The sequence below is a fragment of the Pseudomonas sp. NPDC087804 genome, from assembly GCF_044742965.1.
In the GTDB taxonomy this organism is placed as follows: Bacteria; Pseudomonadota; Gammaproteobacteria; order Pseudomonadales; family Pseudomonadaceae; genus Aquipseudomonas; species Aquipseudomonas rustica.
In genome coordinates this window covers 1-44281 of sequence record NZ_JBIUVN010000002.1, presented here as the reverse complement: position 1 = coordinate 44281, position 44281 = coordinate 1, and the positions used below count along the sequence as shown (strand labels likewise).

The 44281-nt window shown below is 59.4% G+C and carries 36 protein-coding genes; 11 read left to right on the top strand and 25 right to left on the bottom strand.

Annotated elements, in window-relative coordinates; genetic code table 11:
- Nucleotides 1-598 precede the first annotated feature (598 nt).
- Entirely contained in the window at nucleotides 599-1036 is a 438-nt protein-coding gene (locus ACIOMO_RS07290; protein ID WP_159814295.1) for a hypothetical protein, read from the bottom strand.
- 102 nt (nucleotides 1037-1138) lie between these two features.
- Here ACIOMO_RS07290 and ACIOMO_RS07285 point away from each other — a divergent pair, with 102 nt between their 5' ends.
- The gene (locus tag ACIOMO_RS07285; protein ID WP_053122097.1) at nucleotides 1139-1576 is read left to right on the top strand and encodes a universal stress protein; all 438 of its coding nucleotides are present in this window, start codon (nucleotides 1139-1141) and stop codon (nucleotides 1574-1576) included.
- 174 nt (nucleotides 1577-1750) lie between these two features.
- Here the strand turns inward: ACIOMO_RS07285 and ACIOMO_RS07280 are convergent, their stop codons facing one another.
- Nucleotides 1751-3673 carry an ATP-binding cassette domain-containing protein gene (locus ACIOMO_RS07280; RefSeq protein WP_053122098.1) on the bottom strand — a complete coding sequence of 641 codons (1923 nt, stop codon included), beginning with the start codon at nucleotides 3671-3673 and terminating at the stop codon, nucleotides 1751-1753.
- A 214-nt stretch (nucleotides 3674-3887) separates the two neighbouring features.
- Here ACIOMO_RS07280 and ACIOMO_RS07275 point away from each other — a divergent pair, with 214 nt between their 5' ends.
- The gene (locus ACIOMO_RS07275) at nucleotides 3888-5816 is read left to right on the top strand and encodes a transglycosylase SLT domain-containing protein (protein WP_053122100.1); all 1929 of its coding nucleotides are present in this window, start codon (nucleotides 3888-3890) and stop codon (nucleotides 5814-5816) included.
- A gap of 110 nt (nucleotides 5817-5926) precedes the next feature.
- On the opposite strand, the gene ACIOMO_RS07270 is transcribed toward ACIOMO_RS07275, so the two are convergent.
- Both ACIOMO_RS07270 and ACIOMO_RS07265 read right to left on the bottom strand, forming a co-directional pair.
- Nucleotides 5927-6955: a Fic family protein gene (locus tag ACIOMO_RS07270; RefSeq protein ID WP_401239523.1), complete on the bottom strand. Its 1029-nt coding sequence runs from the start codon at nucleotides 6953-6955 to the stop codon at nucleotides 5927-5929.
- A 57-nt stretch (nucleotides 6956-7012) separates the two neighbouring features.
- Nucleotides 7013-8797: an ABC transporter transmembrane domain-containing protein gene (locus ACIOMO_RS07265; RefSeq protein WP_401239521.1), complete on the bottom strand. Its 1785-nt coding sequence runs from the start codon at nucleotides 8795-8797 to the stop codon at nucleotides 7013-7015.
- 258 nt (nucleotides 8798-9055) lie between these two features.
- On the opposite strand from ACIOMO_RS07265, the gene ACIOMO_RS07260 reads away from it, so the two are divergent.
- Complete coding sequence (locus tag ACIOMO_RS07260) at nucleotides 9056-9235, top strand: PA1571 family protein (protein WP_053122106.1); 180 nt, start codon at nucleotides 9056-9058, stop codon at nucleotides 9233-9235.
- Nucleotides 9236-9406: 171 nt separating this feature from the next.
- Here the strand turns inward: ACIOMO_RS07260 and pdxB are convergent, their stop codons facing one another.
- Complete coding sequence (pdxB, locus tag ACIOMO_RS07255) at nucleotides 9407-10552, bottom strand: 4-phosphoerythronate dehydrogenase PdxB (protein WP_401239518.1); 1146 nt, start codon at nucleotides 10550-10552, stop codon at nucleotides 9407-9409.
- A gap of 207 nt (nucleotides 10553-10759) precedes the next feature.
- Here pdxB and ACIOMO_RS07250 point away from each other — a divergent pair, with 207 nt between their 5' ends.
- Nucleotides 10760-12169, top strand: a complete 1410-nt coding sequence (locus tag ACIOMO_RS07250; RefSeq protein ID WP_053122110.1) for an MATE family efflux transporter — start codon at nucleotides 10760-10762, stop codon at nucleotides 12167-12169.
- Between the two features lie 133 nt (nucleotides 12170-12302).
- Here ACIOMO_RS07250 and tusA read toward each other — a convergent pair whose 3' ends face one another.
- Nucleotides 12303-12554 (bottom strand): sulfurtransferase TusA, encoded by a 252-nt coding sequence (gene tusA, locus ACIOMO_RS07245; RefSeq protein ID WP_025111044.1) that lies wholly within the window; start codon nucleotides 12552-12554, stop codon nucleotides 12303-12305.
- Between the two features lie 169 nt (nucleotides 12555-12723).
- A complete protein-coding gene (gene rlmM, locus ACIOMO_RS07240) occupies nucleotides 12724-13797 on the bottom strand; it encodes a 23S rRNA (cytidine(2498)-2'-O)-methyltransferase RlmM (protein WP_401239514.1) in 1074 nt (357 codons plus the stop codon).
- 222 nt (nucleotides 13798-14019) lie between these two features.
- Here rlmM and acnA point away from each other — a divergent pair, with 222 nt between their 5' ends.
- Nucleotides 14020-16761: an aconitate hydratase AcnA gene (acnA, locus tag ACIOMO_RS07235; RefSeq protein ID WP_053122114.1), complete on the top strand. Its 2742-nt coding sequence runs from the start codon at nucleotides 14020-14022 to the stop codon at nucleotides 16759-16761.
- A 318-nt stretch (nucleotides 16762-17079) separates the two neighbouring features.
- On the opposite strand, the gene ACIOMO_RS07230 is transcribed toward acnA, so the two are convergent.
- Both ACIOMO_RS07230 and ACIOMO_RS07225 read right to left on the bottom strand, forming a co-directional pair.
- Nucleotides 17080-17895 (bottom strand): aminoglycoside phosphotransferase family protein, encoded by an 816-nt coding sequence (locus ACIOMO_RS07230; protein ID WP_401239511.1) that lies wholly within the window; start codon nucleotides 17893-17895, stop codon nucleotides 17080-17082.
- Entirely contained in the window at nucleotides 17882-18370 is a 489-nt protein-coding gene (locus tag ACIOMO_RS07225; protein ID WP_212545619.1) for an SRPBCC family protein, read from the bottom strand. Before ACIOMO_RS07225 ends, ACIOMO_RS07230 begins: the two co-directional genes overlap by 14 nt.
- 186 nt (nucleotides 18371-18556) lie before the next feature.
- Between ACIOMO_RS07225 and ACIOMO_RS07220 the strand changes: the two genes are divergently transcribed.
- Nucleotides 18557-19477, top strand: coding sequence for an ADP-ribosylglycohydrolase family protein (locus tag ACIOMO_RS07220; RefSeq protein WP_401239508.1), 921 nt, complete (start codon nucleotides 18557-18559; stop codon nucleotides 19475-19477).
- 56 nt (nucleotides 19478-19533) lie between these two features.
- Nucleotides 19534-19938 (top strand): lysozyme inhibitor LprI family protein, encoded by a 405-nt coding sequence (locus ACIOMO_RS07215; protein WP_282358930.1) that lies wholly within the window; start codon nucleotides 19534-19536, stop codon nucleotides 19936-19938.
- Between the two features lie 113 nt (nucleotides 19939-20051).
- On the opposite strand, the gene peaD is transcribed toward ACIOMO_RS07215, so the two are convergent.
- The 5 genes from peaD to ACIOMO_RS07190 form a co-directional block, all read right to left on the bottom strand.
- Nucleotides 20052-21170: a quinohemoprotein amine dehydrogenase subunit beta gene (gene peaD / locus ACIOMO_RS07210; protein WP_282357778.1), complete on the bottom strand. Its 1119-nt coding sequence runs from the start codon at nucleotides 21168-21170 to the stop codon at nucleotides 20052-20054.
- Between the two features lie 29 nt (nucleotides 21171-21199).
- Nucleotides 21200-21523, bottom strand: coding sequence for a quinohemoprotein amine dehydrogenase subunit gamma (gene qhpC, locus ACIOMO_RS07205; RefSeq protein ID WP_064117830.1), 324 nt, complete (start codon nucleotides 21521-21523; stop codon nucleotides 21200-21202).
- Between the two features lies 1 nt (nucleotide 21524).
- Complete coding sequence (gene peaB, locus ACIOMO_RS07200) at nucleotides 21525-22955, bottom strand: quinohemoprotein amine dehydrogenase maturation protein (protein ID WP_282357777.1); 1431 nt, start codon at nucleotides 22953-22955, stop codon at nucleotides 21525-21527.
- A gap of 82 nt (nucleotides 22956-23037) precedes the next feature.
- Entirely contained in the window at nucleotides 23038-24618 is a 1581-nt protein-coding gene (gene peaA, locus ACIOMO_RS07195; RefSeq protein ID WP_282357776.1) for a quinohemoprotein amine dehydrogenase subunit alpha, read from the bottom strand.
- A 473-nt stretch (nucleotides 24619-25091) separates the two neighbouring features.
- The gene (locus tag ACIOMO_RS07190; protein WP_282357775.1) at nucleotides 25092-25292 is read right to left on the bottom strand and encodes a hypothetical protein; all 201 of its coding nucleotides are present in this window, start codon (nucleotides 25290-25292) and stop codon (nucleotides 25092-25094) included.
- A gap of 411 nt (nucleotides 25293-25703) precedes the next feature.
- Here ACIOMO_RS07190 and ACIOMO_RS07185 point away from each other — a divergent pair, with 411 nt between their 5' ends.
- Complete coding sequence (locus ACIOMO_RS07185; protein ID WP_282357774.1) at nucleotides 25704-27194, top strand: aldehyde dehydrogenase; 1491 nt, start codon at nucleotides 25704-25706, stop codon at nucleotides 27192-27194.
- 176 nt (nucleotides 27195-27370) lie between these two features.
- On the opposite strand, the gene ACIOMO_RS07180 is transcribed toward ACIOMO_RS07185, so the two are convergent.
- The 7 genes from ACIOMO_RS07180 to ACIOMO_RS07150 form a co-directional block, all read right to left on the bottom strand.
- Nucleotides 27371-28672, bottom strand: coding sequence for an FAD-dependent monooxygenase (locus ACIOMO_RS07180; protein WP_401239502.1), 1302 nt, complete (start codon nucleotides 28670-28672; stop codon nucleotides 27371-27373).
- The gene (locus ACIOMO_RS07175) at nucleotides 28669-29346 is read right to left on the bottom strand and encodes a S8 family serine peptidase (RefSeq protein WP_401239499.1); all 678 of its coding nucleotides are present in this window, start codon (nucleotides 29344-29346) and stop codon (nucleotides 28669-28671) included. The genes ACIOMO_RS07180 and ACIOMO_RS07175 overlap by 4 nt, the downstream gene beginning before the upstream one ends.
- Nucleotides 29336-31054, bottom strand: coding sequence for an ABC transporter ATP-binding protein (locus ACIOMO_RS07170; protein WP_282357770.1), 1719 nt, complete (start codon nucleotides 31052-31054; stop codon nucleotides 29336-29338). The genes ACIOMO_RS07175 and ACIOMO_RS07170 overlap by 11 nt, the downstream gene beginning before the upstream one ends.
- Complete coding sequence (locus ACIOMO_RS07165; protein WP_401239496.1) at nucleotides 31054-32958, bottom strand: sigma-54-dependent Fis family transcriptional regulator; 1905 nt, start codon at nucleotides 32956-32958, stop codon at nucleotides 31054-31056. Before ACIOMO_RS07165 ends, ACIOMO_RS07170 begins: the two co-directional genes overlap by 1 nt.
- Nucleotides 32959-33183: 225 nt before the next feature.
- The gene (locus tag ACIOMO_RS07160) at nucleotides 33184-34209 is read right to left on the bottom strand and encodes a histone deacetylase family protein (RefSeq protein WP_401239494.1); all 1026 of its coding nucleotides are present in this window, start codon (nucleotides 34207-34209) and stop codon (nucleotides 33184-33186) included.
- A 154-nt stretch (nucleotides 34210-34363) separates the two neighbouring features.
- Nucleotides 34364-35593, bottom strand: a complete 1230-nt coding sequence (locus ACIOMO_RS07155) for a Zn-dependent hydrolase (RefSeq protein WP_401239491.1) — start codon at nucleotides 35591-35593, stop codon at nucleotides 34364-34366.
- A gap of 22 nt (nucleotides 35594-35615) precedes the next feature.
- Nucleotides 35616-36926 carry an MFS transporter gene (locus ACIOMO_RS07150; RefSeq protein ID WP_401239488.1) on the bottom strand — a complete coding sequence of 437 codons (1311 nt, stop codon included), beginning with the start codon at nucleotides 36924-36926 and terminating at the stop codon, nucleotides 35616-35618.
- A gap of 159 nt (nucleotides 36927-37085) precedes the next feature.
- Between ACIOMO_RS07150 and ACIOMO_RS07145 the strand changes: the two genes are divergently transcribed.
- A complete protein-coding gene (locus ACIOMO_RS07145; RefSeq protein WP_400650400.1) occupies nucleotides 37086-38021 on the top strand; it encodes a LysR family transcriptional regulator in 936 nt (311 codons plus the stop codon).
- Here ACIOMO_RS07145 and ACIOMO_RS07140 read toward each other — a convergent pair.
- The 3 genes from ACIOMO_RS07140 to ACIOMO_RS07130 are packed head-to-tail and all read right to left on the bottom strand — an operon-like array spanning nucleotide 38015 to nucleotide 40994.
- Nucleotides 38015-38944 carry a 2-hydroxyacid dehydrogenase gene (locus tag ACIOMO_RS07140; RefSeq protein ID WP_401239484.1) on the bottom strand — a complete coding sequence of 310 codons (930 nt, stop codon included), beginning with the start codon at nucleotides 38942-38944 and terminating at the stop codon, nucleotides 38015-38017. The two genes, ACIOMO_RS07145 and ACIOMO_RS07140, sit on opposite strands and share 7 nt — an antisense overlap.
- Nucleotides 38941-39696 (bottom strand): class II aldolase/adducin family protein, encoded by a 756-nt coding sequence (locus ACIOMO_RS07135; protein WP_401239481.1) that lies wholly within the window; start codon nucleotides 39694-39696, stop codon nucleotides 38941-38943. Before ACIOMO_RS07135 ends, ACIOMO_RS07140 begins: the two co-directional genes overlap by 4 nt.
- On the bottom strand, nucleotides 39693-40994 hold the full coding sequence (locus ACIOMO_RS07130; protein WP_401239479.1) for an MFS transporter: 1302 nt from the start codon (nucleotides 40992-40994) through the stop codon (nucleotides 39693-39695). Before ACIOMO_RS07130 ends, ACIOMO_RS07135 begins: the two co-directional genes overlap by 4 nt.
- A gap of 155 nt (nucleotides 40995-41149) precedes the next feature.
- Here ACIOMO_RS07130 and ACIOMO_RS07125 point away from each other — a divergent pair, with 155 nt between their 5' ends.
- Entirely contained in the window at nucleotides 41150-42109 is a 960-nt protein-coding gene (locus tag ACIOMO_RS07125; protein ID WP_401239476.1) for a LysR family transcriptional regulator, read from the top strand.
- Between the two features lie 12 nt (nucleotides 42110-42121).
- Here the strand turns inward: ACIOMO_RS07125 and mrdA are convergent, their stop codons facing one another.
- Complete coding sequence (gene mrdA / locus ACIOMO_RS07120; protein WP_053122139.1) at nucleotides 42122-44014, bottom strand: penicillin-binding protein 2; 1893 nt, start codon at nucleotides 44012-44014, stop codon at nucleotides 42122-42124.
- A gap of 28 nt (nucleotides 44015-44042) precedes the next feature.
- Here mrdA and ACIOMO_RS07115 point away from each other — a divergent pair.
- Nucleotides 44043-44281: hypothetical protein (locus tag ACIOMO_RS07115; protein ID WP_401239472.1), on the top strand; the 239-nt coding region annotated here is incomplete at its 3' end.

Sequence of the window (44281 nt, the reverse complement as noted above, 5' to 3'; positions counted from 1 at the left end):
GGTCGAATTTCAATTCGACGATGCCACTTTCAAGAGCTTTAACCGTGATGGCTTTACCTTCGTAAATCATCAACTGATCTCCACGATATGGAAGCTGAACAGTACACGTCGGACGCAAGCGAATGGTTTGGCAGGACGCTTCTTCGTCACTGCTGATACCCATTCACCCGGCACACCCGCCAACGCGATAGTCGGGATTCTGTAGGAGCGGTCAGTAAGACAAACGCTCAATTCATACGCCCGTTTGATTTGGGTACGTCACCTTCACGGAATTTCCGACAATTGTCAATCGCCCAAAATACGGGTTGAAATGCGACTTTGCGGTCATTTCCGCACCACGCAGACCGGCAACACGCGCCTGCATGAGAGGCCATTCATAGAATCAATAGTTAGAAAAGTCGCCCTAATTAGCGCCGAGCCTTGTTTAACAGGCTACGCTGGCTGGACTACAGGGAAAAGCGCTGAGCGCTGCAAGCGAGATTCGTTGTAAAAAGATTTACCGGCCTGCCTGGCCAACCCAGCCCGATGAATCATGTCGGGCTTTTTAATGCGCGTCTGCCGGACGATCCCCACCGTTGCAGTGGGAAAAGTCCGCGCGTCATGCCAGCGCTTTCAGAGTCGCGTCGATATCCAGCAAAACCGAGGCTTCGCCCTTCTCACCCCAATACAAGGCGATCATCTGCTTGTCGGCTTCGACTTTGAAAACGTTGCCCGGCAACTTTTCGAAATGATTAAGCAGCGCCGGATCTTCGCAGGCTTCCTGCCACTGATTGACCCACGCACCCGGCGATTTCTGCCAATACGTCCAGCACGCCGGCTGCTTGCTACGGCGCGGCCGATGATATTGCGCGCACGGGCTCGGCGGCTCTTGCGCCATCCAGTGTGGCCACTCCTGAGGCGCCAGTTGCATGGCCAGACCGATGCGGCGCGCCTCCATGCGCAGGGCGATGCGACCGCTTTGCGCACGCGATGGACGCAACCACGCCAGCGGACTCAAAACCACCAACAGGATTGACACCACCAACCAGACCGTCATATCTCTACTCCCGATTTTTGATGAGCCATTGCTCCACTTCGGAACCAATGCGCTTGAAACCAGCCATACTTAACAATATTGAACCGTCACGAGGAGCACCTCATGCCCTACACCCACATCCTGGTCGCCGTAGATCTGACTGAAGAGTGCGACCCTGTGATTCACCGCGCCCGTGAGCTATCGGTGAGCAACGGCGCCAAGCTGTCGCTGGTGCATATTGTCGAACCAATGGCCATGGCGTTCGGCGGCGACGTGCCGATGGATCTGTCACAACTGCAACAACAGCAGTTCGATCAGGCCAAGGAGCGCCTGGAGCGCCTGAAGCTCAAATACTCCGAGCTCGAAGGCGCCAACTGCCATTTGACCTATGGCCAGCCACGTCAGGAAATCCACCACTTCGCCAAGGAACAGCAATGCGATCTGATTGTGGTTGGCAGCCATGGTCGTCATGGCCTGGCCTTGTTGCTCGGCTCCACTGCGAACGACGTACTGCACGGTGCGCCTTGCGATGTGCTCGCTGTCCACCTGGTCAAACGCTGAAACACCGCACCATGTAGGAGTGAGCCTGCTCGCGATAGCGTTGTAACAGTCGACAGACGCGTTGAATGCTAAACCGCTATCGCGAGCAGGCTCACTCCTACAATGGAAATGCGTTTACATATGAAAAGCCCGGCCTCACGCAAATGAGGCCGGGCTTTTTTATTACGGGATCAATCAGGCATCCAGCTCGGCCCAACGCTCCATCAACGCATCCAGCTCAGCGTGCAACTGCTCCAGAGAAGCAATCACCTTGGCCGTCTCAGCCGCAGGACGCTGATAGAAACCGGCATCCGCCATTTCAGCTTCCACCGCAGCGATCTGCTGCTCTTTGGCGTCGATATCGCCCGGCAACGCTTCCAGCTCGCGCTGCAGCTTGTAGCTCAGCTTCTTCTTGGCCGCCGGGGCGGTAGCGGCAGGTTCAGCCACCGCAGCCGGCTCAGCGGTTACCACTGCCGAATTCAAGTCAGCCTTGCCGGATTTGCTTTCAGTCACGCCCAGCAGACGCGGCGAGCCGCCCTGACGGATCCAGTCCTGATAGCCACCGACGTATTCACGCACCTTGCCTTCACCTTCGAAGACCAGGGTGCTGGTGACCACGTTGTCGAGGAATGCCCGGTCGTGGCTGACCATCAGCACGGTGCCGTTGAACGTCAGCAGCACTTCTTCAAGCAGCTCCAGCGTTTCCACGTCGAGGTCGTTGGTCGGTTCGTCAAGCACCAGCAGGTTGGCCGGTTTGCTGAACAGCTTCGCCAGCAACAGACGCGCACGCTCACCACCCGACAGCGCCTTGACCGGCGTGCGAGCACGCTGCGGGCTGAACAGGAAGTCGCCGAGATAACTCAGCACGTGGCGGCTCTGGCCGTCGATATCGATAAAGTCGCGACCTTCGGCAACGTTGTCGATAACGGTTTTTTCCAGATCCAGTTGATGACGCAACTGATCGAAGTAGGCCACGTCGATCCGCGTGCCCTCTTCCACTTTGCCGCTGGTCGGTTGCAGACCGCTGAGCATCAGTTTCAGCAGCGTGGTCTTGCCGGTACCGTTGGCGCCGAGCAGACCGATACGGTCGCCGCGCGTCAGCACCATCGAGAAATCCTTGATCAGGAACGGGCCGCCCGGGTGAGCGAAACTCACGTTCTCGAGCACCATCACCTGCTTGCCGGACTTGTCGGCAGTGTCCAACTGAATATTGGCCTTGCCGGTGCGCTCACGACGCTCACTGCGCTCAACGCGCAAAGCTTTCAGGGCGCGGACGCGGCCTTCGTTACGGGTGCGGCGCGCCTTGATGCCCTGGCGGATCCAGACTTCTTCCTGGGCCAGTTTCTTGTCGAACAGCGCGTTGGCGGTTTCTTCAGCGGCCAGCGCGGCTTCTTTGTGCACGAGGAAACTGGCGTAGTCGCCGTTCCAGTCGATCAGGCCGCCGCGATCCAGTTCGAGGATGCGCGTGGCAAGGTTTTGCAGGAAGGAACGGTCGTGCGTGATGAACAGCACGGCGCCCTGGAAATCTTTCAGCGCTTCTTCGAGCCAGGCAATCGCACCGATGTCCAGGTGGTTGGTCGGTTCGTCGAGCAGCAGCAAATCCGGTTCGGACACCAGCGCCTGCGCCAGCAGCACACGACGACGCCAGCCGCCGGACAACTGGGCGAGGGTCTTGTCGGCCGGCAGTTGCAGGCGGCTCAGGGTGCTGTCGACCAACGTCTGCAAGCGCCAGCCATCACGAGCTTCGAGGTCTTGCTGAACGTGCATCAGCTTGTTCAGGTCTTCTTCAGTGACGCAGTTCTGCGCCAAATGATGGTACTCGGCGAGCAATGCGCCCACACCATCCAGGCCTTCAGCAACCACGTCGAACACCGTTCGGTCGTCGGCCACTGGCAATTCTTGCGGCAATTCGCCGATTTTCAGACCGGGGGCACGCCACACGGAGCCGTCATCAGGCTTTTGATCGCCCTTGACCAGCTTCATCATGCTGGACTTGCCTGTGCCGTTGCGGCCGATGATGCACACCCGCTCACCACGGGCGATCTGCCAGGACACCTTGTCCAACAACGGCATAGCGCCGAACGCAAGGGACACATCGCTGAATTTGAGCAGGGTCATGAGCTTCTCCAAAAACCGGGCGCGCATTCTACCTGACTTAGGGCTCCAGCAGGCCGGCAATTTGTCTGTCGAAGCACTCTGCACAACAATTGTTGCGAACTTGTGCTGCGAGGCCCGCAAAGCTTTCGCCGCTCGCTGGCAAAAGGCTAAGCTACAGACAATTCAGTGCTGACCGAGGTCGGCACTTGTCATGATTTCTCTGCCCGGATGTCTCATGCGCAGTCGCCTTTTCAGTGTTTTGTCCTGCTTGCTACTTACCGCCGCTGCCGTTCAATCCGCCCAGGCGGTGGATCTGTCCACCCAACGCCAGTATTACGATGAAGCCAAGCGCGCCTTGGCCAAAGGCGACACCGGCCCGTATTTCCGTTACAGCCAGGCCCTGGCCGATTATCCGCTGGAACCGTATCTGGCTTACGACGAATTGACCGCGCGCCTGAAAAGCGCAAGCAACGAGGAAATCGAAAAATTCCTCGCCGAGCACGGTGACCTGCCCCAGGCCAACTGGATGAAGCTGCGCTGGTTGCGCTGGCTTGCCGACCGTGGCGACTGGGCGACCTTCGTCAAGTACTACGACCCGAAGCTCAACTTCACCGAACTGGACTGCCTGAATGCGCAGTACCAGATCACCCACGACAAAAAATCCGAAGGTTATGCCAATGCCGACAAGCTCTGGCTGACCGGCAAATCGCAGCCCGCCGCGTGTGACGCGCTGTTCGGCATCTGGGCCGCTGACGGCCAGTTGACTGAACAGAAACGTTGGGAGCGCACCAAACTCGCCGCTCAGGCGCGCAACTATCCGCTCGCCAACAGCCTCGTTAACGGCCTGACCACCCTCGCCCCGCGCGGTCGATTGCTGGTCGATGTCGCGCAGAAACCCGAGTTGCTCAACCAACCATCGCGCTTCACTCCGGCGGATGAACCGATGTCCGACGTGGTCAGCCTCGGCCTGCGCCGCCTCGCCCGTCAGGATCCGGACAAGGCCATGGCGCTGCTCGATGGTTACGCCAGCAGCATGCATTTCTCCCGCGATGAAAAAGTCGCGATCGCCCGGGAAATAGGCCTGACCCTGGCCCGGCGTTTCGACAGCCGCGCGCTGGACGTGATGACCAAATACGATCCGGAACTGCGCGACAACACTGTTTCCGAATGGCGTTTGCGTCTGCTGTTGCGTCTGGCGCGTTGGGACGATGCTTACCAACTGACAAAGCGTCTGCCGCAGGATCTCGCCACCACCAACCGCTGGCGTTACTGGCAGGCGCGCAGCCTGGAACTGGCGCAACCACAAAACCCGGAAGCGCAGACCCTGTACAAAAATCTGGCGCGTGAACGTGACTTCTACGGTTTCCTCGCCGCCGACCGCTCGCAATCACCGTATTCGTTGAACAACAAGCCACTGGTGCTGAGCCAGGCGTTGATCAACAAGGTTCGCAACACGCCTGGCGTACGCCGTGCGCTGGAATTCCATGCGCGCGGGCAGATCGTCGACGGTCGCCGCGAGTGGTACCACGTCAGCCGTCATTTCAATCGTGACGAAATGGTCGCGCAGGCAAAACTGGCTTATGACCTGAAATGGTATTTCCCGGCGATTCGCACCATCAGTCAGGCGCAGTATTGGGACGACCTGGACATCCGTTTCCCGATGGCCCACCGCGAAACTCTCGTACGCGAAGCCAAGGTGCGTGGCCTGCATTCTAGCTGGGTGTTCGCGATTACTCGCCAGGAAAGCGCCTTCATGGACGACGCCCGCTCCGGCGTCGGCGCCAGCGGCCTGATGCAACTGATGCCCGCCACCGCCAAGGAAACCGCGCGCAAATTCAGCATTCCGCTGGCCTCGCCGCAACAAGTGCTCGATCCGGACAAAAACATCCAGCTCGGCGCAGCTTATCTGAGCCAGGTGCACAGCCAGTTCAACGGCAACCGCGTCCTCGCCTCCGCCGCCTACAACGCCGGCCCCGGTCGTGTGCGCCAATGGCTGCGCGGCGCCGATCACCTGAGCTTCGACGTCTGGGTGGAAAGCATCCCGTTCGACGAAACCCGCCAGTACGTGCAAAACGTACTGTCGTACTCGGTGATCTACGGCCAGAAACTCAACTCGCCACAGCCGCTGGTGGATTGGCATGAGCGCTACTTCGACGACCAATGACCTGTAGGCGCTGCCGAAGGCTGCGATCTTTTGACCTGAAAAAATGCCCGCATGAAAATGCGGGCATTTTGTTTGGAGCAAGATCAAAAGATCGCAGCCTGCGGCAGCTCCTACAGGAATGTGGAGGCTGTCGTTTTGCCCCGTTCAGTCAGGCGATACTTTTGTACTGGGCTCCTGGGCGAATCGGGGTCGGTCATTTCAATCAATTTAATAGCCAGTGCGGGTTTCAGATAGTTCGCGCGAAAGGTTGCCTTGTGAGCCAGCCCGAGGCTACTCATGAGCTCGTTTACGCTCAGTTGATCAGCCCCATCAAATACGCCGAGCAACATCGCTACTTGGTCGGTTACTTGGTCGGTTACTTGGTCGGTTGAAGGCTCATTGCTGATTGCTTCTTGCAGCGCAAGACTTAAGGCTTGAAGCATGTACTCGACGAAGGGTGTCGATTCGGCCATCCGATCCGCCGCTGACAACGCTGCATAATAAGCATCTTGCTGATCTCTGATTACCGCCTCAACTGGCAAATAAGCCAGCACCGGTCGCCACTGACTGAGAATCAAGGTTTGCCAAAGCCGCCCCATCCGCCCGTTACCATCGGCAAAGGGGTGAATGAATTCGAATTCATAGTGAAAGACACAACTGATAATCAACGGATGCCAGTCAGAGCCCTGCAGCCAAGCCAGCAAATCATCCATCAAAGACGATATCCGGCTCGGCGGCGGTGCCATATGAACCAGTTGATCACCGCGATAAATGCCTACACCCGCTCGGCGAAAGTGCCCGCATTCATCAATCAGTCCATGCATCAATAGCTCATGCGCGCGAAGCAAGTCAGCCCTGTTACCGGGCTGCCACTGCTGCATGGCTTCATAGGCCGTAAAAGCGTTACGTACTTCCTGGATTTCCTTGGGTAATCCAAGCACCCGACGACCGTCGAGGACGGCTGTTACCTGATCAACACTCAACGTGTTGTTTTCAATCGCCAACGAAGCCTGAATCGTACGGATCCGATTGCTACGCCGCAGTTGAGGCGTTTGAAGGCCATTGTCCAAAGCCGAAAGCTGACCGATTTGCTCGCTGATGTCAGCGATCAAAGCAATCATTCGAGTGGTCAGGGTCAATGGCGGTTGGTAACGACTCATGTCCTCATCCAGGCATTCCATACAGGTCGCCATAATGCCCGATACGGGCGTAGTTCATCAGTGTTGTTTAGACGCTTCCTGGCCATCACTAAACTGCAACGCCGCCAGCCGTGCATACAGCGGATTACTGGCAATCAATTCCTGATGTGTCCCCACCGCGACCAATTTGCCCTGATCCATCACGGCGATCCGGTCGGCGTTTTTCACTGTGGCCAAACGGTGCGCAATCACCAGCGTCGTGCGGTTGTGCATCAGGCTCGGCAAGGCTTGCTGGATCAAGTGTTCACTTTGTGCGTCGAGGGCACTGGTGGCTTCGTCGAGCAGCAGGATTGGCGCATCCACCAGCAGCGCCCGGGCGATGGCCAGACGTTGGCGTTGGCCGCCGGAAAGACCGAGGCCGCCGTCGCCCAAGTGGGTTTGGTAGCCGTCTGGCATTTGTTCGATGAAATCGTGGGCGTGGGCGATTCGCGCTGCTTCCTTGACCTGCTCCAGCGTGGCCGTCGGGCAGCCATAACGAATGTTTTCCTCGACGCTGCCAAAGAACAGCGCTGGCGTTTGCGAAACGAGGGCGAAGCAACGGCGCAGATCCAGAGGATCGAGGCGGGTCAAGGGCACGCCATCGAGGAGAATTTGTCCTTCGCGCGGGTCGTAAAATCGCAGCAACAAATCGTACACCGTGGATTTCCCGGCGCCGGACGGCCCTACCAGCGCCAGGGTTTCGCCCGCGCGGACGGTCAGATTCAAGCCATCGACGGCGTAACTTTCTGGACGCGACGGGTAGGAAAAACGCACATCCCGCAGCTCCAACTCGCCGCGCACGCGCTCAGGCAACGTCACCAACCCGGAGGTGGGCGGCTGGATGATATTTTCCGAGCGCAGCAGTTCGGCGATGCGTTCGGCAGCGCCAGCAGCGCGTTGCAGCTCGCCGATCACTTCGCTGAGTGTGCCGAAAGCACTGCCGACGATCAGGCTGTAGAACACAAACGCCGCCAGTTCACCCGCCGAAATTCGCCCGGCGATCACGTCCATGCCGCCGACCCATAACATCACCGCGACCGCGCCCAGCACTAGCACGATCACCAGGGTAATCAGCCACGCACGCTGGAAGATGCGTTTACGCGCCGTTTCAAAGGCCTGCTCGACCGTCGAGGCAAAGCGTTGCTCGTCCTGCACCTGATGGTTGTAGGCCTGCACGGTTTTGATCTGGCCAAGGGTTTCGGAGACGTAACTGCCAATGTCGGCAATGCGATCCTGACTCTGGCGCGACAGATTGCGCACACGGCGGCCGAAAATCAGGATCGGCGCGACTACAAGCGGCAGCGCGATCACTACGATGCTGGTGAGTTTGGGGTTGGTGATGAACAGCAGCACGACGCCACCGATGACCATCAGCAGATTGCGCAGAAACAGCGACAGCGACGAGCCGATCACCGACTGCAGCAATGTCGTGTCAGCGGTAAGGCGCGACTGGATTTCCGAGCTGCGGTTGTCCTCATAAAACCCCGGATGCAGGTACACCAAGTGGTTGAACACCTGGCGACGAATGTCCGCGACAACCCGCTCACCAATCCACGACACCCAATAAAACCGGGCAAAGGTGCCGATCGCCAGTCCGACGACCAACAGCATGAACAGGCCAATCGACTGGTTGAGCAAATGCGGCGACTGGGTCATGAAACCCTGATCGACCAACAGCTTGATGCCCTGCCCCATCGACAAGGTAATGCCGGCGGTGACGATCAATGCGAGCAGCGCGCCAAAGGCCTGCCAACGATAGGGCAGGAGAAAATGGCTGGTCAGACGCAGGGCGCGTCGGTGTCGGGAGGAAAGCATCGAGATCATTCGGGTTCACATCTGCGCAGATGAATAGGGCCAGCCTAGTCATTGAAATGGGGTGGAACTCTGTAAATCACAATGAGTCAGGTTAAATATGCCCGTGACGACTAGCCCCTAGAGGCTATTGGTCTAAAGTTCGGGTTGAGACGAGCGGTCATTTCTGTTTGAGTGGAGATGCCGCCGCCGACAGACCGCAGGGCGTTGTAACAGCCCGGTCACGTGGCAGTTTTAACCTTGGCGAATAACCTGATGAGGAGACAGGCCATGTCCTTGCAACACAGCAGCGATGACAAGATTGAAGTGATCCGCACCAAGCCCGGCCAACCTCTGGGTTGCTCGATTATTGATAAGGATGGGCGTGAAGTACCGATCACTGAAGACATGATCCAGCAAGCGTGCAGCGAACTGGAGAAGCGATTGGTCAAGCCTGCCGAACAAGAGTGATATAGCCACCGTCTTCCTGACCCGGCCCCATTTTGGCCGGGTTTTTTCTGGCTGGGATTCGCCGACGGACCGTGTAGGAGCTGCCGAAGGCTGCGATCTTTTGATGTTGTTTTTTACAAGCAAGATCAAAAGATCGCAGCCTTCGGCAGCTCCTACAGGGGTTATGGCAGGTTACGGGATTGTGATTGCACCCAGCGCCGCCACTATTTTCGCCAACGCTGGCGACGCCCCTTCAATCCGCACTTTCAGCCCTTCAATCTCGCGCCGCACCGGATACTGTTTGCGCAACACATCAAACGCCGCACGCTGCTCAGCGACGTTGCCTACAAGGCTGCGGCGGAAATCCGCATCATCGCGGCGCGGGTCGTACACGCCACGGCACAACATCGCCAGCGCCCACGCCGGATCGCTGTCAGCGTGCAGGGAAACTTCCGACAGCCACGGTGCCGGCAGCAAGTCGCTGAGCTGAATGTTCGCAGGCTGGCCGATGAACTCGCAGTACGCCTGATAGATCTGTGCGGTGCCGCGTTGCTTGCCATCAAGGCTGTAGCCGGCAATGTGCGGTGTTGCCAGCACGCAGAGTTCGGCCAGTTCGACATCGACTTCTGGTTCTGCTTCCCAGACATCCAGCACTGCTTGCAGGTCTTCACGTTCCAGCAGCACTTCGCGCAGGGCCGCGTTCTCCACGACCGGGCCGCGCGCCGCGTTGATCAGCCAGGCGCCGGGTTTGAGTTGCTGCAAACGCTGCTGATCGAACAGATGCCAGGTCGCCCCGTCACCGCTGCGGGTCAACGGAGTGTGCAGGCTGATCACGTCGCACTGCTCGATGATCTGTTCGAGGCTGACGTAATCGCCGCCCTCTGCTGCCTGACGCGGCGGATCGCAGACTTTGACGTTCCAGCCCAAGCCCTTGAGGACATTGATCAGGCGACCGCCAACCTCGCCAGCGCCGATCACACCGTAAGTGCGTTTAGTCAGATCGACACCCTCGATTTCGGCGAGGGTCATCAAGCTGCCGAGCACATAGTCGACCACGCCCCGGGCATTGCAGCCGGGTGCGCTGGACCAGGTGATACCGGCCTCGTTGAAATACTCCAGATCCAGATGATCGGTGCCGATGGTGCAAGTGCCGACAAAACGCACTTTGCTGCCTTCAAGCAGCGCACGGTTGACGTTGGTCACCGAACGAACCAGCAACACATCGGCCTGCTCGACCGTCGCACGGTCAATGGAACGGCCCGGCACCCGGCGGATTTCGCCGAAACCGGCAAAAAAGGCATCGAGCAGCGGGATATTTTCGTCGGCAACAATCAGCATGGCGGGCTCCTTGGGCGGATCGGCAGTTTAACTGTAGGAGCTGCCGCAGGCTGCGATCTTTTGATGGTGATCTTAAAAACCTAAAGATCGCAGACTGCGGCAGCTCCTACCCGATTACAAATCCGCAACAGAGGATTTTTCCTGACTGTAACGTCAGCGGCGTAGAATGCGGCGCCTTGCGCATCAACCTTTGTGGACGCTTTGCCTGTGAATTCTGTAACTGACCAACCTGTCGCCGTCTCCCTGACCCGCCCCGCGCGGATTCGTCTGGAGTTCAAAAACCTGCTCGCCCTCGCGCTGCCGATCATCATCGCGCAGCTGGCGACCACGGCCATGGGCTTCGTCGATGCGGTGATGGCCGGGCGCGTCGGGCCCAAGGATTTGGCAGCAGTGGCACTGGGCAACTCGATCTGGGTGCCGGTGTTTCTGTTAATGACTGGCACCCTGCTCGCCACCACGCCGAAAGTCGCCCAGCGCTTTGGCGCCGGCAAGCACAGCGAGATCGGCCCGATCGTGCGTCAGGCGTTGTGGCTGGCGTTGGTGGTTGGCCTGATCGCGACTGCGATGCTGGTGGCCGCCGAACCAGTGCTGCACCTGATGAAGGTCGACCCGGAGCTGATCGGCCCGTGCATGCAATACCTGCACGGCATCGCCAGTGGTTTGCCGGCCGTGGCGTTTTATCACGTGCTGCGTTGCACCAGTGACGGCATCGGCCGAACCCGCCCGGCGATGGTGCTGGGTCTGTGCGGTCTGGCGCTGAATATTCCGCTGAACTACATCTTCATCTATGGCCACTTCGGCGTGCCAGCGATGGGCGGCGTCGGCTGCGGCTGGGCCACGGCAATCGTGATGTGGGTGATGGCGCTGGGTCTGGCCGGTTATGAGCGCTGGGCGCCGGCCTATCGTTCGAGCGAACTGTTCAGCCGTTTCGACTGGCCGCAGTGGGCGGTGATCAAGCGTTTACTGGCGATTGGTTTGCCGATTGGCATTGCGGTGTTTGCCGAATCGAGCATCTTTGCGGTGATCGCTCTGTTGATCGGCAGCCTCGGCGCCACGGTGGTGGCCGGGCATCAGATTGCGCTGAACGTCAGCTCGCTGGTGTTCATGATTCCGTATTCGCTGGGCATGGCCGTGACTGTACGGGTCGGTCAGGCACTGGGTCGTGAAGAACCGCGTGAAGCGCGTTTTGCTGCTGGCGTCGGCATGGGCACGGCGCTGGCCTACGCCTGCCTGTCGGCGAGCATGATGCTGTTACTGCGCGAGCCAATTGCGGCGATCTATACCGCCGACCCGACGGTGATTCACATCGCGGCGATGCTGATTGTGTACTCGGCGCTGTTCCAGTTTTCCGATGCGATTCAGGTTACTGCCGCCGGCGCGCTGCGCGGTTATCAGGACACTCGGGTGACGATGATTCTGACGCTGTTTGCCTATTGGGGCATTGGTTTGCCGGTGGGTTACGCCCTCGGCCTGACCGACTGGCTCGGCGAGCCACGTGGCCCGAGTGGGTTGTGGCAGGGTTTGATCGTCGGCCTGAGCTGCGCGGCGTTGATGTTGTCGATCCGCCTGACGCGCAGTGCGCGCAAGCGTATTCGGATCAGTCGTTCGGCAGGTTAAGGCCTGACTCGAGACAAAAAATGTGGGAGCGAGCCTGCTCGCGAATGCGTTGTATCAGTCGCCATCCATAGTGACTGATATACCGCTTTCGCGAGCAGGCTCGCTCCCACAGTTCGTTTTGTGCAAGCCTGAATCACGCGTGTTTCTTGCGAATCCAGTACAGATACGTGCCGGCCTCTTCGTGTTGGCCGACCAGTTCATGGTCGAGAAACACGCAGAACTTGGGGATGTCGCGACGGGTCGACGGATCGGTGGCAATCACCTTGAGCAGGCCGCCGGGCACCAGGTCACGGATGTGCTGGTGCAACATCATTACCGGTTCCGGGCAGTTAAGGCCGGTGGCGTCGAGGGTGCCGTCGACCGGGGTATCGATCATTTCACTCATGATTTACTCCTGAAACTGGCCGGCATTGTCGCGCAATGCCGGGTGTTCGGTCATCTATAGCGTTAAACCGCACCCTATGTAGGAGCTGCCGAAGGCTGCGATCTTTTGATCTGGATCTTCAAAAACAAGATCAAAAGATCGCAGCCTTCGGCAGCTCCTACAGGGAGAATCAGCGGGACTTTGGTTTCTTGATGTCGTGACGGCGCAGGTGGCAGGTCACTTCTTCGCGGTCGTGGTACAGCTGTTTGCAACCGATATCGACCTTGATCCCGCGCGCTTTGAAGCCATCGGCGATGCGCTCAAGCAAACGCTTCACTTCGGCATAACGCTGCTTCATCGGCAACTTCAGGTTGACCACCGCCTCGCGGCAATGCCCCTCGCCGATCCACTCTTCGAGCATCGCTGCGTTACGCGCAGGCTTTTCGACGATATCGCAGACCATCCAGTCCACCGGTTGCTTGGGCTTGAAGGTGAAACCGTCGGCCATCAAATGCTGCACCAGACCGGTGTCCATCAGGCTTTCAGCCATCGGGCCGTTGTCGATCGCCGTCACCAGCATGCCGCGATTGACCAGTTGCCAGGTCCAGCCGCCCGGCGCTGCGCCAAGGTCGACGCCGGTCATGTCACTGTGCAGACGATCTTCCCACTGATCACGCGGGATAAAGTGGTGCCAGGCTTCTTCCAGCTTCAACGTCGAACGGCTTGGTGCCTCGCGCGGAAACTTCAGGCGCGGAATGCCCATTGGCCACATCGCCGAGTTGCCAGCGTCCGCCATACCCAGAAACACTTCTCGGCCACTTTTAAACGTCAGCAACAAACGCGGCTTACTGGCGTCGTCGACCAGTTTGCCGGCGCCGGTCAGCGCCTTCCGCAGCGGGCCTTCGAATTTCTTGCAGAAGTTCGACAGTTCCTTGCCGTCGTTAGTGTCGACGACTTCCAGCCACAGGCTGCCGCACACCGGGAAATCGGCCATGTGCGCGAGGATCACGCTGATGCGGTCGGTTTCCGGCAGATCGATAAATACGCCGCGCGCCCATTGGCGCGGGAAGATCAGCTCGGCGAAACGCTGGCCGCGCATCAGGCGCTCGGCGCCGTCTTCTTCGGTGCAGACAAACTCGGCGCAGGCAGTGGCCGCTTTGGCCTTGGCGTAACCGGCCACGTTGAGCCGGGCGGCGAGGTCGGAAATTTCCGAACAGACTTCGCCTTCGAAGCCTGGCCGGCAATGCATGAATAGGGTGTTCATTCTTACTCCTGGGCAGCGGGCGATCATTCGGCCCCTGCGCGATGCTCAAGCCTTGCGTTGAAGCAAAGCCTGTCACGAAAACCGGCGCATGATAGCCGATGTCGGAACCTTGGACTTGCCCATAGAGTCCAGTTATTAGCCAGCTAATGAAAACAGGGCTACGTTGATAGCTCTGCCCGTCCCCTCAATCCGTAGCCGTGCGGATTCAAAGGAGTGATCGTAATGCCGTCCCTCGATAGTCTGAAGACCCTCAAAACACTGCAGATTGACCAAAAGACCTATCACTATTTCAGCCTGCCGGATGCCGCCAAAAGCCTGGGCGATCTGGACAAGCTACCGATGTCGTTGAAAGTCCTGCTGGAAAACCTGCTGCGCTGGGAAGATGAAAAAACTGTCACCGGCGCTGACCTCAAGGCGATTGCCGCGTGGCTCAAGGAGCGTCGCTCCGATCGGGAAATCCAGTACCGCCCTGCCCGCGTATTGATGCAAGACTTTACCGGGGTTCCCGCCGTGGTCGACCTCGCCGCCATGCGCGCGGCGATGGCCAAGGCCGGCGGCGACCCGCAGCGAATCAACCCGCTGTCACCGGTGGATCTGGTGATCGACCACTCGGTGATGGTCGACAAATTCGCCACGCCGAGCGCATTCGAGCAGAACGTCGATATCGAAATGCAGCGCAACGGCGAGCGTTACGCCTTTCTGCGCTGGGGCCAGAGTGCCTTCGACAATTTCAGCGTCGTCCCGCCGGGCACCGGCATCTGCCACCAGGTCAACCTTGAATACCTCGGCCGCACCGTGTGGACAAAGGATGAAGACGGCCGCACCTATGCCTTCCCCGACACCTTGGTCGGCACCGACTCCCACACCACCATGATCAACGGCCTCGGCGTACTCGGCTGGGGCGTCGGCGGGATCGAGGCGGAAGCAGCGATGCTCGGGCAACCGGTGTCGATGCTGATTCCGGAAGTGATTGGTTTCAAACTGACCGGCAAACTAAAAGAAGGCATCACCGCCACTGACCTGGTGCTGACGGTTACGCAGATGCTGCGCAAGAAAGGCGTTGTCGGAAAATTCGTCGAATTCTATGGCGACGGCCTCGCTGACCTACCGCTGGCTGACCGCGCGACCATCGCCAACATGGCCCCGGAATACGGCGCGACGTGCGGTTTCTTCCCGGTCGACGACGTGACGCTGGAATATCTGCGTCTGTCCGGGCGTCCGCCGGAAACGGTGAAACTGGTCGAGGCGTACACCAAGGCTCAGGGCCTGTGGCGTCTGCCCGGTCAGGAACCGGTGTTCACCGATAGCCTGGCGCTGGACATGGGCAGCGTCGAAGCGAGTCTGGCCGGGCCGAAACGTCCGCAGGATCGCGTGTCGCTGCCCAATGTGCCGCAAGCCTTCAGCGACTTCATCGATCTGCAATTCAAACCCACCAGTAAAGATGAAGGACGCCTGGAAAGTGAGGGCGGTGGCGGCGTGGCGGTGGGCAATGCCGATCTGGTCGGCGAAACCGAATATGAATACGAAGGCCACACCTATCGTCTGAAAAACGGTGCGGTGGTGATCGCGGCAATTACCTCCTGCACCAACACCTCCAACCCGAGCGTGATGATGGCGGCCGGTCTGCTGGCGAAAAAAGCCGTGGAAAAAGGCCTGACCCGCAAGCCATGGGTGAAGAGTTCGCTGGCACCGGGCTCGAAAGTGGTTACCGACTACTACAAGGCTGCCGGTCTGACGCAGTACCTCGACCAGCTCGGGTTTTCGCTGGTCGGCTACGGCTGCACCACCTGCATCGGCAACTCCGGGCCGTTGCCGGAGCCGATCGAGAAAGCCATCCAGAAAGCCGATCTCACCGTCGCCTCGGTGTTGTCCGGCAACCGTAACTTTGAAGGTCGTGTGCATCCGTTGGTGAAAACCAACTGGCTGGCCTCGCCGCCGCTGGTGGTCGCCTATGCCTTGGCCGGCAGCGTGCGCAGCGACATCAGCAGCGAACCGTTGGGCGAGGACAAGCAAGGCAATCCGGTGTACTTGCGCGATATCTGGCCAAGCAGCAAAGAAATTGCCGACGCAGTCAGCCAGGTCAACACCGCGATGTTTCACAAGGAATACGCCGAGGTGTTCGCCGGCGATGAGCAATGGCAAGCCATCGAAGTGCCGCAAGCCGCCACCTATGTTTGGCAGGACGATTCGACTTACATACAGCATCCACCGTTCTTCGACGACATTTCCGGGCCGTTGCCGGAAATCAAAGACGTCAAAGGCGCTCGCGTTCTGGCGTTGCTCGGCGACTCGGTGACCACCGACCACATCTCCCCCGCCGGCAACATCAAGGCTGACAGCCCCGCCGGCGAGTATCTGCGTGAAAAAGGCGTGGAACCGCGGGACTTCAACTCCTACGGCTCACGCCGCGGCAATCACGAAGTGATGATGCGCGGCACCTTCGCCAACATCCGTATTCGTAACGAAATGCTTGGCGGTGAAGAAGGTGGCAACACGATCTACATTCCGACCGGCGAGAAACTGGCGATCTACGACGCGGCCATGAAATATCAGGCTTCGGGCACGCCGCTGGTGGTGATTGCCGGGCAGGAATATGGCACCGGTTCAAGTCGTGACTGGGCGGCCAAGGGTACGAATCTGCTGGGCGTGAAAGCGGTGATTGCCGAGAGTTTTGAACGGATTCACCGTTCCAATCTGGTGGGTATGGGCGTCTTGCCGCTGCAGTTCAAGCTTGATCAGAACCGCAAGAGCCTAAATCTGACGGGCAAGGAGACGTTCGAGATCAAGGGGCTGACCGGGGTTGAACTGACGCCGCGGATGAATTTGCCATTGGTGATTACGCGCGAAGATGGGCGTCAGGAGAAAATCGAGGTGCTGTGCCGGATCGATACGTTGAATGAGGTGGAGTACTTCAAATCAGGTGGGATCCTGCATTACGTCCTGCGCCAACTCATCGCCTCATAACGCTGAAACCCATGTAGGAGCTGCCGCAGGCTGCGATCTTTTGATCTTTTTTAAATCAAGATCAAAAGATCGCAGCCTGCGGCAGCTCCTACAGGGCAAAAAAAAACCCGCCGAAGCGGGTTTTTCCCAAGACCATTATCGACTCCCTGTCGGCAGCGATCCTTGCAAATGGTCGATCATCCGTGATCCTGAAACACTCCCTGTGTCTCAGTTGATGTGGCTAGATTAACCGTGGGATCCAATCGACAATAGTCGACATAGCTACCATCGCGTGTAGGACATTCGCCATAGCGACCCTTCCGAAAACCCTTAGACGTGTCAGGCGTCGAGCATGGAAGCGGCAATCTGCACAACTTTCAGCTGCCCTGAGGCCTGCTCCAGTGCGTCATCTTCCAAAAACCATGCGGCGGATAATCCGGCGAACGCCAGCACCCATTGCAGCAGTCTTTGGCGATCCAGCCCGGCGGCGTCGGTTATCACCTCAAGCTGTCGGCGAAAACGTTGGGGATTGGTGGCTGAGGGCAGATCGGGATTGCAGATCAAATTGGCGTAGTCAAAACCGCGCTCGCCCGTGACCCGCTTCGGGTCGATGGCCAACCAGCCACGCTCACCGAAATCCAGCACATTGTCGTGATGCATGTCGCCGTGCAACACCACCACGGCTTGCGGGTTGGCGAGCAATGTTTCTGCCGTTTCCAGGCTTAAGCCGTAGAGACCGCCATGCTGGGCCGCAGCGATTCGCAGCGAAGCAAACCACGGCCCCAGCTCCACCAACGGCGGCGGTGGTGTCGCGCGCGGTGCATGCAGCCGCGCCAGCGCCGCACACAGAATCCGGCTGGCCTCGTCGTCCTCGCCATTCAGCGCCATGTGCATCAGCGAACGCCGGCCCATGGCCCGCTCCATCAGCAAGCCATCCTCGTGATGCGCCAGCACCTGCGCGGCGCCATCGCCGTCCCACCAGGACATCAGATGGTTGCCGATTTTTTCATCGACATCCATCGCCACTTTGAGCATCGCCGGGGTATCGCCGTGGCGCACCGGCAGCAAACGGCTGCCGAGAGTGATGATCGGCTCGCCGTCCGGCACCAATGACCAACGCTGCAGCCACGGTTGGAAAATGTCAGCCACCGTCACGCGCTCGGGCCTTGGCACTTTCGGTCAGGAACTGTTCAAGTCGGCTCAGTTGCTCCTCCCAGCCGCGGCTGTCCATGAAATAAGCCTCTTTCTGGCGAATATCGGGGATATGCGCGAAACCTGACTCGGAAACCTTGAGCAGTGTGCCGTCTTCGTAATCCTGCAGCTCGAACCTGACCAATGTGGTCGGTTCCTGGGAATAGTCGATCTTCGGATTCACCGCATACGGGTGCCAGCGAAACGAGAACAACTGCTGCGGCTCGACCCGCTCGATCAGCACATTCCACAACACGTGTTCATAACCCGGATACGTGACCTGCCCTTGCGTCCATTCACCGGCAATAAACCGCCTGCCCTCCAGCGCCACGCCAAACCACTGGCCAAACGCCTCGGCGTCAACCAATGCACGCCAGACATGAGAACGCGGCGCCTTCAGCGAAATCTTGCGTTCGAAACTATTGGGTACTGGTTTCATACGTCACCTCCTGTTCTGAACACTAGGCTTGTATGACCACATGTCCAATGTGAAGTTGTATCAAACCGGTGCAAAAGAGAAACATCCGGCTGCAATTCCCGACCTCTGATTGCGTGGATCCAGCCACCGTTACGACGGCCAAACTGTTACCGTTTCCAGCGAGATCGAACCATACAAGGACGTATCATGCAGCCTTCCCTCACTGAACGTTATCGCGGCGCCCTGCTCGGCCTGGCTTGCGGTGACGCGGTTGGTACTACAGTTGAGTTCAAACCGCGGGGATCATTCCAACCGTTGACCGATATGATCGGAGGCGGCCCGTTCCGGCTTAAACCGGGGCAATGGACTGATGACACTTCGATGGCGCTGTGTCTGGCGGAAAGTCTGCTGAACAAAAATGGATTCAATGCTGCTGATCAAATGGGCCGCTACCTCAACTGGTGGCAATGGGGTTATCTGAGTTCGACTGGTGAGTGTTTTGATATCGGGATGACCGTCAGTCGGGCACTGGAGCAATACCAACAGACGTCAGATCCCTTTGCGGGCTCAACCGATCCGTACAGCGCCGGCAATGGCTCACTAATGCGTCTGGCACCGGTGGTGCTGTTTTACTTCCCTGATGCCCAGCAGATCCAGACCTTTGCCGCCGACAGTTCACGAACCACCCACGCCGCAGCTGAAGCCATCGAGTGTTGCCAATTATTGGCAGGGCTGATTGCCAAGGCTCTTGAAGGCGCAACCAAGGCAGAGCTTCGCCAACTGCCATCAGCCAATTTCTCGCAACCCAAAGTCGCTGCGATTGCTCGCGGGGATTACCTTGGCAAAACCCACGCGGACATAAAAGGCAGCGGCTATAGCGTGCAGTCGCTGGAAGCGGCGCTGTGGTGCTTTCAGCAAACCGACAGCTTTGCCGCTGCGATTCTGCTGGCCGCCAATCTGGGTGATGATGCCGACACCACCGCCGCAATCACCGGTCAACTGGCCGGCGCCTATTACGGCGTGCGTGGTATCCCGGGACACTGGCTGGAGAAACTGCATGACGGCGCCGAAATTGCGGCGACTGCAGATCGATTGCTTGACGCCTCCAGATTGCGTACGCCTGAGTAGGCTCGGCGTAGTCGCTACACTGCCTGACACTTACTATCGACACAGCGAGAATCCTCATGTCCCCACGCCTGTTGCTGGCCCTTACGCCATTACTATTCCCCTCCCTCGCCCACGCCGCCGTCGACTGCGCCAACGCCAGCGATCAGGCGACGATGAATCAGTGCGCCGGGCAGGATTTCAAAGCGGCGGATAAAGAGTTGAACACGGTGTATCAGCAGATTACCGGGCGCTTGAAGGATAACCCTGAGGGCAAGAAGCTGTTGGTCAGTGCGCAGCGGGCGTGGGTCGGGTTTCGTGATGCGGAGTGCAAGTTTTCGGCATCGGGGGTCGCGGGCGGGAGTGTTTATCCGTTGATTTACAGCAATTGCCTGACGAGTGTGACCAAGGTGCGGGTTGAGGCGCTGAAGGAGTATTTGAAGTGTGAGGAAGGTGACATGAGTTGCCCGGTGCCGGGGGCCTGAGTTTTGCGGCGGTTGTGAGGGCCTCTTCGCGAGCAGGCTCGCTCCCACACTTGAAATGCATTCCAATGTGGGAGCGAGCCTGCTCGCGATGACGTCAGTGCGGACGCCGCCGATTATCGGACAAATATCTGCGCCGTGGTAATCGCCATATCCCCCCCTGGCAATTTGATGCTCCCGACCTGTTTCATCGTCTCGGCATCAAAAATCGCCACGTCATTAAACGTCCCGGCCAGATAGATCTTGCTGCCCTCCTTATTGAACGAAATGCAGTAATAGGAGTGCTCCAGCGTCGCCGCCTGGATGAGTTTCTTCTGCTTGATGTCGTACTTGGCCAGCCGGTTGAGCACGCCAAACATCAGGTTCGGATCCTTCGGCGAGCGCATGCCGCTGAAGTAGATTTCAGTCAGCGGCCCGAAGTCGGTGGTTTCGGTCTTACCGGTTTTCAGGTCGATGCTGAACAGTCCGTACAGATATTCGGCGGTGGCTGGATCCTGCTTCTTGTCCTTGAATTTCGCCGTGGTATAGAGCAGCGAAAAATCATGGCGGAAGGTCTGCTGGTTCCACACGTAAAGCACGTCCGGAGCACTGTAGTTCGCGCGTTTCCAATGGCGACTGGGGATCAGCACATCGAACTTGCCGCTCTGTACATCGACCTTGTAAACATCAGCACCCGCGACATACAGCGTGCCGTCATCGCCACTTTGCATGATGGTCAACTGCCGAGGCGCCGGGAAACTGCGCACTGGTTTTGCATTCATCCCGGCATCGGTCGCATAGACATCCAGACGTGGCTGTTTCACCTCATAACGGTCGTTGAGCATCTGCGTCGGGTTAGCAATGGTGTACAGCTCTTTACCGTCGTGGCTGACGGTGAACGCGAACATCGACCGCGCCTTCTCCCCCGGTTGCTGAGTGATGCTGGCGTGAAACACCTGTTTGCAGCTGTCCAGCTCGACACCGTAAACGTCGGCGTAATGGTTGTTCAGCACATACGCGGTCTTGCGATCCGGTGACAACTGCACGGTGCCGGGGCCAAACGCGTCGGGCATCTTGCAGGTCTTGTACAGACTGTCGGTGGCCAGATCGAGGACGTGCAGGTTGTTTGGGTAATTAGTGGTCACCATGTACTCGTGACCGTCTTGCAGCGCGGTGTTTTCATCGGCCAGAACGCTGAACGAGCAGACGCTCAGCGCGGCGAACGCGGCCAGGCCGCAGGCTTTGATGCTACGCATACTGGAATCCTTCTTCTTGTCCGGGGCGATCACTTGTCTTTGGGGAAGACCGTGCCGAGATTGCGCCAGTTGTCGTTGGACGCCTGGGCATCCTTGTTCCAGTCCGGGTAAGTGCTCATCATGTCCGGCACCTGCGCCGGCCACCAGCACGGATCGGAGCAGCCATACAGGTCAGCTTCCATCGGCTGGCACAGCGACGACACGCCGCCAAACGCATCGATTTCCCAACCCGGATCAGTGGTCGATGCGCAGCCCGCCACCGAACTCATCGCCACCACTTCTTCGATGCGGTTTTCCTCCGCGGCCTGATCGAGCTTCAACGCTTTGTTATTGATTGCCTTGAGATGTTTCATATCAGTGAGCCTTGCGCGGAGTGATGTAACTGCTGATAAACGCAGGGTTATTGGCCATGATCCGGGTGTAGACCTCGATGCCGAAGTCGACCCAGTCACGCATCAATTCGCAGTAGTGATACGTCGGGTGAGTCGGGTCGCCGTAGCGCGCGTAACTCTCGTGGTAGCAGCCGCCGGAGCACAGGTTGCGGATCTGACAATCCTCACAACCGGTGTTGCTGCGATCCAGACGCTGCGACAGAAAGTCATTCAATTCGACCTGTTTCACGCCGCTGTGCACGTTGCCGAAAGTCGGCAGCGTTGAGCCGGTAAAGCGGTGGCACAAATTGAGTTCGCCCTTGTGATCAACCGCGAGCATCTTCAGCCCGGCACCGCACGGCAGGGCTTTTTTGTGGCCTTCGTGGATATCGGTAATCAACTGATGCAGGTTGGAAAAGCCAATATTTCGGTGCTCCAGCGCCGCTTCCAGATAACGTCGACCGAGACGCTTCATGCTGGCGAAGACTTCAATCAGTTCGTCGCTGCTGAGGTTGAAACTGCTGATATCACCGGAGGTCACCGGGGCAAAACCGACCTCGGCAAAACCCAGTTCGTTGAACAGGTGATCCCAGATTGTTTCGACGTCGGTGACGCCAGTGGTCAGCGTCACGCGCGCACCGACCGGACGGCTGTTGTAGCGCGACAAGAGCATCTCGGCTTTACGTCGCACCACGTCGTAGGTGCCCTGCCCGCCCACAGTGATGCGGTTGCGGTCGTGCACGGTTTTCGGCCCGTCGATGCTCACCGACAAGCCGAAGCGGTGGGCGTTGAGGTAGTCGACGGTGTCTTCGGTCAGCAGCGTGGCGTTGGTGGTCATGACGAATTCGACGAACTTGCCGGCCTCGCGAAAACGCTTCTCGCAGTAGTCGACCATGTACTCGATCAGCTTGCGATTGCTCAGCGGTTCGCCACCGAAAAACACCACGGTGAAACGCTCTTCATCCGGCGATTCACGCAAGAGCATTTCCACCGAAGCGATGGCGGTTTCGACGTCCATTTTCTTGCCGGCGGACGGCTTGTCGAGGTCTTCCTTGTAGCAATAGGTGCAACTGAGGTTGCAGCCGGTGTTGACGTTGAGCACCACGGTGTTGATCGCGGTGCGCTCGACGCGTTTGGCCGCGATGTCCGGGGTCAGTGGCGAACCGTCGCTGACCAGTTCCAGCGAGATCAACTCGCGCAGGGTCTCGTTGATTTCCTCGCCGTTGAAGCGCGCGGCGAGGCGCTCGATCAGGTCTTCCGAAGAGCAGCCGGGGCCGCGCAAGGTGTCGATGATGGTGCCGGTCAGATCATCGCTAGCAAACAGCGAACTGCTGGGAATGTGAAACAGCATGCGGTCGGCGTCGACGTGCACTTCGTGCAGATTACGTTCAACCAGATTCAAGATAGCGCCCATTGCAAACCTCCTGTGCAGGCCCCGCTTGGCTGGGCTTGCGGTCATTCCGAAAAGTGTCTGAAGCGTGTGCGTTCAAGCCAACTCAAGGAATGGGTGGATTGTTCCAGCGTTGCACGGTGACGATCAGATGGCCTTCGCCGGTGAGAGATTTCCCCGCATCATCGACGGCGGCGATCACCTTGAGGTTGCCGGCATTGTTGGTGGACATTTTCCGCGCCGGATTCGGCCCGGCATCGCCCGGTGTGAACACGCCGGCGTCGGCCTGCATGGTGCCGGCAAACTTGACGTCCTCATCCTCTTTGGCGCGATCGTCGAAGGCTTCGACCTTCCACTGCGCCGGGAACACGCCGATGCGATACGGCTTGCCATCGGCGCCCTTGCCCCAGGCTTCGGCGTCGAAACGGCCTTGGACTTTCGGCGTCGAACCACCGCCCTCGCCGATCCGCGCCACGGAGAATTCCGGCACGACTTTGACCGAGGCGATGCTGTTGTAAACCGACAGGCTCGGGCCTTTCAGATTACCAACGCTGACGGCGCGCAGACCCGTTTGGGCATTGGCGGCGGCTTTGATTTTGACTCTGATTCTCTCGGCGTTTTGCTCGACGACTTCGACAACTTCCACGCCTTTGCCGAAGTTCGGTTTGCCGCTCAGACCGCTGCCGATCAAGGTCACTTCGGTTTCGCTGTCGACCTTCACGTAACCCGGCTGCACGGCGAGCAAACGTTGCGAGCCTTGTTTGGCGGCGACGAAATCGAGACCGCGTTCATCGTGCTCGGCCTCAAACATGCGCCCTTGCATCGCATTGCCCTGCGTGGCGAACACCTGGCGCATGGTCACGCCATCGACGCTGACGTTGCCGCGCCATTCGTAGCCGCTGTAGAGGATCGCGCTGCCGTCGCCATTGAATGCGCTGCCATCGGCGTATTGGCCTTTGACGCTGACCTTGAAAGTGTCGGTGCCATCGGCGGTCACGCTCATCACACCAGCGACTTCACCCTTGCCCGGCAGGTGACCGCTGAAGCTCCAGTCACCGACCAGCGCTGCGGCTTTCGGCGCGGTTTTCAGCCATTTCTGCCACGCTGGATTGTCCAGCGGATAACGCTTGGCCAATAGCGGCACCATCTCTTTGCGGGCAATATCGAACCAGTCGCGATCACGGGACATGGCCTGATATTCCAGCGACGGCCATTGACCGAGGTGGAAATTCACCAAGCGTTCCCACTCCTGCGCCGGACGCCGTTGCAAGGCAATGCGCGCCCCGGAGTGGCAGCGCCCGCACATCTGCGCGGTCTTTTCATCAAATTGTTCGACGGTGTTCAACCGACGCTCCAGCGCGTAACGCACGCCATCAGTTTCACTTGGCGCCAGGCCTTGGGTGTCGGCCAGGTATTTGACCAGGGTACGGCGGTCGTCATCGCTGATCTGCAGACCGTGCATGGTCTGCATGCGGGCGATGCTCATCAGCCAGCCTTCCGGGGTCTTGCGCTGGTGGCTGATGCGGCTCAGGGCGCTGTCGGCCTCGGGGGTGTGGCAGCCCTGACAGGTTTCTTTCAGGATGGTCTGGGCATCGCGGGCAGCCAGGCTGTGCGGCGAATGCAGGGCCACGCAAGCGGCCACGGCCAGCAGGCTGGCGCTCATGCCTGATCGGAGTCTTCTCTTCATCAACGTCGAACCTCGCACGGTGCTTTCTTATTGTTGTCGCTTATCGTTTTTATGGTTTCTGCCGTCAACGGTGTCACGCCGACGGAGGCAAGAGAAACGTCTGTGATGAGCAATACACGGAGCGTGCCAGCTTGCGGATAAGCTTTTCAATCAAGCATTTACGTGAAGATCACTGCGTTGCAGGGGTGGCGGGGATGTCGACTGGCGTCCAATTTCGCGACAACTGTTGCAGTGTGAGACAAGCATAGTTGTCGCGGGGTCGGGTGCGTTGGGTCAGCGGACGGAATTGTCAGGGTGAAACTGGTATTTCCCGCAGGACTGGCAACACCTTTGGCATGGTCGTTGAGCGTAATCTCTGGCCGCTGACTCCTTGGATTTTCGGGAAGCGACTTCGAGCCGATTTCCCCACCAAAACGCAAACGCGATCAGCAAAATCATGCTGAGTGACCATAGGCCCATGATGATATAAAAACTCATGATTTCTCCTCGAACAGGGCAACAGCATAAGAGGCAAGAAGTACGAAAAAACTACTGACAGCCATCGCTGCACTTGCCCGAATCGTGTTGGCATCGCTACCGTCGCCAATCACCAGCGAAGCTCCGCCTGTCACCATAAATCCAGTACCGATACCCATCATTAAACTGGTTATCCATCGAATGCTTTTGTTGTTCATCGACATCCTTGTGAAGAACTGAACCTGCCAATTCCATGGCAGGAAAACTGAAAAACTGCAGTGATGATCCCATCAGCCCTTAGTGCCGAATACTGCCTATCAACATTCGATAAGCCGCTGGATAAAGAACTTAGCTCGAACCTCTTCAATCCACCAGATGCCCTAAATCAACAGCGCAGCGACTCTTCCTACAGCAGTTCGGCCACTGTTTCGTCCGGCGCCTGCCAGGCCTGATCCGATCCGTATCTTGCATCTCAATGACTGTCGCGTTTTGCGACAAATTCACCTTTCCGCGCGCCTCAACATCCACCTCTCATGCCCGGCACAACAGGCTCGCAAGCCTTCCTGAGGCATTTGGCACAGCCATTGCGAAAGCCCTCCCAACGACAACGAACAACAAGAGGCTTCGCCATGTCCCTTCCGCATCTGCTCCCTGCCACTTCAGCTTTTATCCAGCGCGCACCGCGCATGTTGATCGGCGGCGCTTGGGTCGAGGCCGCCGACGGCCAGACCATGCCATTACACAACCCCGCCATCGGTGAAGTCCTCTGCGTGGTGCCCCGCGCCACACCGGAGGATGTCGACCGCGCAGTGCTCGCCGCGCGTCAGGCCTTCGATGATTCCGCCTGGAGCCGCACCCGTCCACGCGAGCGGCAAAACCTGTTGTGGAAACTCGCCGATCTGATGGAGCGCGACGCCGAACTGCTGGCGCAACTGGAATGCCTGAACAATGGCAAGAGCGCAGCAGTGGCGCAGGTAATGGACGTGCAACTGGCCATCGATTTTCTGCGTTACATGGCCGGTTGGGCGACAAAAATCGAAGGATCCAGCGTCGAGGTGTCGCTGCCGCTGATGCCGAATGATCAGTTCCACAGTTTCATTCGCCGCGAAGCCGTCGGCGTGGTCGGCGCCATCGTCGCCTGGAATTTCCCGCTGTTGCTGGCCTGCTGGAAACTCGGCCCGGCGCTGGCCACCGGTTGCACCGTGGTGCTCAAACCCGCCGATGAGACGCCACTGACCGCGCTGAAACTGGCCGAACTGGTGCTGGAAGCGGGTTACCCGGAGGGCGTGTTCAACGTGGTCACCGGCACCGGGATCACTGCGGGGTCGGCGCTGACGCACAACCCGTTGGTCGACAAACTGACTTTCACCGGATCCACCGCTGTCGGCAAACAGATCGGCAAGATCGCCATGGATTCGATGACCCGCGTCACCTTGGAACTGGGCGGCAAATCGCCGACCATCGTCATGGCCGACGCCGACCTGAAATCCGCCGCAGCGGGCGCGGCCAGTGCGATTTTCTTCAACCAGGGCCAGGTCTGCTGCGCCGGTTCCCGGCTGTATGTGCAGCGCAAGCATTTCGACAATGTCGTCGCCGATATCAGCGACATCGCCAACGCGATGAAGATGGGCAACGGCCTCGACCCAAGCGTCGAGATGGGCCCGCTGATTTCCGCGCGCCAGCAGGAACGCGTCTACAACTACATCGAGATGGGTCGCGAAAGTGGCGCGACCATCGCTTGCGGTGGCGAGCAATTCGGGCCGGGTTTTTTCGTTAAACCGACGGTGATCGTCGATGTCGATCAGAAACACTCGCTGGTGCAGGAAGAGATTTTCGGCCCGGTGCTGGTGGCGATTCCGTTTGATGACGAGGCCGATGCGCTGCGCATGGCCAATGACAGTCCTTATGGTTTGGGCGCGAGTATCTGGTCGAATGATCTGGCGGCGGTGCACCGGATGATTCCGCGGATCAAGTCGGGATCAGTGTGGGTCAACTGCCACAGCGCGCTGGATCCGGCGCTGCCGTTTGGTGGGTACAAAATGTCCGGGGTCGGGCGGGAAATGGGGTATGCGGCGATTGAGCATTACACCGAGCTGAAGTCGGTGTTGATCAAGTTGTAGAGATCAACAGCACCCTCACCCCAGCCCTCTCCCGGAGGGAGAGGGGGCCGACCGAGTTGTCTGGTGAGCTGCATCGACCTGAAAGACCGAGTCGATGATGGATTCAATGGTGATCGCTTAAGTCGGTGTGCCTCGCCAATCTCCCCCAATCAGTCCCCTCTCCCACTGGGAGAGGGTTAGGGTGAGGGCCGATACCCCTGACCCAGCAACCATCCCCGAATCACCCGCCTCTGCTCTTCACTCAAAACCGCCAACACTAGCTCCGCCGACTCGGTGCGCAACCGCCTCACCAGCGGCGCGACCTCAACCCCTTGCACGTGCCAGATCCCCAACGGCTGATCCGCCGTAATCACCACCTCAGCCTCATCCACAAACCCATCCCGCAGCACCGGCATCCGCTCAATCCGCAACGCCGAAAAATCCGCCTCCGCATGCGCAACCTGAGCATCCGGCCACTGCCGCCGCGCCTGCCAGAACGGCTGTTCAGCCCAGCGCTGCTCATCGGCATAAAAGTCCCTGCCGATCCGCGCAAAACGCAAAAACATCTGCTCCACCCGATGCTGATGAAAGCGCTGCGCCAGCGCCGCGCGCTCCGGTTTGCACAGCAGCGTGTTGATCACCACCGGTGCCTGCAACGCCGAAGACAGCGACTGAAAAATCCCGTTGCCCGACAGCGGATCCACAGCCATAGCCGCATCACCGACGCGAATCCAGTTATCGCCGCACACCTGTGCCGCCAAAATCGCCGTGCTGCTGCGAGCGTGCAGTTGCAGATCGGTTTCAACTGAATCGGCAAAAAACACTTGCGCAAACGAGGAAGCCTGGCGACGTTGACGACAGTAATCGAGCAACTGCGCCTTACCCGGCAAATCAGCGCTGGCTACGTCCACCGTCCATTGCCAATAACATTGCCCATCGGCCCGGCGCGCCATCCACGCCCAGCCATCCTCAAGACTTTCCACCGCACTGGCCGTTATACCCGGCGCGCCTTGCCAGCGATTGAGCAGGCTGACCGTCTCCGGCCCGCGCAAGCCCTTACCGAGTGCCGGCGCCTGCCGTCCGCGTGCTTCCACCAAAAACTCCGCGTGCAACGTTTTGCCGCCATCCAGTTCGATCCGATGCTCTTTCGCCGAGGACTGCACACTCAGCACGCGCGCTTCGATCAGCTCAACCCCGGCCGCGCGCAAAGCCTCACGCAAACCGCGATCAAACGTCGGCCGATCCAATAGAACTTCGATGTTCTGCGCGTGCTGCTGACCGTTCCAGTTCACCTGTCGTTGCGAAGGCAATATCGCCTCGGCCAGCGCCTGATGCAGTCCCGCGCCGCGCAACGCCTCCAGCACTCTCTGCGATACACCTTCGAGGGCGGAAAAACGTCGCCACTCGCTGACCAGCGTCACGCCATAGCCCAACCGCCGCAGCCCCAAAGCTACCGCCGCACCCGCCGGCCCGGCACCAAAAATCACGATCGCGGTCACGGCGCAAACCGCCGCTCAGGCCCGCGATACCGGGCTTTTACTTTCAGCCATTCGACGACTTCAGAATTACTAGCCAGAGGATGCTCCAGCAGAAACGCAGCGATATGTCCGCTCAACGCCGCACAGCCCAGACTGGCCCCGGATTGCCCCGGATAAGTGCCACGCACGCACGCCGCAAAATCGGACTGCGCACTGTCGAGCCACGACCATTGTTCGTCGGTGCACCGCGCATCCCCGGTCACCCGCAACACCTGCGGATAACTCGCCGGGAACACCGCCGCGCCCTGCGCCGGACTCGACGCGCAGAGCAACACGCCACGCGCTATCGCCGCCGCACAGGCTTCGCGCAACAAGCTGCGATCCTGACGCAAACCGAGACTCAGGTTGATCACGCGAACGTCTTGCGTGACCAGCCAATCAATCGCCGTGGCGATCTGCAAAGCACTGGTCACGCCGCGCTGATCAAACACCTGCGCGACACACATCTGCGCGGCCGGTGCACGACGGCTGATCGCCTCGATCACCGCGCTGCCGTGGCCCAGCGGATCATCGCGTAAATCCCCCTCAGCCAAACCCTCTTCCAACAACGAAAAGCGCCGACCGGCAATCACCTGCACCCGTTGCGCAGCCGAGTGCCCACTGTCGACCACGCCGATGCGCAACTCAGGCTTCATGCAGCACCGTTTTCGACGTCAGCACGCCGTCGAGCAATTCAAAGCGCAGATCGGCATCGGCCAGGGTCGACGGTCGATGGCTGATAAGGATGCGTGTGCGCCCGGCGAACAGGCGGTCAATCGCTTCAATGACTTCGCGCTCGGTCGCTTCATCGACCGCTGAAGTGGCCTCGTCGAGCACCAGAATCAAGGGATCCTGCAGCAGCGCCCGGGCAATCGCGATGCGCTGTTTTTGCCCCCCGGACAACTGCTGACCACGCTCGCCCAACGGACTGTCGAGGCCTTCCGGCAGCGAGGCGATCAAACTGTCGAGTTGCGCCAGCCGCGCCACTTCGGCAATTGATTCACGATTGGCATCCGGCATTGCGTAGGCAAGGTTATCGGCGAGGCTGCCGCGAAACAGCACGATGTCCTGGCTGACCACCGCAATGCGTCGGCGCAACTCGAACAGATCCAGTTCACGCAGATCGACCTCACCGAGCAACACCCGGCCAGATTGTGGATCGTGATGCCGTTGCAGCAGATCGATGAGGGTTGATTTGCCAACTCCGGAGCCACCGCTCAACGCGACTTTCAAACCGTAGGGAATCGTCGCTTCGATGCCGCTCAACGTGCTCGGCCGCCCCGGATGGCTGAAGTGCACATTGTCGAAACGCAGTTCGCCCGAGCCTGGCAACGGTTGCGGCGCAACCGGTGAACGCACGGTCGGTTCTTCGCCGCGCAATTCCATCACCCGACCAAGGCTGACGGTCATCCGCTGAATCGCCACGTACAGCCCCAGCAAGCTCTGCACCGGCCCGACCGCCATGCCCAGATACGTCGAAAACGCAATCAGGGCGCCGAGCTGCCAAGTACCCTGCACCACCCAATAACCGCCGATCAAAAATGCACAGGCGCGGGACAACGAGGTCAACGTGCCGGGCACAGCCTGAGTAAAAAACTCGGTAACTTGCAGGCGCAGCAATTGATTCATGTAGCCCTGCCCAAGATGTTCCAGACGCCGCGCCTCACGCTGCTGCTGGCCCGCCGATTGAATAAACTTCATCACCGGTAAGGTCTCGACCATGAACGACGACATGTCCGCCGAACGCTCGCGCAACTGCCGCACATCACGCTCGACCTTGCGCCGCATCCAGCGCAGCCACAACACGTCGAGGGGAATCAGCACCAGCGCCAGCAGCGAGAGTTTCCACGACAGGGTGAAGAGCATCGCGATGGCGACCACCAACCCGATCACACTGGAGACCGCAGAGAACAGCGAATCCACGGCAAAGCGCTGAATCTCCGCCACATCGCCATCCAGACGCGACATCAGGTCACCGATGCGCCGCTGCCCATAGAAACTCGGCGACAGGGTTTGCAGGTGCCGATAGAGGTCGTCGCGCAGGGCAAACAGAATCCGCCCGGACAGGCGCGTGTGCAGAAAACGGTTGATCCCCGACAATGCAGTCCCGAGCAATCCGGCGATGATCATCAGCACTGCAATCATCACCAGCATCGGAAAATTGCGCGCCAGCAGACCGTCGTCGATCAGCAATTTGATCAGCCACGGCTGCACCAGCACCAGCAACGAGGCGCACACCGACAGCGCAAGCAAACCGGCAATCGCCAGCCGCTGCGGACGGACAAAACCGTAGAGCCAGCGCAACGCTGCTTGCAGCGCGGCGGGGTCGCGGCTGTCGATCAGCCGTACGATCAGGCGCTGCATCACGAGCGCAACTGTTTGAGTTTGCGATACAGCGTCGCGCGGCTGATGCCCAGCGCTTCGGCGGCGGCAGAAACGTTGCCCTGATGGCTGTCGAGGGACTGGCGGATCATTTCCAGTTCGTTTTCGCGAATACTTCCGGCCGCCGGTTTCTCGCTGGCGGTCAGTTCATCGAGCATGCTGTCGGGCAGATGATCGAGCGTCAGTACGCTGTCGCCCGGTTCGCGCATGGCCAATGCGGTGCGCAAGACCATTTCCAGTTGGCGGATGTTGCCCGGCCAGTGATAGCTGGCGAGCAGCCGGTCGAGGTCGTCATGCAGGAGCACATTTGGCGCGTCGAGTTTGCTGAGTAAACGGCTGACCAACGCGGCGAAATCATCGCGCTCGCGCAAGGCCGGGAGCATCACGCTGATGCCGTTGACGCGGTAGAACAGATCCTCGCGAAACTGCTTGTCGGCGACGAGAATTTTCAGATCGCGGTGCGTGGCGCAGATCAGCGCGACGTCGATGTCCTGCTCTTCACCGGCGCCGAGCGGCGCCACTTTGCGATCCTGCAACACGCGCAACAACCGCGCCTGCAAGGCCAGTGGCATGTCGCCGATTTCATCGAGGAACAGCGTGCCGCCGTGGGCCTGCTGCAAGCGGCCAATCATGCCGCCGCGCCGCGATCCAGTGAACGCGCCTTCGCGGTAGCCGAACAGTTCCGACTCGATCAGGCCTTCGGGAATCGCCGCGCAATTCACCGCAACAAATGGTTTGTCGCAGCGGCTGCCGGCCATGTGCAAAGCGCGGGCGATGACTTCTTTACCGGTGCCGGTTTCGCCGAGCAGCAACACTGGCAATTCGTTTGCCAGCCCTTGGCGAGCCATGCGCAAGGCACGGGCGTAACGGGCATTACTGCCAGCCAGCGCGTCAAGATCGGGTGGTGGTTTGATGGATTTCGCTACGCTGCGCGGTGGCCCGCCAAGGTTGACCGACCGCGCCGGTGCACGCAGGGTTTTGTAGAAAAACTCACCTTTGGCGGTTTGCAGACTGCCGACACCGCCCTGCTGTAAACGACTGAGCAATTGCACGCCATCGACCCCGAGAAACTCTTCACAACGATGCCCGAGCAGCGCCGAACGTTCGGCCCGCAGTAGCTGACACGCCTGCGCGCTGACCGCGAGAATCTGTCCGCCGAGACTGACCGCGAGCAAGCCCTGCCACGGCGATTCCAGATACTGCCGACGACTGTGAAACGCCAGGACAATCTGATCCGGGAAGCTGTTATTGAACACCCGGCTTTCGATCTGACTGACCGCCATGCTCAGCAGCGCGGTGCTGTCATGTACGCGACCGAGCGGGCCTTCGCGGGTCAGATCGAGGACACCGAGAATCTCGCCTTGCGGGCAATGGATCGGCACCGAGGTGCAGGAAAAATCAGTCAGGCGATCAAGGTAATGTTCGCCGCAATCGATCAGCGTTGGCCGGGCTTCGACCAGTGCAGTGCCGAGGGCATTGGTGCCGCGAGCCGCCTCGCTCCAGCAGGCGCCGAGGGTGATGTCTTGCAGACCACTGCCCTTGAGCCGGTCAGCGCGCCCTTCGACGGCGAGGATGGTCGCGTCGGAGTTGGCGAGGATGATCAGGCCTTCTTTGCCTTGGCGTTCAGCGAGGTAATCGATGGCCGGCATCGCGGCGTCGATCAGCAGGCGATTGCTTGCCAGCAGCACGTCGAGGCTGGCGCTCGATTCCAGCGTCAGCTCGTGTTTGCCGTTGAAGTGCACACCGTGGCCAAGACTGCGTCGCCACGAAGCATCGATCTCCGCACGCAGCACGCCGTCAGGCACCTGGCCTTCCAGATGCAACTTTTCCCGGGCGAGCCGGGCTTCGTGATGTGGCTTGGGATCGGTGGTTTTTATTAGAGTCATCAAGCGCTCCGCAGCGGTCCGCTTTGCGCTTTTATTATTTCAGCGCCCTGACGGCAATCTTTACGTTAACGTCAGGGCGATGGCAAGCACCGTAGGGCGCTTGGGGTTCCGGCAGATGAAACCAGTCATCGTTCTTCGCGAGCAAGCCCGCTCCCACAGGGGCAACGCATACCAACTGTAGGAGTGAGCCTGCTCGCGATAGCGGTCGCTCTGCTCACACAAAACTCAGATCTGCCAAACCTCACCATTCACAAAAAACGCCCGGGCATTATCCTCAAGACTCTCCAGGTGATATCCACCCTCCTGCACAATCAAACACGGCAACCCAAGCTCGCGAATCCGCTCACCCAAGGTGGCAAACCCTTCACGCGTCACCGCCACTTTGCTCTGCGGATCCAGCTCATAAATATCGAACCCCAACGACAGCACCAGGACCTCGGCACCAAACTCACGCACCGCCGCCAACGCCACATCGAGTTGCCCAAGGAAATCCGCTTCACTCGCACCATGCGCCATCGGCAGATTGAGATTGAAGCCCTCCCCCGCGCCCGCACCGCGTTCTTCGGCAAACCCGGCCACGCCCGGATAGAAGTTGGTCGGATCGCCATGCACCGAGGCGTAGAGCACGTCATCGCGGTCGTAGAATATTTCCTGAATGCCCTGACCGTGATGCATGTCGGTATCGAGCACCGCGACCTTGGCGAACTTGTCACGCAACACCTGCGCCGCCACCGCCGCGTTGTTCACATAGCAAAAACCACCGGCGGCTTCGGCACGCGCATGGTGTCCCGGCGGGCGGCACAGCGCGTACGCCGCCGGCTCGCCATCGATCAACGCCTGCGCGCCCGCCACCGCGCTTTGTGCCGACCAGTACGCCGAACGCCAGGTCTGCTCGCCGACCGGGCAACTGCCGTCGGCGAGATACCGCGCGGCCTGAGCGAGGATGCCGCGCAGGGCATTGGGTTCGCGGACGAAGATGTTCGACATGACTTCATCGCCCCAGTCTTCGGGGATTTCCTTCCAGCACGCGTGCGCTTCCTGGAGGAATGTCAGATACGGCGCGCCGTGTACCGCGAGCAATGGTGCGAGTCCGGCGTCGGTCGGTTGCTCAACGTTGAAGCCCAGATTGTGCGCGGCCTGCACCAGACGCTGCGCGCGCTCGGGGACTTCCTGCGGCGTGCGCATCTGGCCACGGGAGTAGTAGCTGCGTGGATGGTGGAGCAATTGTTCTGGGTGGAAAAAACTGCGCATGGGATGGATTCCTGTCAGTTAATACAAACCTTCAAAATGACCGATTTCAACTGTAGGAGTGAGCCTGCTCGCGATAGCGGTCTGTCATTTGACGTTGATGGTGGCTGACACGGCCCCATCGCGAGCAGGCTCACTCCTACATGGGGATTGGGGATTACCGGGAAATTTCAGCGCGAGCCAGGACGGCGTTGAGCAGCACATCGGTGCCTTGGCGCACATCCTCGGGCAGCACGTCTTCGGCTTCGTTGTGGCTCAGGCCGCCGACGCACGGAATGAACACCATCGCGGTCGGGCAGTATCGCGCGAGCAAAATCGCGTCATGCCCGGCCCCACTGACAATCGATTGCTGAGCGTAGCCCAGCGCATCCACCGCCGATTGCACTGCCGCCACGCACTCGGCGTCGAACGGCGTGGCCGGGCTGATCCAGTGCGGGGTGATCGTCACGCTCAAACCCCGCGCATCGGCGATCGCCTGCAAACGTGCGCGCACTTGTTGTTCCATCGCGGCGATAGCGTCGTCACGGTGATGACGCAAATCGACGGTGAAATTCACCAGCCCGGGAATGGTGTTGCGCGACGATTTATTGATGCTCAGTTCGCCCACGGTGGTGAGCCCTTCGGGAGCGAAATCCGTCGCCAGTTCTTCAATCGCCTGAATCATCCGTGCCACGCCGTACAAGGCGTCCTTGCGCAACGGCATCGGCGTGGTGCCGGCATGCGCGGCCATGCCTTCGACGCGCACATCGAGCCAGCGGATCGCTTGGCCACCGGTGACCACGCCGATGCTTTTCGCGTTGTCTTCAAGGATCGGGCCTTGCTCGATGTGCGCTTCGAAATAGGCATCCACCGCACCTCCTAAGGCACGGTCAGCGGCGTAACCGAGGCGCTGCAATTCTTCGGCAACGCTGATGCCGTTGGCGTCGCGCACCGCCAATGCGGCCTGCAAATCCATGATCCCGGTGAACACCGCCGAGCCGAACATCGCCGGGGTAAACCGCGCACCCTCCTCATTCGTCCACACCGCGATTTCCAGCGGTTTGCGGGTTTTGATGTTCTGGTCATTGAGGCAGCGCACCACTTCCAGACCGGCCAATACGCCGTACACACCATCGAAGCGGCCACCCTCCGGTTGGGTGTCGAGGTGACTGCCCATCATCACCGGCGCCGCGTCCGGATCGGTGCCGGGACGACGGGCGAACAGGTTGCCGATGGCATCGACACTCAGCGTCATGCCCGCTTCACGGCACCAGTGGGCGAACAGTTCGCGGCCTGCTTTGTCTTCGTCGCTCAACGCCAGACGGCAGCTGCCACCGCGTGCGGTTGCGCCGATTTCGGCCATCGCCATCAGGCTCGCCCACAGGCGTTCGCCATTGATCTTCAACATGAGGTGCTCCTGGAATCCGAGATTAGATTGAGGCCATTTCCGCGCGATGAGCGCTGGCATGGCGGCGTGCGAGGGACAACACGCAGATCAGCGAAACCGCAGCGATCAGGCTGTAGAACACCGCGAGCGGCCACCACTGACCGGTGAATTTGTGCGCGAGCATGGTGCCGATCAGCGGCGTCAGACCACCGGCCACCGCGCCGCAAATCTGATAGGCCAGCGAAATCGCGGTGTAGCGCACGCGGGTCTCGAACATGCCGCTGACGTACCCGGCGATCACCGCGTAAAACGACGCCATGCACACCACCGCCAATGCGATGCCGAGAATGATCAGCGGCGCCTGCGCCGAACGCACCAGGACAAACATCGGATACGGCGAGGCCATCGCCAGCAGCGACACCAGACACAGGAAACGCGTGGCGCCGATCTTCTCCGCCGTCCATGCCGCCAGCGGCTGAATGCAAAACTGAATGATCGCAACGACGAACAGGCATTCAAGAATCAACGAGCGCGGCAGCGCCAGTTGCTGAGTGGTGTAGGCGATCATGAAGGTGTTGGTGAAATACACGCCGGCAATGCCCAGCGTGTTGGCGCCGATGCACAGCAACAGTGGACGCCACGCGGTGCGCAGAACCTCCATCACCGGCGCTTGTTCCTTACGGGTTTCCTTGCTCGCTTTCTCGCGGCTGGCGAGGAATTCCGGCGACTCATTCACGCCCAGGCGAATCGCCAGACCGACCAGCAGCAACAACGCGCTGGCGAGGAACGGCAGACGCCAACCCCAACTCATCAAATCTTCTTCGGGCAAACGGGTCACCGCGCTGAATGCCAGCAGCGAGAGGATCAAACCCGCCGGGCTACCGAGTTGGGCGAAGGACGCGAAGAAGTTGCGCCGGCCCTTCGGCGCGTGTTCGCCGGCCATCAACACCGCCCCGCCCCACTCGCCACCGACGGCGATACCCTGGACGACGCGCAGCAGAATCAGCAGCACCGGCGCGGCCACGCCGATCTGGGCGTAGGTCGGCAGCAGACCGATGCACACGGTGACCACGCCCATCATCAGCAACGTGATGATCAGCGATTTCTTGCGGCCGATGCGGTCGCCGATGTGGCCAAAAATGATCCCGCCCAACGGCCGCGCAAAAAAGCCCACGGCGAGGGTGCCGAAGGCGGCCATGGTGCTGAACAGTGGATCATCGGAAGGGAAAAACAACGCGCCGAACACCAGCGCGGCGGCGGTGGCGTAGATGTAAAAGTCGTACCACTCAATCATGGTGCCGATAAAGGCAGCGGCTGCCGCACGGCGCGGCTGGTTGGAAGCTTGGGGCTTCATGGTCGGGCTCCTTTGATTGTTTTTTTGGCAGGAGGAAAACGCTGGGGCGAGGCACTCTGGCGGTGCCTGTCTGGGAGTGATTTATCGTCCCGGGGCTATGATTAGTCAATTTTCTATTTATTATTCCGACTATTACGCCAACTTATAATCGAGGCCACGATGGCTGAGCGCGATGTACAACGTCTGCTGAATGATCGTCTGGACTGGAACCTGTTGCGCACCTTCCGCGTGATCGGTCAGGAACTGAGCATCAGCCGCGCCGCCGCCCGTTTGCACCTGACGCAACCGGCGGTGAGCCAGGCACTCAAGCGTCTGGAAGAACAACTCGGTCGGCAACTGATCGCCCGGCGTGGCCCGCGCTTTGCCCTGACCGAAGTCGGCGAGCAGATCTTCGAACTCGCTGGCGAGATTTACGGACAGGTGTCACAGGTCGGCGGATTGCTCGAACAGCCGGCCGACGAAGTGATAGGCAAAGTGCGCCTGTTGATCATCAGCCGGATCTTTTCCGACCGCTTCGATGACTTTCTTGCCGACTTTCATCGCCAGTATCCACGGGTGGATCTGGAGGTCGATGTGATGCGCAGTTCCGACATCGTCAGCGCCTTGCAGGAGAAAACCGCGACCCTCGGCCTGAGCCTCAATCGCCGCCCGCAACCGCGTCTGGAGCAGCGTTTGTTTCTGCGGCAGCGCTATGCGTTTTTCTGCGGCAAGCACCATGAATTGTTCGGTCGCGAGGACGTCAGCGAAGGCGATTTGCAGCGCGAGAATTTCGTCAGTTTTACCAGCGATCAAATTGGCGGAATGCTCTCTCCGCTGACGATTTTTCGGGATCAGCAGGGTTTCAGCGGACGCATCGTCGCGTCATCGCCGAGCCTGGAGGAAGTACGGCGACTGGTGATCGCCGGGTTCGGGATTGGTTGTCTGCCGGAGCATGTGGTGGCGGCGGACGTTGAGGCGGGATTGCTCTGGCGACTGCCGCCTCACGAAGGGATTGCCGATGTCGACATCCATTTACTGTGGAACCGCGACCAGCGCATGAGCCGCGCCGAGACGCTGTTTATCGAACGCTTGCAGGCGTGCCTGGCGGATCAATAACCCAGCGTTCTGTCGGCGCTGTTGAGTAGCTCTTCCCCCGAATTCAGTCGGCGGAAGTTCTCGGCGATCTGCTCGGCGATGCAGTCGTGAGACGCTGCCGAGGCCATGTGCGGGGTGATCGTTACACCGGCGGTTGTCCAGAGTGGATGGTCGCTGGGTAACGGTTCCTGATCGAAGACATCGAGTAGCGCGCCGCGCAGTCTCCCTGTTTGCAGCGCCTGTTGCAGATCCTCGATATTCAGGTGTGCGCCGCGTCCGACATTGACCAGTGCTGCGCCGTTGGCCAGGTGTTCGAACGTGGTTTGATTGAGGATGCCGCGCGTCTCGTGGGTCAGTGGCAACAGGTTGATCAGCAGCTCCACGTTGTGCAAAAACGCCGTGAAAGTTTTCGAGCCGGCGAAGGTCTGCACACCCGACAAATCCTTGGTACTTCGCGCCCAGCCACGGACGTCATAACCCGCTTTGGTTAAATCCTCAGCGATGGCGCTGCCGAGCGATCCCAGACCCATGATCCCGATCCTGAACTGACTCGCCGGGCGCTGCAGCGGGCGCTCCCAGTGCCGACGTTTTTGCTGTTGCAGCACCTGATCAAATCCTCGGTGAAAGTGAATCACCGCCCAACGCACATACTCGGTCATGCCTTGCCGATGACCGGGATCGACCACCCGGCACACCGGCAGATCCGGGCACGACGGATCGTGCTCCAGATGATCGATACCGGCAGCCACCGAGTGAATCACTTGCAGATTGGGTAACGCGGCGAGACTGCCCGGCAGCGGAAACCAGCAGGCCGCGATCTGCGCATCAAACGCTCGCGGGTCATCGGCCAGCACTGCCGTGAGGTGCGGCGCGCTGCGTGCAAACGCTGCCTGCAATTGCTTGAGCAACAGCAAGTCGCGGGACAACAGTGCAACGGTATTCATGACAGATAGGACTCGCGCTGGGAATCGATCAAGGTCAAAGCGGCCGCCCAGGCCAGGTCGATGATGTTGTCCTGTTCATCGCGGTCGAACTGTTCAGCGGTGTGCGCGCAGACTTCGTGGGACGGATAATGCACCTCCGAACCACCGGCCAATGCCTGCACTTGCGCCTGACAGGCACGCTCGAGAAAGTGGATTTCCTGAAAGGCCTGAGCCACGCCCGAGCCACCAACCAGCAAACCGTGATTGCGCAAAATCATCGCGCGGTGCGGGCCGAGGTCGGCGATCAAACGCTCGCGTTCATCCAGCGACAGCGCGATGCCTTCGTAGGTGTGATAAGCGAGTTTTCCGTAGAACTTCAGCGCGTGTTGGCTGATCGGCAGCAAGCCTTGTTTTTGCGCAGCGACGGCCATCCCGGCGGCGGTGTGCGTGTGGATCACGCAGTTCAGATCCGGGCGCGCCATGTGGATCGCCGAGTGAATGACGAAGCCTGCGGCGTTGACGCGATGACCCGCATATTCAGGGTCGACAATGTTGCCATCCTGATCGATGCGCACCAGATCAGAAGCACGCATGCGGTCGAAAATCACCCCGTAGCGGTTAATCAGAAAATGATGCTCCGGCCCCGGAATACGCAGGGTGATGTGCGTGTCGATCAAGTCGGTCATGCGGAAATGCGCGATCAAGCGATACAGCGCGGCGAGCTCACAGCGGGCTTGCCATTCAATCGGATCGATGTGGGCAGGTTTACTCACGAATACACCTCTTTGTTGGAATGCAGAACGACCGGCGCGGCACGCAGCCGAGCGAGGCCACAGACACCTATCAGCGACACGGTCGAGAGCAATGTGAAGAACACCGCCAGAGGCAGCCATTGTCCGGAAAACTTGCTGGCGAGCAGCGTGCCTATCAAAGGTGTGGTGCCGCCGGCGAGCGCGCAGCTCAGTTGGTACGCAATGGAAATCCCCGAATAGCGCAGATGCACCGGAAAAGCCTGAGTCATGTAGCCGGCAATCACTGCGTACAGCGCCGACAGGATCACCACCGCGACGGCAATGCCGAGGGTCATCAGCAAGATGTTTTGCGTGCCGACCAGCAGGAACATCGGGTATGGCGTGACCATGCACAGCAACGCAACCAGCGTCAGGAAGCGGCCTTCGCCAATGCGTTCGGCCAATAGCGCCGACAGCGGTTGCGAGAGCAGTTGAATCACCGTGACCAGAAACAGGCAGTCGAGAATCGTCGCCCGCGAAATGCCCTGGTATTGGGTGACGTAGGTGATCATGAACGTGTTGGTGAAAAAGAACCCGGCCGAGCCAATGGTCACCGCAGCCGCCGCGAACAGAATCTGCCGCCAGCACTGACGGATCACGTCTTTGACCGGGTATTTCGAGGTTTCGTTGTTCTCTTTGGCTTTGGCGAATTCCGGCGATTCATGCACGCCGGAACGGATCATCAAACCAACCATCATCAGCACGCCACTGGCGAGAAACGGCAGACGCCAACCCCAGGCGAGAAACTCTTCCGGCTCCAGCGAAGTGACGAGGCGGAAGGCGATCAAGGCCAACAACAATCCGGCAGGACTGCCAAGTTGAGCGAAGGATGCGTAAAAGGTTTTGCGCTTGGCCGGCGCATGTTCGCTGGCCATCAACACTGCCCCGCCCCACTCGCCACCAACGGAAATCCCTTGGATCAGACGCAACACGATCAAACCGATCGGCGCCCATATGCCGACGCTGGCATAGCTCGGCAGCAAGCCGATACCGGCAGTCGCCAGGCCCATCAGCGCCATCGTCACCAGAAGCATTTTCTTGCGCCCGAGACGGTCGCCCAAATGACCGAAAACCATCCCGGCCATCGGTCTGGCAATGAAGCCAACGGCGAAGCTGCCGAAGGCTGCGAGCGTGCTGGTAACCGGATTTTCGCTGGGGAAAAACACTTGCCCAAGCACCAGTGCGGCGGCAGTGGCGTAGATGTAGAAATCGTAGAATTCGATGGTCGTGCCAATGAAGGCAGCGGCCGCGGCGCGACGTGGCTGAGCGGTGGTGTGCATGCAAGGACCCTGTGTATTTATCGTTTTTTTGGGCAGGTTTCAGGCGGCTGACGGTCACGCTCTGTGGCGCTTGTGGGCTTTATCGCTTCCGTGACAGGATTAGTCAATTTTCAAAAACTTAAAGCTAGTATTAGCTCTGCTACTACATGGAGTGTGTGATGTCCTCTTCCAACCCTTGGGTCGGTCGGCGCTTTCTCAATGATCGGCTGGACTGGAACCTGTTGCGCACCTACCTGGTGATCGGCCAGGAAGGCAGCATGAGCCGCGCCGCTGCGCGCTTGCACATCACCCAGTCGGCAGTGAGTCAGGCATTGAAACGCCTCGAAGAACAACTGGAATGTGTGCTGATCGCGCGCAGCGGGCGGCGCTTTGATCTGACCGAAACCGGCGAGGAAGTCCTGCGTATCGCGGCGGATATTTATGGCGATATTTCACGACTGGGTACAGTCATCGAGCATCGCCATGATGACGTGGTCGGCAAGATCCGCATCCTCACGGTCAGCGGTGTGCAGGCGCGGCACTACGATGAGTTTCTGGCGGACTTCCACGAAACCCATCCGAAAATCGAGCTGGAAGTCGAGGTGATGGGCAGCTCGAACATCATCAGTTCATTGCTGCAAAAAACTGCCACGGTGGGCGTTGGCCTATGTCGTCTCGCGCAACCACGGCTTGAACGGCGGGTGTTGTTTCGCGAGACCTACGCGTACTTTTGCGGGCAGCGCCATCGGTTGTTCGGGCATCAGAATCTGTCGCTTGAGGAATTGGCGGCGGAGAACTTCGTCAGCTTCACCAGTGATCAGCTCGGCGGCAATCTATCGCCGTTGACGCTGTTTCGCGATCAGCAAGGGTTCACCGGCAAGATCGTGGCGTCTTCCACCAGTTTCGAAGAGATATACCGATTGATCTGCGCCGGATTCGGCATCGGTTGTCTACCTACGCACCTGGTACGGCGCGACGTCGAGCAAGGTTTGCTTTGGCGGTTACCACCGGATGACGGCGTAGTGGATTTCGATATCGAGCTGCTGTGGAATCGCGAGCAGAAGATGACTCAGGCCGAGACCGTGTTCCTCGACAGCTTCCAGCACATGCTCAGCTTGCGTGAGCCTGTGCTGTGAAGCTGTAATCGATCAAACGTGCGGATCGCCCGGCGCCTTGGCTGGCGCCGCGTATTGCGGCTTGAGATGGCCATCCTGATCAAGTAGCCAGGCGTCCATGATCTGCCGCACCACAGGACCTGCAACTCGGCCACCGGCCTCACCGTTTTCGATCATCACTGCGATCGCGATTTTCGGATGCTCGGCCGGCGCGAAGCCGACGAACAAGGCGTTGTCGCGATGGCGCTCGAGGGTTTTCTCGCGGTTGTAACGCTCACCCTGCTTGATCGCCACCACCTGCGCCGTACCACTCTTGCCGGCGATGCGGTACTGCGCACCGGCCGCTGCTGCACGAGCAATGCCTCGCGCATCGTGCATCACCATTTGCATACCGTGGTTGACCTGCTCCCAGTCGCGCGGGTCTTTGAGCAGGATGTTCGGCATTGGATTTTCATCGACCGGTGCCACGCCATCGACGGTTTTCGCCAGGTGTGGACGGTTCCACACGCCTTTGTTGGCGATCAGCGCAGTGGCCTGAGCCAGTTGCAACGGCGTGACTTGCATGTAGCCCTGGCCAATACCGAGGATCACGGTTTCACCCGGGAACCAGGCTTGGCGGCGGGTGGCGCGCTTCCACGCTTGCGACGGCATCAAACCGGGCGACTCTTCGAACATGTCCAGCGAGACTTTTTCGCCGAGGCCGAACATCGCCATGTAGTCGTGCAGGCGATCAATGCCAAGCTTGTGCGCGAGGTCGTAGAAGTAGGTGTCATTGGAACGCATGATCGCGGCGTCCATGTCTACCCAGCCATCGCCGCTGTGGTTCCAGTTGCGGTACTTGTGATCGAAGTCCGGGAGTTGGTAGTAACCCGGATCGAAGACGCGGGTTTGCGGCGTCACGACGCCAGCATCGAGACCGGCGATAGCCACTTCCGGCTTGATGGTCGACCCCGGCGCGTAGAGGCCGCGCAGCACGCGGTTGAACAGCGGCCGGTCTATAGAATCACGCAGCGCCGAATATTCCTTGGAGCTGATGCCGGTCACGAACAGGTTCGGGTCGAAACTCGGGTTACTGACCATGGCCAACACTTCACCGGTGGCCGGGTCGAGCGCTACTACGGAACCGCGACGATCACCCAGTGCCGCCTCAGCGGCTTCTTGCAGGTGAACGTCGAGGCTGAGAACGATGTTTTTACCCTGTACCGGATCCGTGTGCTTGAGTACACGCAGCACTCGGCCCTGGGCGTTGGTTTCCACTTCTTCGTAGCCGACGTGGCCGTGCAGCTGGGCTTCGTAGAAACGCTCGATGCCGGTCTTGCCGATGGATTGCGTGCCGCGGTATTCGACCGAGTCGAGTGTCTTGGATTCTTTTTCGTTGATACGGCCGACGTAGCCGATCGAGTGGGCGAAATGCGCACCGAGTGGGTAGTGGCGGACGAACTGCGGTTCAACATCGAGCCCGGGCAGGCGGAACTCGTTAACTGCCAGAACGGCGATCTGCTCTTCGGTCAATTCATAGAACAGTGTCACTGGCGTGAAGGGATGACGCGACTGCTTCATGGCCTTGTCGAACACCGTGCGGTCTTCGGCAGGCAGGTGCAGGAGGTTGATGACCTCATTCAGCTCTTCATTGACGTCGGTGGCGCGTTCGCGGGTGATGATCAGGTTGTAACTGGGGCGGTTGTCAGCCAGCAACACGCCATTGCGGTCGTAGATCAAGCCGCGTGTGGGCGGGATCGGCAAGACGTGGACGCGGTTGTTTTCGGAGATGGTCGAGTGGTAATCGAACTCGACCACTTGCAGGATGTACAGGCGCACTACCAGGGCACAGCTGACCGCGAAGACGAACAGGGCACAGGCGATCAACCGTTTGTTGACCAGACGCGTCTCTTTTTCGTGATCCTTGATCGGGATAGGTTCAGGCATTTCTACAGCAACTCTTTGACATAAATTAATGCCGTTCCTTGGGCATGACATCAGTCCGTTAAAAAACGAGCTGCACCATACCAAAAACTGCCCGGTCACTTCAGAACGTTTTTCTCCAATGGCAGGTCTTGCGACGGTCGGAACGGACTCAACGCGTCGTGAAAACTTTTCTTGCGGGCAAAACAAAACCCCAACTGCTTTCGCAATTGGGGTTTCGGAATTTAATCTTGACGATGACCTACTCTCACATGGGGAAACCCCACACTA

Coding starts and splice junctions, on each gene's coding strand:
- ACIOMO_RS07170 (WP_282357770.1), bottom strand. CDS start 31,054: ATGCAGCGCCTGATCGTACGGCTGATCGACAGCCGCGACCCCGCCGCG.
- tusA (WP_025111044.1), bottom strand. CDS start 12,554: ATGAGTGAAATGATCGATACCCCGGTCGACGGCACCCTCGACGCCACC.
- ACIOMO_RS07285 (WP_053122097.1), top strand. CDS start 1,139: ATGCCCTACACCCACATCCTGGTCGCCGTAGATCTGACTGAAGAGTGC.
- ACIOMO_RS07145 (WP_400650400.1), top strand. CDS start 37,086: ATGGCTGAGCGCGATGTACAACGTCTGCTGAATGATCGTCTGGACTGG.
- ACIOMO_RS07190 (WP_282357775.1), bottom strand. CDS start 25,292: ATGAACAACAAAAGCATTCGATGGATAACCAGTTTAATGATGGGTATC.
- qhpC (WP_064117830.1), bottom strand. CDS start 21,523: ATGAAACATCTCAAGGCAATCAATAACAAAGCGTTGAAGCTCGATCAG.
- acnA (WP_053122114.1), top strand. CDS start 14,020: ATGCCGTCCCTCGATAGTCTGAAGACCCTCAAAACACTGCAGATTGAC.
- ACIOMO_RS07265 (WP_401239521.1), bottom strand. CDS start 8,797: ATGATCTCGATGCTTTCCTCCCGACACCGACGCGCCCTGCGTCTGACC.
- ACIOMO_RS07140 (WP_401239484.1), bottom strand. CDS start 38,944: ATGAATACCGTTGCACTGTTGTCCCGCGACTTGCTGTTGCTCAAGCAA.
- rlmM (WP_401239514.1), bottom strand. CDS start 13,797: ATGAACACCCTATTCATGCATTGCCGGCCAGGCTTCGAAGGCGAAGTC.
- ACIOMO_RS07155 (WP_401239491.1), bottom strand. CDS start 35,593: ATGTTGAAGATCAATGGCGAACGCCTGTGGGCGAGCCTGATGGCGATG.
- ACIOMO_RS07290 (WP_159814295.1), bottom strand. CDS start 1,036: ATGACGGTCTGGTTGGTGGTGTCAATCCTGTTGGTGGTTTTGAGTCCG.
- ACIOMO_RS07215 (WP_282358930.1), top strand. CDS start 19,534: ATGTCCCCACGCCTGTTGCTGGCCCTTACGCCATTACTATTCCCCTCC.
- ACIOMO_RS07165 (WP_401239496.1), bottom strand. CDS start 32,958: ATGACTCTAATAAAAACCACCGATCCCAAGCCACATCACGAAGCCCGG.
- ACIOMO_RS07130 (WP_401239479.1), bottom strand. CDS start 40,994: ATGCACACCACCGCTCAGCCACGTCGCGCCGCGGCCGCTGCCTTCATT.
- ACIOMO_RS07275 (WP_053122100.1), top strand. CDS start 3,888: ATGCGCAGTCGCCTTTTCAGTGTTTTGTCCTGCTTGCTACTTACCGCC.
- ACIOMO_RS07150 (WP_401239488.1), bottom strand. CDS start 36,926: ATGAAGCCCCAAGCTTCCAACCAGCCGCGCCGTGCGGCAGCCGCTGCC.
- pdxB (WP_401239518.1), bottom strand. CDS start 10,552: ATGCTGATTGTTGCCGACGAAAATATCCCGCTGCTCGATGCCTTTTTT.
- ACIOMO_RS07280 (WP_053122098.1), bottom strand. CDS start 3,673: ATGACCCTGCTCAAATTCAGCGATGTGTCCCTTGCGTTCGGCGCTATG.
- ACIOMO_RS07185 (WP_282357774.1), top strand. CDS start 25,704: ATGTCCCTTCCGCATCTGCTCCCTGCCACTTCAGCTTTTATCCAGCGC.
- ACIOMO_RS07160 (WP_401239494.1), bottom strand. CDS start 34,209: ATGCGCAGTTTTTTCCACCCAGAACAATTGCTCCACCATCCACGCAGC.
- peaA (WP_282357776.1), bottom strand. CDS start 24,618: ATGAAGAGAAGACTCCGATCAGGCATGAGCGCCAGCCTGCTGGCCGTG.
- ACIOMO_RS07175 (WP_401239499.1), bottom strand. CDS start 29,346: ATGAAGCCTGAGTTGCGCATCGGCGTGGTCGACAGTGGGCACTCGGCT.
- peaB (WP_282357777.1), bottom strand. CDS start 22,955: ATGGGCGCTATCTTGAATCTGGTTGAACGTAATCTGCACGAAGTGCAC.
- ACIOMO_RS07220 (WP_401239508.1), top strand. CDS start 18,557: ATGCAGCCTTCCCTCACTGAACGTTATCGCGGCGCCCTGCTCGGCCTG.
- ACIOMO_RS07260 (WP_053122106.1), top strand. CDS start 9,056: ATGTCCTTGCAACACAGCAGCGATGACAAGATTGAAGTGATCCGCACC.
- ACIOMO_RS07225 (WP_212545619.1), bottom strand. CDS start 18,370: ATGAAACCAGTACCCAATAGTTTCGAACGCAAGATTTCGCTGAAGGCG.
- mrdA (WP_053122139.1), bottom strand. CDS start 44,014: ATGCCTGAACCTATCCCGATCAAGGATCACGAAAAAGAGACGCGTCTG.
- ACIOMO_RS07270 (WP_401239523.1), bottom strand. CDS start 6,955: ATGAGTCGTTACCAACCGCCATTGACCCTGACCACTCGAATGATTGCT.
- peaD (WP_282357778.1), bottom strand. CDS start 21,170: ATGCGTAGCATCAAAGCCTGCGGCCTGGCCGCGTTCGCCGCGCTGAGC.